The organism is Saccharothrix sp. (assembly GCF_031180885.1).
Classification (GTDB): domain Bacteria; phylum Actinomycetota; class Actinomycetes; order Mycobacteriales; family Pseudonocardiaceae; genus Actinosynnema.
Genome location: NZ_JAPSLK010000007.1, coordinates 1 through 43,217, shown reverse-complemented (window position 1 = coordinate 43,217; position 43,217 = coordinate 1). Strand labels below are relative to the sequence as shown.

General features: G+C 68.7%; 41 protein-coding genes and 1 pseudogene. 24 read left to right on the top strand and 18 right to left on the bottom strand.

Annotated elements, in window-relative coordinates:
- Nucleotides 1-82 precede the first annotated feature (82 nt).
- Both RIN75_RS12305 and RIN75_RS12300 read right to left on the bottom strand, forming a co-directional pair.
- A complete protein-coding gene (locus RIN75_RS12305) occupies nt 83-538 on the bottom strand; it encodes an Hsp20/alpha crystallin family protein (RefSeq protein ID WP_309111991.1) in 456 nt (151 codons plus the stop codon).
- A gap of 656 nt (nt 539-1,194) precedes the next feature.
- Nucleotides 1,195-1,857, bottom strand: coding sequence for a GntR family transcriptional regulator (locus RIN75_RS12300; protein WP_309112115.1), 663 nt, complete (start codon nt 1,855-1,857; stop codon nt 1,195-1,197).
- 108 nt (nt 1,858-1,965) lie between these two features.
- On the opposite strand from RIN75_RS12300, the gene RIN75_RS12295 reads away from it, so the two are divergent.
- Both RIN75_RS12295 and RIN75_RS12290 read left to right on the top strand, forming a co-directional pair.
- On the top strand, nt 1,966-2,499 hold the full coding sequence (locus tag RIN75_RS12295) for a YbhB/YbcL family Raf kinase inhibitor-like protein (RefSeq protein ID WP_309111990.1): 534 nt from the start codon (nt 1,966-1,968) through the stop codon (nt 2,497-2,499).
- 5 nt (nt 2,500-2,504) lie between these two features.
- Complete coding sequence (locus RIN75_RS12290; protein ID WP_309111989.1) at nt 2,505-3,170, top strand: metal-dependent transcriptional regulator; 666 nt, start codon at nt 2,505-2,507, stop codon at nt 3,168-3,170.
- Here the strand turns inward: RIN75_RS12290 and RIN75_RS12285 are convergent.
- From RIN75_RS12285 to RIN75_RS12265, 5 genes are all read right to left on the bottom strand, one after another.
- Nucleotides 3,151-4,242, bottom strand: a complete 1,092-nt coding sequence (locus RIN75_RS12285) for a retropepsin-like aspartic protease (protein WP_309112114.1) — start codon at nt 4,240-4,242, stop codon at nt 3,151-3,153. The genes RIN75_RS12290 and RIN75_RS12285 overlap by 20 nt on opposite strands.
- Before the next feature lie 471 nt (nt 4,243-4,713).
- Nucleotides 4,714-5,562, bottom strand: coding sequence for a hypothetical protein (locus RIN75_RS12280; protein WP_309111988.1), 849 nt, complete (start codon nt 5,560-5,562; stop codon nt 4,714-4,716).
- Between the two features lie 329 nt (nt 5,563-5,891).
- On the bottom strand, nt 5,892-6,347 hold the full coding sequence (locus RIN75_RS12275; protein WP_309111987.1) for a DUF6355 family natural product biosynthesis protein: 456 nt from the start codon (nt 6,345-6,347) through the stop codon (nt 5,892-5,894).
- 251 nt (nt 6,348-6,598) lie between these two features.
- Entirely contained in the window at nt 6,599-7,030 is a 432-nt protein-coding gene (locus RIN75_RS12270) for a hypothetical protein (RefSeq protein WP_309111986.1), read from the bottom strand.
- Nucleotides 7,027-7,926, bottom strand: a complete 900-nt coding sequence (locus tag RIN75_RS12265; protein ID WP_309111985.1) for a hypothetical protein — start codon at nt 7,924-7,926, stop codon at nt 7,027-7,029. Before RIN75_RS12265 ends, RIN75_RS12270 begins: the two co-directional genes overlap by 4 nt.
- Nucleotides 7,927-8,354: 428 nt before the next feature.
- Between RIN75_RS12265 and RIN75_RS12260 the strand changes: the two genes are divergently transcribed.
- The 6 genes from RIN75_RS12260 to RIN75_RS12235 are packed head-to-tail and all read left to right on the top strand — an operon-like array spanning nt 8,355 to nt 14,141.
- The gene (locus tag RIN75_RS12260) at nt 8,355-9,608 is read left to right on the top strand and encodes a hypothetical protein (protein ID WP_309111984.1); all 1,254 of its coding nucleotides are present in this window, start codon (nt 8,355-8,357) and stop codon (nt 9,606-9,608) included.
- Nucleotides 9,609-9,656: 48 nt separating this feature from the next.
- Nucleotides 9,657-10,712 (top strand): hypothetical protein, encoded by a 1,056-nt coding sequence (locus RIN75_RS12255; RefSeq protein WP_309111983.1) that lies wholly within the window; start codon nt 9,657-9,659, stop codon nt 10,710-10,712.
- Nucleotides 10,709-11,404 carry a hypothetical protein gene (locus RIN75_RS12250; protein ID WP_309111982.1) on the top strand — a complete coding sequence of 232 codons (696 nt, stop codon included), beginning with the start codon at nt 10,709-10,711 and terminating at the stop codon, nt 11,402-11,404. The genes RIN75_RS12255 and RIN75_RS12250 overlap by 4 nt, the downstream gene beginning before the upstream one ends.
- A gap of 24 nt (nt 11,405-11,428) precedes the next feature.
- Nucleotides 11,429-12,139, top strand: coding sequence for a DUF3558 family protein (locus RIN75_RS12245; RefSeq protein WP_309111981.1), 711 nt, complete (start codon nt 11,429-11,431; stop codon nt 12,137-12,139).
- 14 nt (nt 12,140-12,153) lie between these two features.
- Nucleotides 12,154-13,134, top strand: coding sequence for a hypothetical protein (locus tag RIN75_RS12240; protein WP_309111980.1), 981 nt, complete (start codon nt 12,154-12,156; stop codon nt 13,132-13,134).
- A 38-nt stretch (nt 13,135-13,172) separates the two neighbouring features.
- Nucleotides 13,173-14,141, top strand: coding sequence for a DUF6545 domain-containing protein (locus RIN75_RS12235; RefSeq protein WP_309111979.1), 969 nt, complete (start codon nt 13,173-13,175; stop codon nt 14,139-14,141).
- A 141-nt stretch (nt 14,142-14,282) separates the two neighbouring features.
- Here the strand turns inward: RIN75_RS12235 and RIN75_RS12230 are convergent, their stop codons facing one another.
- From RIN75_RS12230 to RIN75_RS12215, 4 genes are all read right to left on the bottom strand, one after another.
- Nucleotides 14,283-15,323: an IS630 family transposase gene (locus RIN75_RS12230; RefSeq protein WP_309111978.1), complete on the bottom strand. Its 1,041-nt coding sequence runs from the start codon at nt 15,321-15,323 to the stop codon at nt 14,283-14,285.
- A gap of 80 nt (nt 15,324-15,403) precedes the next feature.
- Nucleotides 15,404-15,748 (bottom strand): hypothetical protein, encoded by a 345-nt coding sequence (locus tag RIN75_RS12225; RefSeq protein ID WP_309111977.1) that lies wholly within the window; start codon nt 15,746-15,748, stop codon nt 15,404-15,406.
- A 73-nt stretch (nt 15,749-15,821) separates the two neighbouring features.
- Complete coding sequence (locus RIN75_RS12220) at nt 15,822-17,045, bottom strand: cytochrome P450 (RefSeq protein WP_309111976.1); 1,224 nt, start codon at nt 17,043-17,045, stop codon at nt 15,822-15,824.
- A gap of 225 nt (nt 17,046-17,270) precedes the next feature.
- Entirely contained in the window at nt 17,271-19,745 is a 2,475-nt protein-coding gene (locus RIN75_RS12215) for an NACHT domain-containing protein (RefSeq protein WP_309111975.1), read from the bottom strand.
- A 506-nt stretch (nt 19,746-20,251) separates the two neighbouring features.
- Here RIN75_RS12215 and RIN75_RS44065 point away from each other — a divergent pair.
- Nucleotides 20,252-20,602, top strand: a complete 351-nt coding sequence (locus RIN75_RS44065) for a helix-turn-helix domain-containing protein (RefSeq protein WP_375295943.1) — start codon at nt 20,252-20,254, stop codon at nt 20,600-20,602.
- 57 nt (nt 20,603-20,659) lie between these two features.
- On the opposite strand, the gene RIN75_RS12210 is transcribed toward RIN75_RS44065, so the two are convergent.
- Nucleotides 20,660-21,181 (bottom strand): XRE family transcriptional regulator, encoded by a 522-nt coding sequence (locus tag RIN75_RS12210; protein ID WP_309111974.1) that lies wholly within the window; start codon nt 21,179-21,181, stop codon nt 20,660-20,662.
- Between the two features lie 230 nt (nt 21,182-21,411).
- Here RIN75_RS12210 and RIN75_RS12205 point away from each other — a divergent pair, with 230 nt between their 5' ends.
- The 13 genes from RIN75_RS12205 (at nt 21,412) to RIN75_RS12145 (ending at nt 33,999) form a co-directional block, all read left to right on the top strand.
- Entirely contained in the window at nt 21,412-22,557 is a 1,146-nt protein-coding gene (locus tag RIN75_RS12205; RefSeq protein WP_309111973.1) for a hypothetical protein, read from the top strand.
- Entirely contained in the window at nt 22,554-22,847 is a 294-nt protein-coding gene (locus RIN75_RS12200) for a hypothetical protein (protein WP_309111972.1), read from the top strand. Before RIN75_RS12205 ends, RIN75_RS12200 begins: the two co-directional genes overlap by 4 nt.
- 59 nt (nt 22,848-22,906) lie before the next feature.
- Nucleotides 22,907-23,665 carry a hypothetical protein gene (locus RIN75_RS12195; protein ID WP_309111971.1) on the top strand — a complete coding sequence of 253 codons (759 nt, stop codon included), beginning with the start codon at nt 22,907-22,909 and terminating at the stop codon, nt 23,663-23,665.
- Entirely contained in the window at nt 23,666-24,931 is a 1,266-nt protein-coding gene (locus RIN75_RS12190; RefSeq protein WP_309111970.1) for a hypothetical protein, read from the top strand. It begins immediately after the preceding gene.
- The gene (locus RIN75_RS12185) at nt 24,928-26,433 is read left to right on the top strand and encodes an SCO6880 family protein (RefSeq protein ID WP_309111969.1); all 1,506 of its coding nucleotides are present in this window, start codon (nt 24,928-24,930) and stop codon (nt 26,431-26,433) included. Before RIN75_RS12190 ends, RIN75_RS12185 begins: the two co-directional genes overlap by 4 nt.
- A gap of 179 nt (nt 26,434-26,612) precedes the next feature.
- Complete coding sequence (locus RIN75_RS12180) at nt 26,613-27,968, top strand: ATP-binding protein (protein WP_309111968.1); 1,356 nt, start codon at nt 26,613-26,615, stop codon at nt 27,966-27,968.
- A gap of 21 nt (nt 27,969-27,989) precedes the next feature.
- Entirely contained in the window at nt 27,990-28,346 is a 357-nt protein-coding gene (locus RIN75_RS12175) for a hypothetical protein (protein ID WP_309111967.1), read from the top strand.
- Nucleotides 28,347-28,372: 26 nt separating this feature from the next.
- A complete protein-coding gene (locus tag RIN75_RS12170; RefSeq protein WP_309111966.1) occupies nt 28,373-29,464 on the top strand; it encodes a C40 family peptidase in 1,092 nt (363 codons plus the stop codon).
- A complete protein-coding gene (locus RIN75_RS12165) occupies nt 29,461-31,326 on the top strand; it encodes a TraM recognition domain-containing protein (RefSeq protein WP_309111965.1) in 1,866 nt (621 codons plus the stop codon). Before RIN75_RS12170 ends, RIN75_RS12165 begins: the two co-directional genes overlap by 4 nt.
- Nucleotides 31,323-31,925 (top strand): hypothetical protein, encoded by a 603-nt coding sequence (locus RIN75_RS12160; RefSeq protein ID WP_309111964.1) that lies wholly within the window; start codon nt 31,323-31,325, stop codon nt 31,923-31,925. The genes RIN75_RS12165 and RIN75_RS12160 overlap by 4 nt, the downstream gene beginning before the upstream one ends.
- Nucleotides 31,926-31,958: 33 nt before the next feature.
- Nucleotides 31,959-32,384 (top strand): hypothetical protein, encoded by a 426-nt coding sequence (locus RIN75_RS12155; protein WP_309111963.1) that lies wholly within the window; start codon nt 31,959-31,961, stop codon nt 32,382-32,384.
- Between the two features lie 75 nt (nt 32,385-32,459).
- The gene (locus RIN75_RS12150) at nt 32,460-33,650 is read left to right on the top strand and encodes a DUF1173 family protein (protein WP_309111962.1); all 1,191 of its coding nucleotides are present in this window, start codon (nt 32,460-32,462) and stop codon (nt 33,648-33,650) included.
- A gap of 211 nt (nt 33,651-33,861) precedes the next feature.
- Nucleotides 33,862-33,999 (top strand): hypothetical protein, encoded by a 138-nt coding sequence (locus RIN75_RS12145; protein WP_309111961.1) that lies wholly within the window; start codon nt 33,862-33,864, stop codon nt 33,997-33,999.
- A 292-nt stretch (nt 34,000-34,291) separates the two neighbouring features.
- On the opposite strand, the pseudogene RIN75_RS12140 reads toward RIN75_RS12145, so the two are convergent.
- Nucleotides 34,292-34,528: pseudogene (locus tag RIN75_RS12140) on the bottom strand (Hsp20/alpha crystallin family protein); the annotation flags it as partial.
- 558 nt (nt 34,529-35,086) lie between these two features.
- On the opposite strand from RIN75_RS12140, the gene RIN75_RS12135 reads away from it, so the two are divergent.
- Nucleotides 35,087-36,340, top strand: a complete 1,254-nt coding sequence (locus RIN75_RS12135) for an SRPBCC family protein (protein WP_309111960.1) — start codon at nt 35,087-35,089, stop codon at nt 36,338-36,340.
- A gap of 42 nt (nt 36,341-36,382) precedes the next feature.
- Here RIN75_RS12135 and RIN75_RS12130 read toward each other — a convergent pair whose 3' ends face one another.
- From RIN75_RS12130 to RIN75_RS12110, 5 genes are all read right to left on the bottom strand, one after another.
- On the bottom strand, nt 36,383-38,026 hold the full coding sequence (locus RIN75_RS12130) for a transketolase (RefSeq protein ID WP_309112113.1): 1,644 nt from the start codon (nt 38,024-38,026) through the stop codon (nt 36,383-36,385).
- A gap of 223 nt (nt 38,027-38,249) precedes the next feature.
- Nucleotides 38,250-39,353, bottom strand: a complete 1,104-nt coding sequence (gene tal / locus RIN75_RS12125) for a transaldolase (protein ID WP_309111959.1) — start codon at nt 39,351-39,353, stop codon at nt 38,250-38,252.
- 437 nt (nt 39,354-39,790) lie between these two features.
- Entirely contained in the window at nt 39,791-40,087 is a 297-nt protein-coding gene (locus tag RIN75_RS12120) for a hypothetical protein (protein WP_309111958.1), read from the bottom strand.
- Between the two features lie 134 nt (nt 40,088-40,221).
- Nucleotides 40,222-40,776: a DUF6461 domain-containing protein gene (locus RIN75_RS12115; RefSeq protein ID WP_309111957.1), complete on the bottom strand. Its 555-nt coding sequence runs from the start codon at nt 40,774-40,776 to the stop codon at nt 40,222-40,224.
- Complete coding sequence (locus tag RIN75_RS12110) at nt 40,764-41,390, bottom strand: NucA/NucB deoxyribonuclease domain-containing protein (protein WP_309111956.1); 627 nt, start codon at nt 41,388-41,390, stop codon at nt 40,764-40,766. The genes RIN75_RS12115 and RIN75_RS12110 overlap by 13 nt, the downstream gene beginning before the upstream one ends.
- A 210-nt stretch (nt 41,391-41,600) precedes the next feature.
- Here RIN75_RS12110 and RIN75_RS12105 point away from each other — a divergent pair, with 210 nt between their 5' ends.
- Nucleotides 41,601-42,821, top strand: coding sequence for a helix-turn-helix transcriptional regulator (locus RIN75_RS12105; RefSeq protein ID WP_309111955.1), 1,221 nt, complete (start codon nt 41,601-41,603; stop codon nt 42,819-42,821).
- Nucleotides 42,822-43,217 lie beyond the last annotated feature (396 nt).

The following is a 43,217-nucleotide window of genomic DNA, read 5'->3' as shown; positions in this document are numbered from 1 at the left end:
CCGGCGACAGGAGCCCCGTCCGGCCGGCGACCCCTGGGCCCAGGGGTCGCCGGCCGGACGGGGCTCCTGTCGCCGGCAGGTGTCACTTGCCGGCGATGGCGATGCGTCGTGGCTTGGCTGCCTCGCTCTTGGGCACGCGCACGGTCAGCACCCCGTCGGCGAGGTTGGCCTGGACCTCGTCGGCGTCGACGTCGTGCGGCAGCGTCACCCGGTAGGAGAACTGGCCGGTGCGGCGGGTGCGGTGCCGGAACAGGCCCTGCCGCTCCTTCTCCTTGAGCTCACCGCTGATGGCCAGTTCGCTGCCGAGCAGGTCGATGGTGACGTCGTCGCGCTTGACGCCGGGCAGCTCGACCTCCACCAGGTACGCGTCCGCGCTTTCGGTCACGTCGGCCGACGGCGACCATGCGCCGGCGCTGTCGGCCAGGCGGCCGGCCATCGAGTCCATCCAGCGGCCCAGCCGGCGGTAGAGGTCCTCGAACTCCTGGAACGGATCCCATCGGCCCAGGGGACCTGCGGATCGCACGGCTGGCAGCGTCATGGCTCCACCTCCAAACGATCAGCTTCGTGGGTCTGGGTGCGTGTGGGACGCGCCCTCACCCCATAAGACGAAGTTGAGCGCGCGTGTGTTCCCAAAGTTGAGTCCATCCGACTCAATTGAGCGCTGGGTCGGAGAGCCGGTCGTCGTGTGCGGTCTCCCGCCGTGCGCGCGACCGGCTTCGTCATGTCGAGTGCGGTGAGGCCCCCGCGTTCCTGTTCCCCGGCCGCCGGCTTGGAAGTCCGGGACATCGTGGACGAGAAGGTCGGCACCGAGGAACCGCGCGGCACGCTGCGGCTGCGGCGGGCCGAACTGGAGACCGCGATGGCTGCCGCGGCAGCCCGGCTGGTCCAGGTCGGGGCGAGGCTCCGGGCGATCGAAAGCGAGGGGCACATGCCCCACCGTGCTCCCCACCGCCCAGACCCCTGGCCCCCTGGATCGACGCCAACGGCTACCGGTCGATCGGATACCCCCCGTGAGGTCAACCTGGAGTGTCCCGAGAACCGCGACGACTGGGTGACGGAACTCCAGGCACCGGTGACGCGGGCCTGATCAATCGAACCCGCCCCTGACCGGTGATCACCTTCGGGCGGCGGGAGACCGCGACGGTGTCCCGCCGCCACCCTCGTCTTGAGTGCTTTCCGGGTCGAACACCTGTGTCAGCCTTCCTCCCGGGGTGCCTGGTGGGCGCATCCGGTCAGCCCGGCCGCGGTCAGGGTGAGGTGTTCGGTCAGTGCTTCGGCCGCGGCGTCGGCGTCGCGGGCGAGTGTCGCCTCCTCCAGTCGGCGGTGCTCGCGGATGTGGTCCCGGCCGGGGTTGTGGTGTGCCGAAAAGCGGCGGGCCAGCTCGCTGGCGGTCCACAGCCGGTCGAAGGTCTCCAGCAGGACGGGGTTGCCGCAGCCCTCCAGCAGGGTGCGGTGGAAGACGCGGTGGGCTTCGGACCATGCGTCGCTGTAGTACTCGCCGTCCTCCGGCCCGTGGGTCGGGGTGCGGGCGAGGCGGTGGTGGGCGGCTCGTACGCGGGCCTCCCAGTCGAGGTCGCCGCGCTCGATGGACATGCGCAGGAGGACCGGTTCGATGGTTCGGCGGGCCTCGGCGATCTGCTGCCAGCGGCGGTCGGAGAAGGCGGGCACGGCGAAGCCGCGGTTGGGCAGCCGGTCGGCGAGGCCCTCGCCGACGAGCCGCACGAGCGCCTCGCGCACCACGGCCAGGCTCACGCCCTGTTCCCCGGCGAGGTCCTGCGGTTTGAGCGCGTCGCCGGGGGCGTAGTGGCCGTGCATGATCGCGTCCCGCAGGCGTGCGTGGACCTGCTCGGAGAGCATCTGCTTCCCCGACGAGGTGTGAACCATGTCGCTCAGCATAGACGATCGTTGCGATAATCGATTATCTACGACATAGTCGATGGTGACACTGCCGAAAGGACTCGCACGATGAGCGTCAACAACCCCTTCGCCCGTCTCCCCGAGGCGGCCTCCTTCACCGTCACCAGCACCACCGTCGCCGATGGTGCGGCCTGGTCGCCCGAGCAGTTCGCCTCCGGTGTCCCCGGCGGGAAGGACGTCTCCCCGCACCTGTCCTGGAGCGGCGCCCCGGCGGGCACCAAGAGCTACGCCGTCACCGTCTACGACCCCGACGCCCCCACCGGGTCCGGGTTCTGGCACTGGGCGGTCGCCGACATCCCCGCCACCGTCACCGAGTTGCCCGAGGGCGCCGGCGACGAGGGCGGCTCGGGTCTGCCCGAGGGCGCCTTCCAACTGCCCAACGACGCCCGCGTGGCGCGCTTCATCGGTGCGGCCCCGCCGGCCGGGCACGGCCCGCACCGCTACTTCGTCGTGGTGCACGCCCTCGACGTCGAGTCCGTCGGCGTCCCGGTCGACGCCACCCCGGCCTTGCTCGGCTTCACGATGGCAGGCCACGTCCTCGGTCGCGCGGTCCTGGTCGCCACCGCCGAAACCCCCGCCTGACCGGCATGGCAAGGCTCATCAACACCACGGAGAGGTATCTCCGCACCATCCTGGAGTTCGAGGAGGAGGGCGTGGTCCCCCTGCGCGCCCGCATCGCCGAGCGCCTGGACCAGAGCGGCCCCACCGTCAGCCAGACCGTCGCCCGGATGGAGCGCGACGGTCTGGTGCGCGTCGCCGGCGACCGGCGGCTGGAGTTGACGGGGGCGGGCCGCCGGATCGCCACGCGCGTGCTGCGCAAGCACCGCCTCGCGGAGTGCCTGCTGGTCGACGTGATCGGGCTGGAGCGGGAGCACGTCCACGCCGAAGCGTCCCGCTGGGCGCACGTGATGAGCGAGGCCGTCGAACGCCGCGTCCTGCGACTGCTGCGGCACCCGACGGAGTCGCCCGGTGGCAACCCGATCCCGGGTCTGGGGGAACTCGGTGAGCAGTCCGTGGACCCTTCGGCGGGTGGGGTGCGGCCCGGCGCGGTCGTGAGCGTGGTCTCCTCGCCCGGCGGTGCGGGTCGGGGTGAAACGGCCGATTCTGCGTCACCGGCTCCCGATCGAGGACGACCCGACCCGATCCGACCCCGCCACGTCCACCTCCCGCGAAGGGGGCCGCGCGCCGGCGCGGGCTTGGCGGGAGGGTGGACGTCGGTGGCCCGCGGTCCGGCTACCGAGGGCTGGAGGTGATGTGGAAGTTCATGTCCGCGAAGTCGAAGGTGATGGCGTAGGGCTTGAAGAAGCTGTGCGTGAAGTTGGCGATGGTGTCGAACCGGAAGCGGTCGTCCATCAGCAGTGGGCCCGCGATGCTGTAGATGTCCCGGGCGACCGCGCCGCCCAGGCTCGCCCGGTCGGGGACGCAGGGGTGGACGGGGATCCTGTTGAACGACGTCGGCCGGTCGTAGTCCACCCTGATGCCCGCACGCCCGGCCACTTCCCCGGTCGTGACCACGCCGATGCCACCGGCTCCGCCCGTGTCGAGCGACACCACCCTCGGCCCGTAGTCGTTGAGACTGCCGAGTGTGCACGGGAAGTGGTCGGCGGCCAGCCACAGCGGCAGGGTCTCGGCGCCGGCGCGCTCGGCCTCCACCCGGAACTGCCGCAGCTTCGCGCTGGTCTTCCGGCGCAGGATCAACGCCCGGTTCGCGTAGTCCATCGTGGTCAGGAAGTGGTAGAAGATCGTGGTTCCGATGACGCCCGACGGTTGGGGGTCGCCGAGGGCGCTGGGCATCACGGCGTCGTGCCAGTGGACCGGGAGGTTGCGCAGTTCGATGTCGCCCATCCGGAACGAGTCCAGGACGCCGAAGTACATGGTGAACGTCTGGCCGCCGGCCCGCCCCCTGCCGGTGGCCACCGCGCGAAGACCGGCCTCCTCGGCGGTGGCCATCGACAGACTCAGCGTTCCCCCGGTGTCGAGAAGGAACTTCCTCGGGTTCCGCCCGCTCACCGATGCCTCGACCAGGGGAAGGGATCCATGGCGAGGAAGGGCAACCGTGTGGTCTGCGCGCCGTGCACCTCGTACGGCGTGCCGGTCACGGCGGCCAGCTGCGCGGCGTACGCCTCGTTGCCGGATTCCCGCAGCAGGGGCACCGCACGGGCGAGTTGGTCCTGCCGTACGAAGCAGTCCGCCAGTTGCTGCCTGGAAACCGCGGGTCGAGCTGCCGTCTTCGGCGGCGTTGCCGACTTGCCAGTTCAGGGTCACTTCATCTCCTGTTCGATCAGCGGCTGGTTCGTGCAGGGGTACCACGTGGATCACCACCATGGCCCTGGACGACATCGTCCTCCCGCTGACCTTGGACGAGGTCGGTGGTGGAGGTGCGTCGAGCCGGTGGAGTCTTCTCGACCAGTTGGTGCGTGGCGTCCGCGGTGCGACAGGGACCCACCGGGCAGGTCGAGGCGCTTGGCTCCTACGCGGCGAGGGCTCGGGTGGTGTCCGGCGGCCGTTCGATGCGATGCAGCCTGAGGCCGGTCCACAAGGTCAAGGCCTCGGTGGATGACGCGGCGGTGTTGATCGTGCGTTTGAACCGGTTGATGCGGTCGGCATTTCGGGCGGGCGGTAGGCGCCGCTGGTCGTGGTGTCGATGTGCGCGGTGTTGCAGTGGTCGGTTTGCGTGGCGGTGGTCGCGGTGCTGGCGTGTGTGTCGGTGTCGATGTGCGGCACAGCCGGCTCCCAGGGGCCGGGGTGCCCCGGTCCATGCCTTCGAGGCCGGTCCGGGCTCGCAGGGCAGTATGGTCAGCCGGGGACTGGTTGGTGCGCGGCAACCATGGTCGGTACGGGTGCCGCCAACGGCACCACGACGACCTCGGTCTTCGGTACGACGATCACCTCGGTCTTCGTCGGAGGTGGCGTTGTGGGTTCTGCGGTGGGCAGCGGGGGCTTTGTCGTGGTGGTCCGAGTCGTGGCGGTGGGCTTGGTCGGGCGGACCGTGGTGGTGAGAGTGACACCGCTGTCGTCGGCGTAGGCGCCGCCGGCACCGGTCATGGCGATCACCACGGCGGCCAGGGCACCGACGCCGAAGCCTGTCACCTCGATGCCGACGGTGCCAGGGTCTTCGCCGTAGGTTTGGTAGCCGCTGGAATGCATGTCGAGCGGTAGGAGGACGGGGCTGTAATTCGCCTGGTGATCGCGCACGGCGGCGAGGAGGAACGTCCAACCGGCCGGGGACGGCACCAGGTTTGTCGGTGCCGACTGTCCACTGCCCAACTGGTTGTCCGTCGCGCTGGAGCGCCAGTTCGAACTGAGCGCGGTCCACGGTGATGGCGTACGGGGTTGTCGCCACTGTGATTCGGGGCCTAGGTGTAGCCAGGCCACGGAGTTGTTATGACCTGACGGCAGCGAGACATTGCCAGTTGGATTGGTTTTGCAGGATGGGCAGCCAGGTGTCGACTTCCGCCCGTGCCGGTTCGATCCCGACGGGTTGAGGGGGATGGGCTGTGGCGACGGGGTTGCGGCCGGGATCGGCGAACAGAGGCATGGGGCGGGTGGGGGGACGACTTGCCCGGTGGCGGGTTGGTCGGGTGCGGCGGGGATGTTCTCGGATGTGGTCGTGGTGGCGAGTTGGGCCAGTTCCTCGACGGTCACCGGTTGCGGTGGGATCGCGTCGAAGGGCGGCAGCCTTCGGCGTGATCGTTGTGGCGGCGGTGTCGGGACCAGGGGGCACCTGGCCCCGACCGTTGGCCGTGTCGAGCAGTAGGACGACCACGGCCAGGGCGGCGAGCGCGGAGCCGACGGCCACCGCCTGCGGGCGGCGTCGTGGTGCGGAATCGTCGTCCTGGCCGTGGTCGATCGGGTATCACCTCCTGTCGTGAACGGGGGAGGCTTGGTGGGGAGGGGGGTGCGCGCCGGTCGCCCCCGACGGCGGCGGTGCGCGTGCGTAGTCGCTTCGGGATGCGGCTACGGGGTGGGGGTGATCAGCAGTTCTCGATGCACCAGGCGTTGGTGATCATGCCTGCGCCTTGCAGGTAGGGGTGGGTGCTCAGGTTCGTCGTGCCTCGCCCGACCCAGATGTCGCGGTAGTTCGCGCCGTACCAGAAGTTGACGCGGATCTTGATGGTGTAGGCCGATCCGCAGTGGGTGTAGTAGGAGTCCCACCGTACCCAGAACCCGCAGTTGCGGTAGTACGAAGTGGACAGTCCGTTGAGGTCGACGGCGACGGTCGGGTCCGTGGTGGGGCGCGGACCGCCGTGAGGGCCGTAGGGGCCGCCCTCGATCAGGGCGTCCGGTGTCGCCGGCTCCGAGGTGCGTGGCTGGGACTGGCCCTGGGCGTCGGTCGAGGTGCCGGGTTCGGCCAGCGCCACTTGAGCGTTGGCGTTGGCGGTGCCCAGTGCCAGCACCAAGCCGAGTGCGATCGCGAGTGTGCCGAGCACGCGCGCGATGATCGAACGGTTCACCTGGTTCCCCTGTCTCATCGTGGTGGGTGCCGTGCCGCCGCCCTGCCCCAGGGGGGAGGAGGTTCGGGCGGCGGCACGGCCGCCCGCGGCGGGGGCGACCGGACGGTGTGGGCGGCCGTGCCGGAGGGGGCGCGGGGGCGGTGGGGGTGGGGGGGGCGCCACGGCCGCCGGTCGCGGGTGCGACCGGACGTTGTGGGCGGCCTTGCCGGAGGGGCCGCGGTGGCGGGTCAGGTGGCTGCCGGGTCGACGGTGTCGGCCCAGAAGGCGCGCCATGGTCCGCAGGAGGTCGCGCCGACCGGCGGTATGTGGCCGGTGACCCGTGCTCGTTGCTGGGTCGGGCGGTGACCGGAGCGGGCTTCCTGCTCGCCCTGGTCGACCGTGGTGCCGGTCAGTTGGAAGCGTTGGCCGCTCTCGAGGGTCAAGGACACGCAGCCCGGCCGGTGTCCGGTCCAGTCGATCGAGCCGGACACGGTGACCGGGTCGCCGCGGGCCTGCGGCGGCGGCATAACCACCGAGGTCGCGGCGGCGGGTTTGGTCGTACCCGGCGGTGGGTGCTCAGGCCTGCGGATGTCGTGGGCGGCGGGCGCGCACCCCGGTGTCAAGGTGAGCGAGGCTGCGGTGAGCAGGAGTGCCAGCAGGCGGCTGGTGGTGCGGTTCATGCCCGTTCACCGGACGGCGATCGGTGGTTGCGGGCCAGTCTCGCGCCGTCCTCGTCCAGCGGTGAAGGACGGCGCAGCAGTGCCAGCGGCGGCCGGGTGTGGCGGAGGTTGACGGTGTGCACGACCTCGGCGGCGAGGATCACCGAGTTCGGTTCGCGCATCCGCGGCATGAGCGCTTCGAGGATCGAGTAGGCGCGGTGCCGCTCGAAGCCTGTTCCCAGAAGCCAGATCCGGGCCGTCTCCGGGCCGGCGCGCAGTACCGCGTAGATCTCGCCGGTGCGGGCGATGTGGCCCAGCGCCCAGCGTCCGCACCGGTCGATCTCGGGGCCGGCGGCGAGGTCGTCGTCGTCACCGTCGCGGCGCCACTGCGACCCGAAGGCTTCGACGCCGTCGATGGCGGGCACACCGACTCGGGTCGTGGTCGCGCGCCGGGGGTCGACGGCCAGGAACTCGTCCTCGTTCACGACCAGCACCTGGGCGGGCACCTCGGGAGACCGTTTCCACCCCGCGGCGGCGTCGTGCAGTGGGCCGCGAGCGACGTCGAGGGCTGTGATCCACTCTCTTAGCCGCTGTAGGTCGACCTGGTCGTTCTGGACCACGGTGACCGCCGTGAGGTGGTCGTCGGTGGCCAGGGCGAGATCGTCGTGGCGGCCGCCGCGTCGCGCGGTGGCCATGCGTCGTTCGGCGTCGTCGACGCGGTCGATGCCGAGCGCGACCGACCGGCGCATCGCGGCTTCCAGGCGCAGCAGGTCGGCGCCGGGGTCCAGCGTCAGGGTCACGAAGTCCCGTAAGAGACGGTCGGTGATCGCCTGTGGCACTTCGTCGACGCGGTGGCCCAGCTGCAACCACAGACGACCGTCGCCGTGGCGCCAGCGTGCGCGCAGGTCCGATGACATGGCACCCCCTACAACCGATTCGCAGATTTGGTGCTTCGGCCGCTGACCACCTCGCGTCCGTCCCCCTGGAATGGCGAGGTGGTCGACGTGCCCGTCAGGGCTGATGTTCTGTGTGTGGCCCTGGTTTCACCTCTCGGAACACGTGCCGAGGTGGTGTGCAAAGACGATTGCACACCACCGTTCCCTTTGTCACGCAATTGCTTCAAATATCTGGCTCAACTGCCTTTGACCTGCGAATACGCAGTTGTCACTGTTTCTCTGAGTGAAACCGTTCCGATTTGTGGAACACGTGCGGAGTGGTCTCGGTTTCGGTGTTTGGAACCGTGGCGGTTTCGGTGAGTGGAATCCTTTGCGGAATGGCGATTGTGCGCTACCTTGCTCGTGTCCGGCCGCGTCCCCCTCGGTCGTGACACCTTTGCTGGTGTCCCGTGGAGGGGGTTTCCATGTTTCGTCGTAGCGGCCGTGCAGTCAGTGCGCGTGAGGTGGGGGAGAGCGGCTGGGGATTCGTCGCGCGACTCGCCCGCCTGGTCACCGGGACGATCCTGATCGGTGTCGCGATCGCCGCCGTGGTGCGTGCCCGAGCCGGCATGTTGCCGTTGAACGTGCTGCACACCGCAGTCAGCCACCACACCGGCTGGACCTTGGGCGGGGCGATCATCGCGACCCAAGCGACGCTGTTGGTGGCGCACGCGGCCTGGGGCATCCGCCCCGGCGTCGGAACGGTGATCGCAGCAGTAGTGCCGGCGGTCGTGTGCGACCTGGCCCTGGCATGGACCACCGCGCCGGCCTCATGGTGGTGGCGGGCGGCCCTGCTCGTCCTGGGCACAATCGCGTTCGCCGCCGGTGTCGCCCTCTACCTCAGTGCCGCTCTCGGAGCGTTGCCTCGCGACGGGTTGATGGCCGAGTTGCACCGCCGCCGCCCGTGGCTCAGGCCGCGCGCGATCCGCGTCGTCACCGACCTCGCGTTCCTGTCGACAGGCTGGCTGCTGCTGGGCCTCCAGGATGCGGTGTCCACCGGAGTCGTCGGCATCGGGTCCCTGCTGCTGTCCCTCGCTCTCGGCCCGATGATCGAACGCCTCGGTGCCCTGATGGGCAACTCCGACTCTCCGTCCCTTGCAGGGGATTCCACGCAGTCGGACAAGTCGACTCACCAGCGGCGTGCGCGGCGCGCGGAACCCGACGCAGAGCAACCCGCCGAGCCCACGATGCCGCGCGCCCACCGCATGGCGGCGCTGCGCGCGCTCGTCGAGGGCACCGACGAACCTCAGCTGTCACTGTGGCCTGGGCTGCTGCCCCATCCACCAATGTCCACCGTGGTCGGTCCGGCTGGCCCCACGGCGATGAGCATCGAATCCTTTCTCGACTTCGCGCGATGCCACGGTGTCCGGATCGTCTACGGCGCCTATGTCGACGACGGATCCGACGACGACCTGGTGGCACTGCACCACGGGTTGGTTTTGCAATACCCGGTTGCTGGCGGAGTCGTGCACTGCTGGACCGCCGTGCGCGGCACGCCGTCCTCGGACCACGACGGCCCGAGGCGCTCCACGAAGACCGCACCCGACCGGTCGCCGACACGCCGCGGTGCCCACCACGGGGTCCCGCCAGCCGACGCACCCGGCGGCCCCACCGGCGCCGTGACGGCGCTGAACCACGCCACGTTCCTGCGACTCGCCCGCTGACGCATCCGGCGTTGGCTCACACCACCCGTATCCGAGGGGGACACACCGATGAGGACACGCCCGTCCAGGGCCGCCCTACTGCTCTGCGCCACCGCGACCGCCACCGTGGCCTGCACCGGCGGAACACCTGAGCCGCCACCGTCCGACCCCGCACAGACCTCAGCGGCCGGCACGGTCGTCCAGGCCATCCCGGAGACGATGCGGCCTGCCGCGGAGGCCTTCGCCCGCTACCGCAAGATCGACGCGTGCGGCCTTCACGACCCGGCCGCCGCATCGGCCGCGTCGGGGGAGGGCAGCAAAGGCGACCGGATCATGCCCGAGAAGGACGGCTTCAACCACTGCACGCTGAAGCTGGCGAAGTCCGAGTTCAGTTCCACCTGGACGATCTACCTGACCGTCGCCGAGGAGTTCGACGCCGGCCGCCGCAGGGAAGCCGCTCCCGAGCAGTTCGCTGGCATGGAGATCCTGGTTCAGGAGGAAGGGCAGCCCCTGCCCAGTTGCTCGATCATCCGCCCCCTGGACCAGACCTACGCGATCGTGCTCGACGTCAAGCCCGACGACCGCACGAAGGTCGTGCGCCCGCCGTGCGACTTCGCCCGCGACTACGTCACCCGCATGGCCGAGACCTGGAAGAACCCGCCACAACGGGGCTCGGGCCGCACCGCTCCGGACTTGCCGCTGGCGCTGCGCGATCCCTGCGACGCCGTCGCCGCTGTCACCGAGGACATGGGGCAGGGCGCGAAGATCATGCCCCGCGAGCCCTACAAGTGCACCATCCAGCCCGGCCCGGCGGCCAAGGGCACCAAGACCGCCGCCGCCGAGACCACGGTGGTGTTCGGCGTCGACGAAAGCCCGGACGACCTCGTCAAGTCCCAGCCGGACAAGTACAAGACCAGCCAGGTCGGCGGCTTCACCGTCGTGTCCGGCGTGCTCGCCGGCACCTGCCGCAACTACGCGATCTGGGACGCCGCCACCACGGTAATCGACGACAACCTCGACGACGACCCGGTACCCAACGTCCAAGTCGTGCGGATCGACACCCCGGACTGCGACGGCGGGCGCGCCCTGGTCGAGAAGATCCTCGCCAAGGTGGGCAAGCCGTGACCCGCGCCCGCGCTGTACTCGCCGCGCTCACCCTGGCCGCGATCGCCGCCCTGAGCAGCTGCACCACCAGCGTCGGCGGCACCGCCCAACCCGAGAGTCCCGAGTCCACCCAGCCGAAGCCCGCGGTCTGCGACCGCAGCACCGACCCACAGTCCTGCACCGAGTGGAAACCCACCCCACCCGCCAAGGGCGACGCCCTGTTCCAGGCGTGGGCGACCGACGAAGCCTCCTCCACCCACATGCTGTGCAGCGCGCTGCCCGACCAGCAGTGGGAGCAGTGGCTCGGAGCAGGGCACTACCGCTACGTCACCGACGGAACCTGGTGCGAACTGTGGTCCGCCGACAACCAGATCGCCCTCAAGCTGGGCCTGTTCGGAGCGTCACCGTTGACCGAGTACAGCACCAAATTCCGCTCCAACCCCAGCATCGCCAAGTACGTCAAGGACCTCCGCCTCGCCGGCGTGCCCGCGATCGTGTCCAACATCGCCGTCGACGAAGACGGCAAGGGCCAAGAACGCGACCAACTCATCCTCGCACCCCACGGTGACGCCAACCGTCCAGGAGTCCTGCTGGTGACCCTGGAACTGCACCCGCCGCGCGGCAAACCCAAGGACACCCCCACCGACCGCACCCGGATCGGCTTCCGCGAACCACTGGCCCAAGCCCTGCTCGGCGCCCTCTTCCCACGCTGACCACGACGACACCGGAGAAAAGCCTTGCCCACCACCATCAGCCGACGCCTGCTGCTCGCAGCCGCCACCACAGCAACGCTCGCCGCCTGCACCACCACCGTGACCGGTACACCCACCGCACAAAGCCCGACCGCGACCGGCAGCTCGCCCCAGTCGACCTCGACCTCCGCATCGTCCAGCGGCACAAGCCAGGCCCCCAACCGCACCGGCAACGCCGCGGCCATCACCCTCGGAGACCTGGACAAGCGGGTCGACGCCACCAGCGTCGGCGCGCCCTTCGACCCCTGCACCGTCGGCTGGCAAGCCTTCCCCGCCGAAGTGCGACCCACCAAACCGGACGCCAAGCCCGTTCTGCGTCCACCCCGCGACGACGACGCCTTCACCACGGCCTGCCGCTACGACAACGGCGACACCGTCACCATCGAGTACGACGCCAACGGCAAACCCACCACCACGACCGGCAAGGACTTCGTCGTCCTCGTCGCCTGGGCCAAACCCGGCCAGAACTCCGCCGACCCCAACGGACTCCCCGGCGCCAGCGCCGCCACCTTCGCCGGCAAACCCGGCTTGCTCAAGCCCGGCACGGACAGCAAAGGCAACCCGATGTGCACCGCCATCGTCCAGCTGGCCAACGGCGTCGGCGGCGTCTCCCTGACCAACGGCCGCTTCGCCCACATCGACAGCTGCACCATCGCCAAAACCGTCGCCGACAAGATCGCCTCGACCACGCCGTGAACGACCAGCAACCTGTGATCCGGTCCCTCTCAGGCCACGTCACCGTGATCCCCACCGAGACGCCTGCGGAGACCACGCTGCCGCTACGGGCGCTCACCCCGGCACAGCCGCGACGCCACACCGTCACCCGCTCGCAAGCCACGCGGGTGACGGCGCTGGCCGCCGTGCTGGTCTCCGCCGTACTCCTCATCCGCGACATCGAAGGCACCCGCGCAACAGACAAGGCGTCGATCACCGCGACCACCACCATCACCGTGTCCGCCACGAGCCCACCGGCCACCGTGACCGCGTCAGCCGACCCGGCCGCCATCGCCCCGGCACGACCCACCGACGACGAGTTCCACACACTGCCGCTCGCACTCATCGGGCAGACCCTCGCCGCCGCCCCACCCGACCCCGACCCCACCGCGAACCCCGGCACCCAGGTCCTACACCCCAACAGCACCGTCCCGGTATACGACGAACCCGGCGGCACTGCCTTCGCCCGCCTACCCCCACGGCAGGTCTTCACCCCAACACGAGTGCCCGTCGTCGCTCGCCAAACCGGCTGGGCTCGCGTCCTGTTACCCACACGACCCTCACCCGAGGGCGTCGCGGCAAGCGGATGGATCTACCTCGACCCCGCCGTCGAACTCTCCCATGCCACCCGACGCATCGATCTCCACCACGACGAGGGCACCGCCGCCGTCGTGGCACCCATCGCACACACCGCGACCAGCACCTCGGCCGCTAGCACCACGACCACACCACACCGATCCCGAACCTTCATCGCCGTCAGCGCTCACGACAGCGCCTGGCTCACCGCCCTGTGGCTGCCGCTGGTCATCACCCACTCACAGATCTGCACCACCTGGCACGGCGCGCTCATCGCTCCGGGACTGCCACCCGACTCGCCGCTCGGACCCCTGGACTCCCAAGGCTGCGTCACCGTCCCGGACTCTCTGGCACCCGCCCTGATCGACGTCCCAGCCGGAACGCTCATCCTGTCGCGCTGATCCGGCCAGAACCATCAACCCACAAAGGAAAACCCGCTGTGAGCATCACTTCGACGGACAAGACAGCACGGTGCGAAGCACTGATCGACACGCTGGCGATCCCAGACCCGTTCGACATCCACCGATTCGTCGCCGGCCTGGCGCAGAAGCGAGGCAGGCGAATCACGCTCATCCCATGGCAACCAGGCGCGAACCACCCGAGCGGAATGCTGATCAGCACCACCGAGACCGACTACATCCACTACCCCGACACCACTTCACCGCTGCACTCCCAGCACACGGTGTTGCACGAGATCGGCCACCTGCTCCTCGACCACAACATCACGTATCCCGACCGCCGCGAGCCTGCGCAAGCACCCGACGTTGACGCGCTGCGGACGCTGCTGCCGACACTCTCACCATCGCTGATCCGGCGCATCCTCGGCCGCACCGTGTACGCCTCCGCACAGGAGCGAGAGGCCGAACGGTTCGCGTCGCTGCTCCTGGCCAAGGTCACCACAGCCCACGACGAGCACATCCGAAACGCCGCGTCAGAGTATGACGAGGGCTTGATCCCGCTGTGGCAGCACATGACTGCCGCCGTGCCGCATGTGCAACTGGACGACACCGACCAGGCTTGCGTTACTCCCACCCCGACCGGGGAGTACCGGCTCTACCGCCGCGTGATCGAGATCCGCGATGCCCAGTACACCCTGCGTCCCCACGTCCCACCGGAGATCCGAGACTGGGCTCGTGCGACCGCTCGGGAACGCGGCCTCGACCCGACAGCAGCGGACATCCTGGTGGAAGCGGCCGAACTGGGCGCGGCGCTGGACGCCCACCGCGCCGGTCGCCGCCGCCACCCCGAAGTCCTCGAGGCTCTCACGCCCCAACACCTATCGGGCCCACCAAACCTGATCGCAGAGGCACGCTGGCTGACCCAGATTGGCACCGCACTTCGCAGCAACCCCGATGTCGCCGCCCTGCGCCGCCGTGCTAAAGCTTCCACTGCCTCCGACAACCGGTGATGGTGGAGCCGATGTCGAGCCGCGAACCAGCGGCTGATCAGTCGGTGACGACCCGCCGGGCGTAGAAGTAGGCGCGCCTCAGTTCGGCGGCCTGCTCCTCCGCGACGTCCCTGGGAAGCGATCGCAACCCCAGCGCCGACCCTAAGCACCTGGCCAAAAGTCTTGCCCGAAACCTTCGGGTAGCCAGGGTGAGGTCCAGGGTGCGGCGGTGGTGAGGGTCTGCTCGTCGGTGCGGTTGTGGAAGTAGGCGTGGGTCTGTCGGACGCGGTCGGCCATAGTGGCGGGTGCGGTGTTGGCGAGCCACGCTTTGAGCCCGGCCCAGACCCGCTCGACCGGGTTGTCCTGCGGGCTGTACTTCGCGCCCTCGATCACCATCAGGCGGGGATGCCGTGCGAGCCACCGCCGGGTGATGCCGCTGTGGTGGGTGGTGCCGTTGTCACACAACACGGCCACCACCGGCGCGTCGGGGTAGGCGTCGAGCAGCTGCCGGAGGAAGTAGCAGAACACCACCGAGACGTTCTTCACCGAGACGTGGTGGTGCCAGGCGCCGGTGGCGAGGTTGACCGCGCCGTGCACGGTGCGGCGGATGTTGGTGCCGGGCGTGAGGATGCGGTGGCGTAGGCCGGTGGGCATCCAGCAGGCCCGGACCCTGGCGAGCAGGTCGAGATGGGTCTCGTCCTCGGCCGGGACGACCGATCCGGCCGGGAGCGCGGCGATACGGGCGCGGATGTCGGCGCAGACGGTGTCGTGGTCGGGGTCGCCCTTGGCGATCAGGCGGGGACGACACCAGCGGGCCTGTTCCCGCAGTCGTCGGTAGAAGGTGCGCAGGCTCATCGCGGGTCGTCCGGCAGCGCGCCACACCCGTGCGGTGGTCCAGGCTTTCGGGGTCTGCAACAAGGTGCGGATACGTTGCCCGAGTCGCGGGCTGCCCAGCCGGGGTCGTCCGCTGCGCGGGCGGTCGGGCAGTCCGTCGATGCCGTCGCGGGCGTGGCGGGCGATCCACCGACGCACGGTGACAGGGTCGTAGTGCAGCAGTTCGGCGATCTCGGGGGCGCTCATCCCGGACGCGGACAGCAGCACGATCACGATGCGGGCGGCGACGCGCCACCGCCGGTGCAGGGCGGTGACCAGCTCGTGGTGTTGGCAGGGGGTCAGGTCGGCGTAGACATGCGCCGGGCGCATACTTGCGGTGGCCTCGTCGGGTGGGTTCAGGTGTGGTAACCGAATCCAACCCGACGAGGCCCTTCACGTTCGCGGGGACATCAACTTCGACGGGTTACCGACACAACTTCTGGCAACCCGCTTAGGGCGTCGAACTCGGCCACCAGGGCCTTCAGCGATTTCCCCTGCTTCTTCGGCACCTCTGCCAGCCACTGACGCACCAAACCCTCAGCGCGGTTCGCGTCGGGCGTGCGGTGAAGGAAATGCTCGATCTCAGCGCGCCGAGTCTCGCCACTTCGTGGAGTCGCCGCATCGATCTCTCCGGCGATGACACTACCGACACCCAGCATCGCGCCGTACAACGTGATCGGGGTGTTGCGGTCAAGCCAATCGGGCACGGCAGGGGCGGATTGCACGGCGGCCGTCTCCTGGGCACTGGATGTCATGAACTTTGCCTCAGAGATTATCCGGGCCTGTTCGCAACAGTGTGCCCCCGGTGTGGCTCGGTGGGCCGAGCGCTCAGTTGGGCCAGGTGACGATCAGGTCGCGAGTGCCGCGCAGAGTGCCGAAAGTACGGGTTGGGCGGGTGCCCGGTGCCAATTCGAAGTCCGGGATGCGGGTCAGCCACTCCTCCAGGAGCACCCGGAGTTGCATCTCGCCGAGCCGCTGGCCCAGGCAACGGTGAGCCCCCCATCCCCAGGCGATGGTTGAGTCTCCGCGGTCGCGCTCGATTACAAACGAGTCGGCATCAGCCACGCCATCGCGGGCACCGGATGCCCACGCGCACAGCACGCGGGTTCCTGCTGAAACCGCGGTGCCGTCCAGCACGGTGTCGTGGGTGAGGGTTCGTCCGGTGGCGGCGACCGGGGTGTCGAATCGGATCGACTCGGCGACGAGCGCGGGCACCAGAGACAGGTCAGCCGCGACGCGCGCACGCAGCGAGCGGTTGGTGGCAAGCACTCGCATGACGTTGGTGATCGCGTCGGCCGTGGTCATCACAGCGGCCGACACCATGAGCACAGCGAAACGCAACAACTCCTCGTCCGTCAGTGCGCGGCCGCGGATGGCGGTGTCGTTGATCAGTCGGGTGAACATGTCCTGGCGACTGCTCCCTCGCCGCGAGGAGATCTCCTCTTGCAGCCAGCTGAACAGGTCCTCCAACGTGTCGTTAGCCGGTACCACGAGCACCCGGGCCAAGTGCCGGAACCGAGCCTGCCGATCTTCATCGATCCCCATGACGTCGGCGATCACCGCTGATGGGTACCAACTCGCCAGGTCGACCGTCACGTCGCAAGTCCCCGCAGGGGCGAGTCGGTCGAGAAGATCACGAGCTGTTTCGCGGGCGCGAGGTTCAGCCGCCGTCGCCGCGGAGCTGCTGAACGATGCTTGCAGGAGTATGCGCCAGCCGGCGTGTTCCGGGCTGTCGGTTTCGAACAACGGAGCCACCGCAGTTCCCGGTACGACGTCCTCGGCGGCACCCAGGCCGGTAACACGTGCGCTTCCCTTGAGGACTGCAGTTTTCAGCGCTGACGCGGTAGATGCGACAGCAAAACCTCCGCGGGCTCGGGTGTGGGGCACGGGGCACTGCTCCCGCATGGTGCGGAACATGTCGTCCACCCGATCCGCGATGGCAGGATCGGTGTGGTCGAACGCGGTGAAGTCGGTGGAACCGTTTGGGCCCAGCTCACCGGCTTGCGCTAAGCCGGAGGGCTCGGCGATGCCAGTTGTCTCATCCGTTCGCATGACGTCCCCCATCTGTCAGGCCCGCCGTCGCGATGCCTCATCTCGACTTACCGGGTTGCCGCGAGTCGCGTCAACAGCCCGTGATGAACCTGGCACGCTGCGTCGATAAACGGCGGCTCCCGTGGCCCGTCTCCGTAGAGGATCGGTCGGATCTCCGTAGGCCTACGTACCAATGTGGAAGGCCTTGCACTGCTCCTCGCCGCGACGATCCGACCGCGCTCGCGATCAACCGTGGCTTCTTGGAGCCGCCGGTGCTGTAGTCCCCTTGGTAAAGCCGTCGAGTGGGTTGCCGGCCAACCATTTTTGGCCGTACTTGGCCAACTCGTAGCGGTCGGTGATTCCCGTCTTGCGTCGAATTTCCTGGAGGTACGTCTCGAAGGTGCGCTTGCCGCAGTGCATCCGGTTGGCCATCTCCTGGTTGGTCTTGGGGTAGTCAGCTGCAAGACGCAGCAGCGCCTCGAACTCGCGGGGCGTCAGTCCCGCAGGTGTCTCCTGTTTCCGAACGACACCGTCCTGCTCGGGGACGCTCAACGCGATCTCGACCAAGTCGTCCAAAGGCAGGAGCGAGCCTTCGTCGGCCTCCTGGTTCCAGGTGGTCGCCCCGAGGCGTGCAACGCAACTGTCGATCATCGGCTGCTGGAGTCGCTGGAACGGCAAGAGATTGGTGATGTCGGTGGAGATGGCTTGCTGCTGCGCCCATGCGCCGCCGAGGAGTTGAGCCGCGAGGGTGTGCTCACCACGGGCGCCTGCGACCAAACCCATTAGCCACAAGGTCCAAGGTGGTCCCCAGCGATCTCCCATGCCGTGCTGACTCCGCAACGAAGCCTTCAACAACGCCAGCGCCTTGTCGAGATCGTCGTGGCCTCCGGAGTAGATCACCAGTGCCATCAACCACTCCGCCCACGACACCGCCCAAGGCGCGCCGGCAGACCGAGTGTCTTCCAGGTGCGCTTGCGCCAAGCCTAGCGCGTCATCGTGCCGATAGAAGCCGGCGGCGAGGCCTGCGAACAGATTGCGCATGTGCCGGCGTCCACGGTCAGGCTCCGCAGCGGCCAACCGCCGCAAAACTTCGATGGAACGAATCGCGACGGTCGGGTCAGGTTCCGCCAGCCACAGCTCGGTGGCCTCGGCCCACTCCAACTCCTGTGCAGCCCGAGTGGTCGCACTTTCGCCCGTGGGCAGTTGATGCAGCATTTCGCGGCACCGGTCGAGGACCGCTCTGGCCGCGTCCGGTCCATCGCCTTGGAGCAGCGCTGCGAACGCGCCGCTCGCCATGCACTCGACCATGACCGGCAGGACCTGGTCACCGAGGGCCTGAAGGCAGGTCATCATCAGTCTGCGAAGCTCGCGCAATCCGCCGGTGAACGTGTTCGCGCGGCAGTCGGACAGATCGATCAGCAGCCGCAGCGCTCGTTCCGCTCGGCCGGTGGCAGTCAGGGTCTCCACGGCGGTGCGGATGTTCGGCATGGCGGCGATGACTGCTCGCAGCAGTTCGACCTCATGAGGGCCGTAGTAGCGTTTGGCAGACTCCTCGATCCACTGGGCGTAGTAATCGGCGTGCGCCACGCGCGCCCGTGTTGCCACCTCACTGTCCGCGTAGAGGCCGAAGGCCCGATCTGTGGGCAGCATCTTCCACTGGCTTCGGTCGTCCAGCTCGGAGTGGATGAGAACGGAGTGGTCCACCAGCGTTTCCAACGCCGGCTCCACATCGCAGTCGTCACCGCACACCAGCGCACTCACGTGCCGAACCGCGTCGAGGTCGAAGACACCGGTGAACACGCTCAGCACGCTCCACAGGTGGCGGGTCGGCTCGTCCAGCAGCTTGTAGGTCAACTGCATGCTGGCGTGCAGGCTACGGTGGTGCCACTGGTCGACTTCGGGAAGTCGCCCCTGCGCCAGCAGCGTCAGGGTTGCCCGGAGGCCGCGCACCAGTTCTGCCCACGTCTTGTGTCGGCGCAGCGCCGCCACCATCTCGATCGCGTGTGGCACGCCTTCGAGCAGCTGACAGACCTCCTGCGCATAACGCAAATGTTCTGGCTGAAGCGGTTTGCCTTTGGCTTCGAGTCGGTCGCGCAGAAGTTGCATCGCTTCTGGCTCACCGCAGTTGCTCCCGTCAACCAGGTAGGGCAAAGGCCCCAAGTCGACGACTTGTTCGCCGGAGATGCCCAGCGCAAGGCGGCTGGTGGCCACCACGCGGAGGTTCTTCGCCACTCTCAGGAGCCGGCGAACCAGCTGGGGTAGTGGGCCGGGTTCATCCGCATCGTCGGGGTGCTCGACCAGGTGTTCGCAGTTGTCCAGTACCAGCAGCACTTGCTTGCCTTGCAGGTACCGCATCAGCTGCGTTGCGGCTGGTCCGGCGCCGTTGTCGACGAGGTCCAGCGCGCGGGCCATTTCGCTGTCCAACCCTGCCGCGCGCACGTCTGCCAACGGCACCAAGACAACCCCATCGCCGAAGTCCTCCTCGACGACACCGGCCAGGTGCTCGACGAACCGCGTCTTGCCGATTCCTGCCGAGCCCTTGACCGTGACGAGGCGACGCTCGTGCAGCAACTTGCGGACCAGCGCGGTCTCCGCATGACGGCCGATGAAGGCGTTGATCTCGGCTGGCGGCACACCGATCACGGGTGCCTGTGCACTGCGGTCGTCGGGCCCAGCCTGGTCGGCTGTGCTTTCGTTCCATAATGCGGGATCGTCGACCACCGCAACCCCCTCAGCCCCCTGAACCTGATCACGCCCGTCCCCATGTCATGACCCAATGGAGACGTGGTAACCGCATGATTGCGGTGAGTATATGAGGCGATGGCGCCTGACACGCCAGTCTCTTGGAGTACGGGTGAAGATCACCCGATCTGCGCACGCGGCGTCTCGTATGGCTTGTCCGCGTCATGTTCGCTGGCGTGGTGCACGTAGGCACATTGGGGTGCCTACGTAGGGTCAGTCGGCAGGACTGCGGGGCCCACGTACTTCGATCGCCTTCAACCGCCGCTGAACTCCGTAGTTGAACGGTGCATTCTGTCGTATGTGTCCCGCAAAACTGCGGTCTTGCACGGTGTTGGGCGTTGCTGTCGATCGATTACGTTCAAAAACATCAGTGGGCGGGCCGCCTATGAGGGAGGCCCGGTGAAGGCCGATCGCGAGCGTTTGATCTCGTCTTCGGTCGCAATTCGGGCAGGCTTTGGCACAGAAAAAAGGGGGCGTAGAGGTCAATGAGTCGGGGTGGCGAACTGTCGAACCTCTGGTCGGTCGAGGTGTCTTCCGGGGATGGGCGCCGCCACAGCGGTCCGCCGGCCGACAGTGGCGACGAGGGCGACATCAGCGTGAACTCCAGCGTCGTCGCGCGGACCTTCAGGATACTTCAGCTGTTCATAGTGGACAGTGCCATGACACTGACCGAGATCTCCAAGGCGGCCGAGCTTCCCAAGGCAACGGCACATCGCTACGCGACTGATCTTGTGAAGGTTGGTGCGTTACGTCGCCTCGACGACTCTCGGTTCTCTACCGGCCCCGTGTGGGCCAGGCTTCGTGGCGACTGCACCGAGGGCTCGCAACCGGAGTGACCCGCGGATGCCGTCCAACTTGTGGCGGGATTTGCAGTCTGACTGGCCGGTCCACGGCTACGGCGACTCGGAGTCCCGTGCACGGGACTCGTCGCTGGTGTCGCCGGCTTGGTGGGCTTGAAGGGTGCGCATGAGGTCGAGTACCTGCGCCCGGTGAGCGGGCGTGAGGCTGAGGGCGCGCAACGCGACCGCGTGGACGTCGGCGTCGCGTAGTGCCGCCAGCAGTTCGAGGTCGGCTTGGATCTGTCGCGACCTCTGTGAGTCGAAGAAGATCGCCGGATCGACCTCGAAAAACGCGGCAAGCGCCTCGAGGTGCGACTTGGTCGGGTTGGTCGCGATGCCGTAACGAAGCTGGCGGACGTACTCCTTCGAGAACGACTTGGCCTGGCCGCGCTCACGCAGCCAGGCGGCACACCGCTTGGCGACCTCTTCCATCGAATGCTCGCGACCGTTGGGCCGCTTGATCGTCTTGAAGAGCTTGTCGATGACCTCTGCCAGCGTGGGTGCCTCCGCCACGGCAGCCTGCCTCCTCTTCGGTTCGGGAAGTTCCCGGACGCTCCGGCGACCGTCCTCGGTCAAACCCTAGGTGATCGCCCAGCTGGCGTCCACATGAGTTGACATCCTCGCAACGAGGCATATCCTCAACCTAGGAAATGTCAACTGATATGGACGTCCCCTTGTGGGGCCGGTAGGGCGGCACCCGGCGGGGCACTGGATGTCCATCGCCCATTCCGCACCACCTACGCGCGTATCTGCGCACCTGCACGCCTCGATCAGCGACATCGGCGCAAGACAGGGAGGAGAAGGACATGGCCGTAAGGGAGAAGGACTTCTCCGGACACGACGGGTCCGGGGGTACTGCGGTCGCACCGTCCTTCGACCCGGCCCGGACACCGACCGGTGAGTCGGCCGGAGCCGAAGGCGCGGGGTCTCTCGAAGCCCAACTCGCGCGGGCTGCTCGGCAAGCCTGGCCGCACCTCCCGGTCGCCGATGCGGACGCCGCAGTGGAGGCCGGGATGCTCGCCGCCGTCACTGAGGAACCGGCACATGCACAGCACACCCCGAGTGGCGGTGCCGTCGATGGCGGAGCGGCGCAGGTCGTGGCGGCCGAAGTAGGAGCCGCCGCGGCGGCCATCCAGCGCCAAGGACTGCCGCCTACCGCCACCACACCGGTGGACTGGAGCGGGTTCGGCACGGTCATCCCTGTTGTGGCTGGTTCACCCGGTGCAGGTGCCTCGGTGCTGGCGGCGCTGCTGGCCGACGTGCTCCAGCTCGGGAACCTGCGTGTCCTGTTGGTCGATCCAGCCGATCCGCCGCGGTCAGGGTTGGCCACGGCAGCCCGGTCGGACGGCCCATGGCTGGTCAGTCCGCACCCGCAGGTGCACATCCGCTTTTCCTGGCGGGCGCAGGCGTTGTTGGCGCGACTGGAGACCAGCCTGTCGGTCGTCGCACCGGGGATGGTGCCGCCGCCGAAGTTCTGGCGGCCGCCGCTTCCCCTGGATGCCACCGTGGTCGACCTCGGCCACGATCCCTGGCGGGTGACGGCGCACCCGCTCGCCGGTGCCGGGACGTGGCTGCGACGGGGCACACCGCAGCCTCGCCCGGTGCTGGTGGTGCGCCCCAGCCGCCCGTCCCTGCTGCACGCCGAGCAGGTCCTCGCCCGGCTTGACCGCTGGGTCTCCTCCGCCGCGGTGTCCGCGCCCGTACAACTCGTGGTGATGGGGGCGAAGCGGTGGCCCCGTGGTGTCGCCGGTGCGGCAGGGCGACGCGTGAACACCCTGCTCAGCGACGCGGTGTTCGTCCCCCACGACCGCGACCTCGCCGCGTCCGGAATCACCGCCGCTGTCACGCCGGCCAGATTGCGGGAGGCGGTCACGCCGATGCTGCGCCGCTGGGGCGTGTTACCGGGCACCGCCCGTAAGGGCCCGCGCGCGAGTACGAGGGGGCACTCGTGATCGAGCACCTCGACGCCGTGTTGTTCCTCGCCCAGATCCCGAATCCGGCGCCGGTCGCGCCTCCTGGCAACGAGAAGATCCTGGAAGTGCTCGGCAACGCCAAGTGGGGCGCCGGAGCCGCCCTGGTGGTGGGTTTCTTCGTGGGCCTGCTGGTGTGGGCAGGTGGACGCTGGGTCGACCACCACCGTGCCGGCCGCATCGGCGTGATCATGATGCTGTGCGCCGTTGCAGGCGGCCTGCTCTACACGATCGGCCCGCAGCTCATCAACCACTTCTCCGGGGGCCGATGATGGCCGGGGCCTCGACAGAGAACGAGGCCCGCAAACGGGCCGGACTGACACTGACAGTGGTGGTCGTCGCGCTCGCGCTCGTCGGCTCCGTGGTAGCCGTGGTGGTCTCCCACAACGTCACCGCTCCGACAGCGACGTCGGCCGCACCACCGGACACCAACGCGAAGCCCTCCGCGCCAACATCGGCGACCGGAGGGAGCACTGACGAGGAGCACGCCCTCGCAGCCAAGCGGATGCTGGCGTTGCCCGCGCAGGCGGCGGAGCCCCAGGCCTTGACCGCCTGGACAGCAGGACCGCCGATCGAGGTGCCGAAGCCGACCACCACGATCGGCCAGTGGGTGCCCGGAGGCTTCCCCGACACGCCTGCAGGTGCGCTTGGCCAGCTCAAGGCGCTGGACGAGACCACGATGTCGACGGCCGACCCCGAGGTCTACGCCCGCGGCTACCGGGAGAGCGCGGAGCCAGGCGCGCCCGACCCCAAGGCCACCGGACTCTGGTCACTGCTGACCAGCCTGCGCTCGAGGGCGCAGTTGCCCACCAGCGGCTCGGTTCCCGGACTCACCGCGACCTACGAGATCACCCACGGCCAGGTCAAAGGCACCGCATCAGGCGGACGCTACGTCGTGGCGTGCGTGCTCGGCCAGTTCTCCGTCAGCATCAACGGCCAGGTCACCAGCCGAGGCATCGGCGACTGCCAGGCGATGCGCTGGACCGGGTCACAGTGGCGCATCGCCTCCGGCACCTTGGCCGCCCCGGCACCGAGTGCGTGGCCGGGCAGCCCGGACGCGGTGAAAGCCGGCTACCGGGAGCTGGTGTAGATGCCGCCGTTCAGCGACCTCGGCGACGCGATGGGCGCCGAGCTGTTGGCCATGATCGCCTCTGGGTTCGACGTCGCCATGCGGGCCATCTGGGATGCGAGCCTTCTCGTCCTGCGTGGTGGCTTCGGACTGGCCGACCGGTTCTCCGTCTTCACCGTCGACACGCGATCTGGTCCGATCGCCGTTCTGTGGCCGTTGATGCTGTGGATCGGCGGAACGATGGCAATCGGCCTGTTCTTCTGGCAGTTGGTGCTGACCAACGTCCGAGGCGGACGTGGCTTCATGCGCCTGGTGGGCGGCCCAGTGCAGTACGGCATCGCCTTGGCGGTGACGGTCGGCGTGGTCGCCGCTTTCCTCGCCGCGGTCGACGGGCTCACCAGCGGCATCCTCGAGTACGGGCTCCAGTCCAAGAACTTCGCCGACGCACTCGAGCACACCAGCTTCGGCGACGGTGCCGTCGATGGCGTGAAGGCCGTCGTGCTGGGCATCTGCGCCCTCATCGGAGTGATCCCGGCGGCGATCGGCTACACCCTCGAAATGCTGTTCCGTGAGGCCGCGATCCACCTCCTGGCGGCCACGGTGCCCGTGACCGCAGCCGGGTTGCTCGCCAACATCACGGCACACTGGTTCTGGTCGACCTGCCGCTGGCTGCTGGCCTGCGTCGCCATGAAACCGGTGCTCGCACTCGCCCTCGTGCTCGGTGTGGCGATCTCCGGCGGCGCCGAGGGGCTGTCCGGACTGCTGGCCGGTGTGGGCGTGCTGCTCATCTCGTTGTTCTGCCCGTTCGTCCTGTTCAGGCTGTTCGCTTTCGTCGACCCCAACAGCGATCCCGGCGCGGCGTTCCGCGACACCCTGGCCGGGCGCGGCGTGACCTCCTACGGCCCGAACAATCCGGCCGTCATGGCCGCCAGCGCGGTCGGTGGACGTGGGGGCGGCGGGGCGATCGAGGACGCCAACACCGCTCGGTTCGACGACGCGATCGCCGATTACGCCGAGGACTCCATGGACGAGTCCGGCGTGGGCCATGACGGAGGTCATCCCGCTGACGACGGCGACCAGGATTCCCGCCGCTGGGACCCCGGCAGCAGCAGCGGCGACGACGACTTTGGTCACGACGATCCGCCGCCAGGATCACCCGCCAACCGTGGACGCGTCGTGTCGTCCAGTGTCCACACCGGACCGACCGGCTCCTACAGCGACGACAGCAACGACAGCGACGAGGGCGGAGCCACGCCCGAAGCGGGGGATGCGGCGGTGATCGCATGACGGCCCCTCGGATCTACCGTGGCCTCAGCAGGCGCGAACACGCGGGCTGGATCATGGGGCTGACCCCGGTTCAGGCGCTGGTCTGCATCGCGCTGGCGGTGCCGGTGCTGTGGGCGGTCTCCAGCGGGCGCTTCGCCGATGCAGCGGTACTGCTGCTCGTCTGCGGCACGATCGGCGCGCTGGTCGTGGTGCCGGTCCGTGGTCGACCGGCGCTGCGGTGGTTGCTGCACCTGACGCTCCACCAATTCGGGGTTCTCACCGGATGGTCGCGTTGGCAGTCCAAGGCCGCCGCCGGCGCCCCGGTCGACCCCAGCGAGCCCGACCTCCCCGGCGTGCTCCAACGCGTGAGCTTCCCGGACGGGCCGCAGTTCAAGGACGCCGGCCGGGTGTGCCTGATCCACGACACCGGCGACGGGCGCTGGGGAGCGACCGCGAGACTCACCCACTCCGGCGTGGGAATGCTGTCCGACGAGCAGTGCGAACGCCTGGCCCACCGGCTGGGCATCCTCTTGCTGTCGCTGGGGCACCGTGAGGTCGTGGACCGGATGAGCCTGCTCGTGCGCACGGTCCCCGACGACGGCACCGAGTACGAGGTGTGGCGCAGCGATCACGAGGTGCGCGACGCTCCGCCGCTGGCCCGTCAGGCCACCGACGAGCTTGACCTCACGATCGGCAACGTCTCGGTCCGGCACGAAGTGTTCGTCACCGTCTCCGGCCCCGAGGCCAAACTCCGCAAGCCCGCCGTGGCGGCGGGCGGCGGTGTCGCCGGTCGGGCGATGGCGCTCTACCGGGTGCTCGACGGACTCGAGGACCCACTCAAGGCGCTCGGTGCACGCTCAGTCGAATGGCTGGACGGCCCGGGGATGGCCGAAGCACTGCGCACCGGATTCAACCCGGCTGCGCGCGCGGTGCTCGCGACCGCCCACGAACGCGGCACCGGAGGCCGCGGGCTGGAGATGGCGGCCGCCGGACCCACCGCGGCACCTCCGCCGGCGGCGAGGTCCTACACCCACGACGGGTTCACCACCGTCTCCTACACCGCGCTGATGCCCGAGGCGGGCACCGTCTTCGGCTCACTCGGGCCCCTGCTGGCGGTGCGGACCGCGGGGGAGCGGCGCACCCTGGCCATCCACTACGAGGTGATGGACGCCCGCCGCGCGCAGCGTGCCGTCCGCGGCAACCGCTACCGCGCCAACGTGATGACCGACTGGAAACACAGCAAGGGGTTCAACACCACGGCGATGGACGAGCGTGAAGCCGGCGGCGCGCTGGCCCAGGAACGCGCCGTCGCCGCCGGCCACTCGGTCGTGCGGTTCACCGTCGCCGCCTCGGTCACCGTGCCCAGCACCTGGAACGTCGAAGACCACGCGGCGCGCCTGGAGAACGACGCCTCCGGCCGGTTCCGGCTGCTGCGGCTGGACCTCGCACAGGACTCGACGTTCGTCGTCGCGGTGCTCCCGGTGGGGATCGGGCTGCCCAGGCAACGAGGAGGGCTGCTGTGAGCAAGCGGAATACCCACGAGCGCAGCGCCGCGCAGCTACTTGGCGACTTCGGCACGCCCCTGGCCGCAAAGCCGCCGGAGCAACGGCGCCGCGACAAAGGCGACCGCGTCAACCGGGCGATCGCGCCGCGGCGCGGCCGTGCCCGACCAGGCGAAGGATGGTCGCCGGTCGAAGCGCCGATGGCGGTCTATCAGGCCGCCACGAGCGAGATCGGCGGGCTGTTCCCGCTGCTGGCGGCCAACGGCGTTCCCGCCGTCGGAGCACGCATGGGCTACGACACGCTCTCCGGCGGCGCGTTCTACGTCCACCCCATCGAGTGGGTGCTGCGAGGCCTGGCCACCAACCCGAACCTCGTCGTGTTCGGCGAGCCGGGACGGGGCAAGAGTTCCACCGTCGTCGCCTTCCTGCTGCGGATGATGTTGTTCGGCATGAAGACGTTGATCAGTGGTGACGTCAAGGGCGAGTACAGCCCCCTGCTGCGGGCACTGGGCATCACCCCGATCGCGCTGGGCCGCGGCAGCCCGGCCCGACTCAACGCACTGGACCTCGGACCCCTGCGAGGCCGCTGGGACGGATGGTCGGTGACGCGCCAGCGCGAGGAACTCACCGGCGTCCTGGGCAGGTGGACGAAGCTGCTCGTCGCCCTCGCCGAAGCCCAGGGCTACCAGCCTACGGTCACCGACGAAGCCGTGCTGTCCGCGATGCTACGCCGACTGGTCGGCGCCGACGACGGCTACACCGACCTGCGGCCGGTCACCATCCCCGACGTGCAGCGCGAACTCGCCCAGCCGGACCGCGGGCTGTGGGAAGCCACCAGGTTCGCCGACCGCCGCCAGTTCCTCGACACCCTGCGCCCGATCACCGACGCCCTCGGCAACCTCGTCATCGGCCCGCTCGCCGGACTGTTCGACCAGGAGACCAACTTCACGCTCGACTGGGACGCGCCAGTGCAGTCGATGGACCTGTCGTTGCTGCGCTCACGCGGCGATCAGGCCGTCGCCGTCGCCCTGACCTGCCTGGGCTCCTGGTCCTCGATGGTGACCGACCTCCAGGACGACGGCGAGATCCGCATCGTCGTCCGCGATGAGGTGTGGCGGCAGATGCGGCTCGGGCTACGCGCCGTCCAGGCAGTCGACTCCGACCTCCGACTTTCCCGAGCCGAGCGCAAGATCCAGATTCTGGTCATGCACAAACCCAGCGACCCGCTCTCGGTCGGCGCAGCCGGCTCACAGGAAGTGGCCATCGCCAAGGACCTCCTGGCGTTGTGCAGCACCAGAATCCTCTTCGGACAGTCCACCCGGGTGGCCGACGAACTGGCCGCGGACTTCGCCCTGTCCGAGCGAGAACAGGACGCTACCACCGGATGGGCCATGGAACGCACCGGTCGGGCGCTGTGGAAGATCGAGAACAACCCCGGCTACAAGGTCCAGACCGTCCTGTCCCGCACCGAGCGGCAGATCTTCGACACCAACGCGCAGCTGCGCGCCGATCCCGCACACCGAGGCCGTGGACGCGCCGCCCAACGATCGTCCTGACGAGCAGGAGGTGAAAGTGCAGTGGACATCGAGTTCTCTACAACAGTCGGTGATCAGCTTGCCGGATTAGGTGCCGTCGCGGGCTGGCGTGACGACATCGGCGTCTTCTACGCCACGGTCGAGGGACCGGACAGGCTGCTGGTCGACCTGCGGGCCTCGCTCGACGAGACCACGGACGCCGCGATCGTCCTCGAGGCTCTGCGGGCGTACGTCAACCCCGACGACATCGACGCGGTGGCCAGTGTTCTCGCCGGAAACCACGACGAACACTTCAACCCATCGCCCGCTCACAGCGACCCACCTCCGTCCGATTATGACGAACTGTTGGGGCTGCCGTCCGATGATGACCTGGGATCCCACGCCGGACTGGGCCTCTGACCATGGCCCCCTTCACTCCTCCTCTCTTGGCCGGCATCGGCGCTGCCGCCTACCTCCTGGTGGGGGTTCCGGCAATGCTGATCGGCACCACGGTGACCGCCGCCCACGCTGGTGCCATCGACTGCACGTCGTTCCAACACGCTGGCTACGGACCGGGCGGCGTCGCCCAACAGATCGGCGACGAGACGTACAGCGCCGAGCAGCTGGCCAACGCCCAGACCATTGTGACGGTCGCTGTGCAGCGCCGACTGCCCAAGCGTGCCGCCGTGCTGGCACTGGCGACCGCGTTGGTCGAGTCGAACCTGCGCAACGTCGTGTACGGCGACCGTGACAGCCTCGGTCTGTTCCAGCAACGCCCCAGCCAGGGATGGGGCACCCCTGAGCAGGTCGTCAACCCCGTCTACGCGGCCACCGCGTTCTACAACCGCCTGATCGCGCTGCCCGGCTGGCAGAGCATGCCTCCCGGCGTCGCCGAGCAGGCCGTGCAACGGTCCGCCTTCCCCGAACGGTACGGACCGCGCGAGCCCTCCGCCGCTGCACTGACCGAGCGGTACTGGCAAGGCCCGGACAACCCCGTGCCGCCGCAGGACGTCGTCGCCCAGCAGGTGCACGCCGCCGCCGGTTGCCCCGACAAGGGTCGCAGCGACCTGGACCTGGACCCGACGAAGTTGCCCGAGAACTTTACGCTGCCTGCCGATCCGAAGATCAGCGCCGCCGTCAGCTACGCGCTCGCGCAGCTGGGCAAGCCGTACGTGTGGGGCGCGGAAGGACCGGACGGCTACGACTGCTCCGGCCTGATGCAGGCCGCGTGGGCACATGCCGGGGTCGCGATCTCACGCACGACCTACAGCCAGGTTCACGACGGTGTCGCGGTCGGCTCGCTGTCCCAGGTCCAGGCCGGAGACCTCGTGTTCATTCCTGGTGCCGACGGCACACCGACCAACCCGGGCCACGTCGGGATGTACGTAGGCCACGGCTACATGGTCGACGCCTTCGACGAAGACCACGGCGTCATCCTCACGACCTTGGACTCCTGGACGCCCAAGGTCGTGGCCATCCGCCGGGTGACATCTGGAAGCTCGGCCCACGCCCCGGTCGGAGGTGACCCACAGCTATGAGAGGCGACCGCTCACCGACCCTCGACCGCGACCTCGCCATGATGGGGCTGCTCGTCGCCGTGCTCGGCACGCTCATGGCCTTCGCCGCCGCCCTGATGCTCGCGGTCGCGGCGACCACAGCCATCCTCGGCGGGCCTTGGGCGCTTCCCGACCTCGACACATGGCTGACCGGTGTACTCGAGATCCTCACCGACCCCGCGAAGCCAGGCACAGGTCTCGGGGAACCCTGGCAGAGCGCCCTGACCGGCCAGGCTGGCTGGTACTGGACCGTCACCGTCCTACTCATCCTGCTGACCACCGCCCTGGCGCTCGTGATCGTCCTTCCGGTGTGGCTGCGATTCGGCCCGTCTCAGCCAGGACACGCCAGCCGCGAGGACATCCGCGAAGAGCTGTCCCTGACCGCGGCACGGCGCACCGCGCAGTGGACACGGCCCGGCCTGACACGGGCACAGGCCATTCGGGCACCACTGGAGGACGTCGCGGCTCCGCTGCACCTGGGACCGCACCGGCAGCCGATGTGCACACCGCTGGAGAACCCCACCGGCACACTCGCCCCCACCCAATCCGGCAAAAGCCGCCGAGACCTCGTCCACAAGGCGATCGCCGCACCCGGCGCACTGCTGTGCTCGACGACAAAGCCGGATCTCCTCGAATTCAGCGCCCTGCTGCGCGCCGGACGCCACCAGGCCGGGCCGGTGAAGGTCGCGGACGCCACCGGGGTGGTGGCCTGGCCCGCGCAGGTGCAGTGGTGGCCGGTGCAAGGGTGCGAGGACACGTCCGTGGCGTTCCGGCGAGCGCACACCATGGTGGAAGCCGCCTCGGTCGAACTGGCCGACGTCGGAGGCAACGACAAGGTCTTCCGGGACAGGGCGAAAGTCGTGCTCCAGGCCTACTTCCTCGCCGCCGCCATCCACCACCGCGGTGTCGACGACCTTGTCCGGTGGGCGATGAGCAAACCGGTCGACCAGGAACCGGTCAAACTCCTCCACCAGGTCGGTTTCCCCGAACACGCCCGCAACCTCCGCGCGGAGATCGGCATGGTCGCCGAGACCTCCGACGCGGTGTGGATGAGCGTGCGCCGAGTCATCGAACCGTTCATGGACCCGCAGATCCGCAGGCTGTGCTCGCCCGCGCCGGGCACCGACTTCGACGCACGCGCCTTCATCGCCCAACACGGCTCGCTCTACCTGATCGCAGGCCAACACCAAGCCGCCCAGGCCGCACCCATCCTCACCGCCCTCGTCGAACACTGGCTGACCACAGCACAGGAGATGGCCCTGCACACCCCGCATCGGCGACTCGACCCACCGGCCACCGCGATCCTCGACGAACTGACCAACGCCACCCCCGTGCCGCAAATCCCCGACATCGTCTCCGACTCCGCCGGGCGCGGCGTCCTCATCCACTGGGGCGCCCAGTCGGTGGCCGCATTGGAGGACGCGTTCACCCCCAGACGCACCCGCCAACTGCTGGACAACACCACCACGCTCAGCGTCTGGGGCGGCATCAAGGACCGAGCCACCCTGGAGTGGATCTCACTGCTGACCGCACACCACGACCGCCGCCGCTACCAACACCACAACGACGGCTTTTTCGGCGCTGGCCGGACCTCCGTGAGCGTGGAAACCGTGCCCACCTACCGACCCGGCGACGTCCGACGGCTGCGCCGCGGTCGGGTCCTGGTGATCCACCGCCACCTCGACCCGATCCTCGCCCGCACCGTCGACGTGCGGCGGCGCAAGGACTGGCGACTCATCCGCGAGCACGTCCAGACCATCCGCGACGGACAGATCCCGATCGGCCCCGACGGATTCGCCCTCGCCCCGGCCGTCCAACCGCCTGCAGGAGGAAGCCCGCCGTGACCGAACAACCCACAGTCAGCCCGACCGGCGGCGACGGCCACCACACGCAGATCGCAGCACTCACCGAGATCGTGGGCGCGCTCGCCCGCACCCTGCGGCGAGTGGAAGCCAAGGTCAACCAACAGGCCGGCATGCCCGTCGACGATGACACAGCGGAACCGGCCGCCTGGGTCTGGTTCACCCCACCAGCCGCCGCCGAGGACGACCCCGCCAGCGACGAAGACCCCCAGGCCACCATCGACAACTTCGTAGCCTGGTACAACGTGACCTTCGTCGGTATCGACGGAGGACGGTCCCGACCCATCCCGCCGTGCTGGCGCCTGCACCCGGCGCTGTCGATGGAGATCGCGGCACTCGCCCACACGTGGCGCGCCGCCAACATCGGACCCCGCGCGAACGAACGCGACGCCCAATTCTGGCTCCACCAATGGAGACCAGGGTTCAGCGATCGACTCGTCCGCGACTGGGTCCACCCCGACTGCTTCGACGGCAGCCATCGCGACGAAGGACCGCCGCCCCGCGCAAACCGGTTCGAACTGGCAGACCACCACGCCCAACCACCAGGCCCGACAACCGGCCCATCGTTCGACCTCGAATGACGGCGTGCGCTGTGAAACGAAGGGATGACCATAGTGGGTGACACTCGCATTCGATTACAGCCTTTGAGCGAGCCATCCCACCCTGACAGGGAAGTCTACATAGGATGGGACAGCGCTCTACAGACGTACTTCGCGCAAGTCTTCGACGGCGTCGACGAGTACGGCGAAGACCGCCTGACGCTGGACATCGGCAACGACATCGGCCAGATCACCACGCCCGCCGATGTGATCGAAGCCCTACGTCCCTACGCGGAGATTCCCGACGGTCTGCCGGATCTGCTCGAACTCAGCCGGGCCGAGGACGAAACAATCATCGCCGATCTACGGCCCCAGGTACTGGACGCGGTGAGCCAAGAGTGGCGCGATCTGGTGCCGCCGGCGTCAACCCTCGACCACTTTCCCTTCGACGACGAGATGTTCGGCGACGACGAAGGGTTCCACTCGGGCATGGGCTACTGAGGGGGAGGAGGCTGTTTCGTGTATCCCACTCCCAAGGGAGACGCCAGCCCGATCCCGGCATCGAAGGTGGGACAGGTGCGGCTGGCCGACCGGGAGGTCGCCATCGCGGACGTAAGACGGCATCCCGGCCGGTACACGTCCCTGTTCGTGCGAGCCCGCAGTGAGGTCGGGCACGCCGTGTGCCTGTGCCGGACGGACAACGTGGTGCGTCTGGTGATCCGCTGCCGGTCGGGGAGATACCACCTGGCCAACTGGCCATTGGGTGGCCACGGGCACGCGCCCGACTGCCGCTGGTACCGCAGCCCGTCCTCCGTGTCGGGTCTCAGCGACTACGCCGGGGCCTTCAGCACCACCGACGAGGGCACGTCGATCCACCTCTCGACCCCGCTCACCGTCTGCGGAGCCTCCGCGCCCCGTGGTGAGAGATCTAAACACCAGGCAGGGACAGCCTCTCCGGTGACCGGCCGCCGTTCGGTCGGGCTGTTGGCGTTGCTGCACTTTCTGTGGGAGTCCGCACGGCTCAACGTGTGGCACCCCCAAGACCGGCAACGAACCTGGCGTACCTGCCAAGTGTTACTGGACGAGCAGGTCGGCGACTGCTGGGTCAACGGTATGCCGTTGAAAGACACGTTGTGGATCGTGCCGGCGTTTCAGCGTCACCACGCCGACCGCGTCAGTTCCGCCTGGCAGCGGTACCTCGCCCAGTTGACCGGCCCCGGCCGCGCCCGCCGTCGAGGCCTGGTCCTCGGCGAGGTCCGGGCCGTCGAGCCGACCGAGCACGGCGTGCGGATGCGGCTGGCCCATCAACGGGCGCGCTTGTACGCCTCCACACCGCTGATGCACCGCGTACGCCGGTCCTTTCCGAGCGTGTTCAGCGAACTGGCCGATCGAGACGGCAGACGCCAGGTGGTGCTGTGCCTGATCGAACGCAGCCGTCATGGCTACGCGGTGATCGCCGACCTGGCCGCGATGCTGACCACCGACTCGTACCTGCCCGCCGACTCCAGCCACGAGGCGGAGATGGCCACCGCACTGGTGGCCGCCGGTCGCGCGTTCGTCAAGCCGCTGCACTACAACGGCGGGTCCGTGTTCCCTGACTTCGTCCTGGTCGACAGCGACCCCGACACCTACCTCGAGGTCTGGGGTGTACGCGGCCGCAAACGCTACGAAGCCCGCAAGCGCACCAAGCAAGCGATCTACCGCGAGTCCGGACGCACGTTGCTCGAATGGGACGTGCGCGACCCGCTACCCGGCCTCTCCCGCTGATGCCTCGTGGCTGCACGGGAGCAATACCTGCGGGTGATAGCGCGGTTTTGGCTTCCAGAACCAAGGCTGCGTGGCGGTGCCAATAGTGGAGGGCGCGGCGGGGATGCGAGGTGGTCGAAGCCAGGGTTCATCGGCGTGAAGCTCGTGCCGCACTGGGTGCGCGGAATCTGCCCGACCTGGTCGTGAGGCCGCCCCGATCGGGGACTGAACCATGTTCACCCAACCGCTCGACTTCCTGACCGACGTGACCATCACCGTGCTCCTGCTGGTCGCGCTGGTCTTCACCTGCGCGTCGATGATCCCGCCGCGACTGCCGCACTGCCCGCGCTCATGGCCTCCGGGCCGGTGACCGGGCTGGCAGACCTGGACGAGGTGGTCCTCGGGCGGTTGTACGCGCAGAAGTGGGTGGACACGGCAGTGCGGCGGCGGCCGCGATGCCGGAGGTGACGCTGGTGCCGGCCGGTGATGGCCAGCAGCGGTGACGCCTCGAACGGCTCGCGGCGAGACCTGGGCGCCTGGGTGCGGTTCACCGTTCCGGGCGATGACCTGCGCGGTCAGCGGCAAGCGGTCGCTGCGGTCTGCCGGGGCTCGGGCCGTCGGCGTGGGACTGGCTCAGCGCGGCGGTCATGCCTCTGTCACGGTCAACCCTTGATCTCGATCTTCTTCGGTTGGGCCGCCTCCGCCTTCGGAATGCGCAGCGTGAGCACGCCGTCGTCCAGGCGCGCGTCGATGTCGTCCGCCCGGATGTCCGACGGCAGGTTCGTCCGGTACTGGAACGACCCGGTTCGGCGCGTCCGCCTGCGGAACATGCCTTCGCGCTCGGTTTCCTTCAGCTCTCCGGTCACCACCAGGTCGTTGCCGACGAGTTGGATGGAGAGGTCGTCGCGCTTTCGAAGGTCGACTCGTGTCGTTGTCGCACACCTCGCAACGTGCCGTCGCCGATCCCTCCTCGTCTTGGGCGTTCACGCTTGGTTGCCCGCACGGCCTGTGCCGTGACGTCCCGTATCCGATCCGGCAGCGGGAACACGGCGCTGAAAACGTGCGCGGGTCGGCCCTGCCGGGTAACCCCGGAAGACCTCGACATGGAGGGTGAATCCCCATGAAGACGATCAACCTGCGACCAGGGCGGAGGGGGCGTCGCGCCGGCCCGTCGTTCATGCCGGCGGCGGTTGCTCCGGCACCGCCCGGTCCCGCCGTGCCCGATCCTCCTCGTCCCGACCGGCCGACGCCCGCCGAGCCCGATCCGGTGCCACCCGACCCGCTTCCCGAGCCGACGCCGCCGCACGAGTAGAGGCGATGCTGCCTTGTCGATCGAGTGGTCGATGTCGTGTCCACCGCTGTGCGCAGCAGACCGTCCCATCGGGCCGCCCGGCGAACGGTTGCCCCCATCCCTCAGGGGTACCCGCGAGCGAGTCGAGCGAGAGGTGATGATCTCCATGTACACCCCGATCGATCGTGAACTCCTGCGCACACGCGGTCTGCCGATCGGGACGCGGCGCGGGTGGCCGGGCAGGCGGACCGCTGCCGCGTTGGCCGCGGCAGCGGTCGCAGGCGCGGCGGCGGGGGCGCTGTGCGACCCATACCGGGGGCGGTTCCGGCGTGCGCTGGTGCGGGACAAGGCCCTGCGTGCCGGCCGCAAGGTTCGTGCCGGAGCTGCGGGCCTAGCGTGCGATGCGGGCAACCGCGGTCGCGGGGTCGTCGCCGAGGCCCGCTACCGGCTCAAGGGTCGCCGCGTCGACGATCCCCAGGTGCTGCATGACCGGGTCCGGTCGGAGCTGGGACGCCACGTGACCCATCCGCACGCGGTGGACGTCCACGTCGAGGACCGTGCGGTCACGCTGACCGGAGTGGTGTTGGAACGCGAGGCGGCACGCACCCTTCGCGCGCTGCGGCGCGTGCCCGGCGTCGACCGGGTGGACGCCCGCTGGACCGTCCACCGGCAGTCCACCGGGGTGTCGGCGCTCCAGGGCGACGGTCACCCGCGAGAGCCCGTTCCCGAGCTGTTGCAGGAGAACTGGTCGCAGACGGCCAGGTTCCTGGTCGCAACGGCCGCCGCGGCGGGGTGGATACTAGCCGGTCGGACGCCCCGGCCGGTGGCGTGGCCACTGCGTGTGACGAGCGCGGTACTGGCGGTGCGCGCCGCGGTGAACCTGTCGCTGCGGCGACTCACGGGGATCGGAGCCGGCCGCCGCGCGATCGACGTGGAGGACGCCATCACCGTGTCCGCACGTCCCGAGGAAGTGTTGGCGAAGGTCAGCGACTACAGCCTGTTCCAGCAGGTCATGCCGGACGTGCGGCGGATCTCCCGATCCGAGGGCCGACGGTCCCACTGGACGATCAGGGGACCGGCCGGCGTGCCGGTCGGGTTCGACGCCGAGGAGACCCGGAGCGACGGCACGGAGATCGTTTGGCGCAGCTGTGACGGCCAGCTCCTGGCTCATGAGGGCACGCTGCGGGTCGACCCCGTCGGCGATGACCGCACCCGCCTGCAGGTCCGGCTGAGCTACAACCCCGTCGCCGGTGCTGTCGGACATGCCGTGGCCGCGATGTTCCGCGCCGACCCCAAGCACAAACTGCGCACCGACCTCCAGCGGGCGAAGTCGTACCTGGAGACCGGCGTGCTGCCCCACGACGCTCCCGCGCGCCGGGAAAGCCGTCGCCCAGTAGCACCTCGGACCACCCCGAGGTGAGGTCACCTGCGGGCACGAACGCGGGCACGCTCGAACCGCGCGTCACGTCCTCGCGGTGGCGGTGTCGGCCGTGTCGAGGAGGTAGTGGGCGGCTCGGGCGATGGCGTCGCCGTCGATTCCGGCGGCGTGCACCAGTTCGGCGGGTGTGCCGGAGACGGGCATGTCGGTGACGGCGAGCTTGTGGACCGGTGGTCGTCGGGGGTGGGTGGCGAGCGCGGCGAGGACGGCGTCGCCGAGGCCGCCTTCGGGCCAGTGGTCCTCCACGGTGACGATGCCCCGGGTCATCAGCGCGGCGGTGTGGAGTGCCGGGTGGTCGATCGGCTTGATCGAGTAGCAGTCGAGCACCCGTGCGTTGATGCGTTCGCCGCGGAGCAGGTCGGCGGCCTTGACCGCTTCGTCGACGGTGCTGCCGCAGGCCACGATGGTGATGTCGTCGTGTTCGCTCGCGTGGACGAGGCGGCTGCCGCCGATGTGCACGTCCTCGTAGGCAGGGGTGCGGACGGTGGTCTTGCCGCGCAGGGTGCGCAGGTAGGAGATCCCGGGCTGGGTGGCCATCGCGGCGACGAGGCGGGCGGTCTGGTTGGCGTCGGAGGGGTGCAGGACGGTGCTGCCGTGCACGGCGCGGAACATCGCGATGTCCTCCAGGGCCATCTGCGACGGGCCGTCCTCGCCGATGGACACCCCGGCGTGGCTGCCGCACAGCCGCAGGTTCGCGCGGGACACGGCGGCCATGCGGACGAAGTCGTAGGCGCGGGACAGGAAAGCGCCGAAGGTGGACGCGTAGGGTGTCCAGCCGCGCGCCTGCATACCCACGGCGGCGGCGATCATCTGCTGCTCGGCGATGAACATCTCGAAGTAGCGCTCCGGGTGCGCCTTGGCGAACAGTTCGCTGTAGGTGGAGTTGGAGACCTCACCGTCCAGCGCCACGACGTTGCCGCGCATGCCCCCGAGCGCGGCGAGCGCCTGTCCGTAGGCCAACCGGGTGGCGACCTGTGCGCCGACCTCCCACGTGGGCAGGATGACGCCGGTGGTGGGGAAGCGGTGTGGTTCCGACTCGCGGTCGGGGGTGCGCACGGACACGGTCAAACTGCGTTCGCCGCCGAGTTCGGCGATGGCCTGCTCGGGGTGCCGCAGTGGTTTGCCGTGCTTGTCGGGCTGGTCCTCGACGTCGGCGACCCCGCGTCCCTTCAGCGTGCGGGCGAACAGCGCGGTGGGCGCTCCGGTGGTGCCCGTCGCGGTGGTCAGGGCGTCCTCGATGGCGTCGAGGCGGTGGCCGTCCAGGGTGACGGCGTGCCAGCCGAACGCGCGGGCGCGGGCGGCGTGGGTCTCCACGTCCCAGCCGAGCATGGTCTCGCGGGTCTGGCCCAGCCGGTTGACGTCGACGATGAGCGTGAGGTTGTCCAGCCCGGCCCACCCGGCGTGCTGGAACGCCTCCCAGATCGAGCCCTCGGCCAGTTCGGAGTCACCGCACAGCACCCACACGCGGTAGGGCAGCCGGTCCAGCCGCTTGCCCGCCAGCGCCAGGCCGACGCCCACGGGCAGCCCTTGGCCGAGCGACCCGGTGGCCACGTCCGTCGGCGGGATGCGCGGGGTGGGGTGGCCCTCCAGCCTGCTGCCGAACGTCCGGAAGCCGAGCAGTTCCTCGTCGGTGATCGCGCCGGCGGCCTTGAGCATCGCGTAGTACAGCGGTGAGGCGTGCCCCTTGGAGAAGACCAGGTGGTCGTTGCGGGGTCGTCGGGGTGCCGGAAGTCCAGCCTGAGGTGACCGTCGAGCAGCACGGCCATCAGGTCGGCCGCCGACATCGACGAGGTTGGGTGCCCGGACCCGGCCGCGGCGCTCGCCCGCACCGAGTCCACCCGCAGTTGCTGGGCCAGTTCGCGGCGGAAGTCGTCGTCCGGCATGGGCGGGGTCAGCTCCTGACGAGGTGTGCGCGTTTCTCGGCGATGCCGTCGAACAGCTGCCGGTAGGAGTCGGCGAACTTGGCCACGCCCTCGCGTTCCAGCACGGCGGTGACGTCGTCGTAGTCCACGCCGGCCTCGGCGAACCGGTCCATCGTGCGGCGGGCGTCGTCGACGTCGCGGCGCAGCGTGTCGGCGACCTGCCCGTGGTCGAGGAACGCCCGCACCGTCTTGAGGGGCATCGTGGTGACGGTGCCGGGTCCGATCAGTTCCTCGACGTAGCGCACGTCGCGGTAGGCCGGGTTCTTGGTGGACGTTGACGCCCACAGGCACCGCTGCGGGGACGCGCCCGCCGCCGCCAGTTCCTCCCAGTCCGGGCCGGTGAACAGCTCCTGATAGGTCAGGTAGGCGAGCTTGGCGTTGGCGATCGCGAGCGTGCCCTTGAGGTCGTCGTGGCCGCCGATCTCGTCCAGGCGCCGATCGGCCTCGGTGTCGACCCGGGAGACGAAGAACGACGCCACCGACGTCACCGTGTGCAGGTCGCCGCCCTGGTCGTGCAGCCTGCGCAGGCCGCGCACGTACGCCTCGGCGGCGACCCGGTGACGCCTCAGGGAGAACAACAGCGTCACGTTGACCGGGATGCCGCTCGCGACGACCTCCTCGATCGCAGGGGGACCGGCTTCGGTGCCGGGGATCTTCACCAGCAGGTTCATCCGGTCGACCAGCCCGTGCAGCCGGCGGGCCTCCTCGACAGTGGCCCTGGTGTCGTCGGGGAAGCGCGGGTCGACCTCCAGCGAGACCCACCCGTCACGGTGCGGCCCGCCGCGGGCGAACACGTCGGACAGCAGGTCGCACGCCGCCCGGATGTCGTCGCGGGCCAGGACCAGGAACGCCTCCTTGGGGTCGGGTTCCGCGTCGAGCACGTCGCGCAACTGGTCGTCGTAGGCGTCACCCTCGGCGATCGCGCCCTGGAAGATGGTCGGGTTCGACGTCACCCCCACGACGCCGTCGCGGACCAGTTCCCCCAGGTCACCGGTCTGCACGAGGCTGCGGGAGAGGTGGTCGAGCCACGGGCTCTGGCCCCGCTCGGCCAGGCCGTGCAGCGTGGTGGGCACGGGTGTTCCCTCCGGTCGGATCTGGCGGTCGGCTGGTCAGCTGTCCGGACGTCCGCCGCCCGCGTCGGGCAGTGGCAAACCTCCCGCCATCGCCCGTCGAACCCGAGGGGTACCCGCCAACCCAGCGCCCACACGCGCCTCAACCGGGCCGGCCGCCGGACCCGATCTCCACCACCGCGTGGTCGGTGCGTTCGGCTAGCTCAACCATAAACAGGAGTACCTGAGATGAGCATCTATCAAACAAAAGATGAGGAACCACGCGATGAGACACAAGCTCTTGTAGTCGGCAGCGCCTCAACCCCCGCAGGTGGCTTCCGCAAGCTACACCTTCAGATGTACGAAACTGGCATGCCGCAACCTGGCTTCAGCTTGTCAGTCGTGCCACATCCTCGAGAGCTGGTCTCATGGAGCGTCGCACGGATCGACAGCGACGACCACTATGAGCGCACTATGAGCTTGTAGCAAGCATACAGAACTTCAGTGACCAAGATGTCCAGGTACAGGTATTGGAGCGGTAGTCCTTCGAGCACCTCACGGCCCCACGGGTACTGCGCACTATGGCGGTCGAATGCCTCGTTCAACTCGCTATCCGTCACGTCGGCGTCAACCAATATTGACGAAGCGTGAGCAACACCAGCAACGCCGAAGAGTGCAAACACGGCATGGGTGAGAGCGGCATAGCGGTCGTTCGGCAAGTCCGAGGGGAGCTTGAGTCGAAGCTCACGATAGCCCATGTAGATAGCATCGGGATGCGCTGCGTGTACTCAATGCCCCAATCGCGCAATCTACAGGCGCCTATTGCTCAAACCTTGCTCAACGACGCTCAAATCCACGCAGTGAACGCAACAGGCTTTGGATTGCGCGGCCATCATCGCCCTAGGATCCGGTAGGTCGGCAGCCTGCTCGCTAGCCACGCCTGGTCAAACGCAACCCCGGTCTCATGCTCGGCCACAGCCAGCGACGTCGCCCGAAGCTTGCCGACCTCGAAGGGCATGCTCGCCGCCCAGGTCGGTACAAGGTCACCGGGATCATCAGCGTCGATGCGCATCGGGTCGAACGAGGCGGTGATCGTGCCGTCCTCGGCCGCGGTGATGCGGAACAAGCCGTTCACGTTCCAGTGCACGCTGAAGAAGCTGGCACCACCCGCGGAGGCGTGACAGGCGACCTGGGGGATGGTGCCGCTCCAGCTGTTGTTCTCCAGAGCGATGACGTGCCCCTGGTGCTCGAACACCTGCATGTAGAAGTAGCCGGGGTCGTCGAGGGCTGAGTCCTCGGCCTCGACGGTGGTCATGAGCTGGCTCTCGGCTGGCTCACCGCCGTAGGCGCGCACCACCTCCTCCACGGTGGAGCGCTGGACGACGGCGAAGGTGAGCACGACGTCCTGGTGCTCGATCCAGTCGTACGGGGCAATCAGCTGGTGCATGACTGGTCCTCGGCTGTGTCGCTCCCGGCATAGGCGCTGGTAGCGATCTTGTCGGGGTTGGTGATGACGACGATGAAGGCATCGCCCTGCTGGATGTTGGCACGACGGTACTCCTGGCGCAGGGTGCCACCCTGGCAGTTCTGCTCCCGCAGGGGGACTTCCTCGGTACGGACGTTCGCCCACTGACCGCCCTCGACAGTCGAGGCGAAGGCGTACTCGTCACAGCTGCCATCGGCGAAGGTCTTGGTGAAGACGCCCGTGCCGCAGACGGTGTTGCGCTTGGTCTGGTCGCTGCCGGGTGCGTCCTTGTGCAAGATGGCCGGTTTGCCCTCCGCCCACGCGAGCTGGATGTTGCGCGTGATGTAGGGCATCTTCTCGGCGCTGAGCTGGACAACCTTGAGGTCGTCACACTGCCGCTCCTTCAGGAGCTGCTCCGCGGTGCACTTGTCGGTACGGGGCTTGATGGCGGGCGCTACCTCGTAGCTCTCGGCCGGTGCGCTGCCCAGATCGGTGACGGCGTCCTGCACTTGGTCGAGGAGCTGCGGGCCGAAGAGGATGACGACGGCGCCAACGAGCAAGATGGGTAAGAGGCCGGTGGAGCGGGTCTTGGCCACGATGGACGGCACTCCCTCATGCGGGTACAAAGGCGTGATCAGCGTGGCGGGGCGGTTCGACAACGGGACAGCGGGTCCGGGATGAATCACCCGAACGGTTCGGCTTCTAGGACAGCCTGTCCTACCGCTTCGTCACTCATTCGCCAACATGTCCCACCTGCGTATTCTGGGCGGTGATCCGGCTTGACCCTGGCAGGGAGGTGCCCAGCCATGAGCGACGATCTGACCCTCGGCGACCGCATCAAGCGTGCCCGTAGGCGCCGCCGGCTCACCCAGGAGCAGCTCGCCGAGAAGGCCGAGGTCAGCGTCGATCTCATCCGCAAGCTGGAGCAAGGCGTCCGCCACACCGCCAGCATGAGTTCGCTGACGCGCATCGCCCGCGCCGTGGACAAGGACGTGCCGCAGCTGCTAGGCCAGACGAGCACCATCGCACCGAAGGTGGACGAAGAAGCCGTCGGCATCCTGGCCATCCGCGACGAGCTGACGTCGCTGTCGTACTTCCCGGGCCTCGCCGACGAAGAGGTGTTCAACGACGAACCAGTGACCGTGGACGGGCTGCGCATGGCCTTGGCCCACGCCGAGTCCATCCGCCAGCACGGGTCGTTCGCCCAGCTCGGCGTCATGCTACCGGGGCTCATGGCCGAGGCCCGTGCCGCGGTGCGTGAGCTGAGCGGCGACGACCAGGTGGCCGCGTTCGGTCTGTTGTCCGAAGTCATCCAGATCGCCTCGACCATGCTGACGGCGCTGGGGAAGCCGGACATCGGCTACATCGGGCTCATCCGCGCCCAGGAAGCGGCCGAGAAGTCCGGCAACGAACTGCTTCAGGCAATGAACGTCTCCGCCTTGTCATGGGTGTTCTTCAAGCAGGGGCGCTTGGACGACGCCGAGACAGCGGCGCTCCGCAAGGCTGAACGGATGGAGCCGGACTTCGTGCGCGGCTCGGCGGAGAGCCTGGCGGTGTGGGGCATCCTCATGCTCCGGGCTGCCAGCGCGGCGGTACGGAACAAGCAGGTCGACCGCTCCGAGGAGCACATGAGCTTGGCTCGCGCAGCAGCAGCGAGGGTCGGCAAGGACTACAACATCTACGCCACGCCGTTCGGGCCGACAAACGCAGGCATCGCAGCGGTTAACGCGGCCGTCGAGAGCGAGCGCTTCGACTATGCCCTCGAACTGGTCAAGTCGGTGCCGACGAACGGCTGGGTGTCACCAACCTGGAAGGCCCGGCATCTGCTCGATGTGGCGATCGCGCACAGCGAACTCGACCAAGACGACGCAGCCACCGAGCAACTGCTTGCGGCGGAGCAGATCGCACCGGAGTGGATGCGCTACCACACCCTGAGCCGCCAGATAGTGCAGGAGTTGGCCGAGCGGGCACGGCGGAAGCAGACGCCGCTGCTACAACTGGCTGACCGGCTGAACATCGACGTGTAGACGGCAGGGCGCGCCGCAGCGGTCCGCTTGGAGCCGTATCGGCAGCTGAATGGCAGCTACACGCGGATGTGTTGTCAAAGACCACCCTGATGGCCTACGGACGAATCCGCTTTCTGCCTACCCCCGCACACATGCTCCCCAAGGTTCTCATCAAAGAAGCTCCCGCGCGGGCACGCGCGGGAGACGACCTCACGTGTACGCGACCTAGTGGCGCGTCTCGGAAGGTTGACCCGATAACCGGTCCTGTGAGCTGATCGGCCAATCTGGTTCCGCATGTCGAGTGCGGGAGGTGGTTGTGGCTCGTCGACCGAGCGTGTTCGTGAGGCCCTTGTCGATGGAGGAGGGCCGGAAGCTGCAGCGGGTCACCAGGACCGCGAAGGATCCGGTGCGGTTGCG

Coding starts and splice junctions, on each gene's coding strand:
- RIN75_RS12305 (WP_309111991.1), bottom strand. CDS start 538: ATGACGCTGCCAGCCGTGCGATCCGCAGGTCCCCTGGGCCGATGGGAT.
- RIN75_RS12300 (WP_309112115.1), bottom strand. CDS start 1,857: ATGCTCTCCGAGCAGGTCCACGCACGCCTGCGGGACGCGATCATGCAC.
- RIN75_RS12295 (WP_309111990.1), top strand. CDS start 1,966: ATGAGCGTCAACAACCCCTTCGCCCGTCTCCCCGAGGCGGCCTCCTTC.
- RIN75_RS12290 (WP_309111989.1), top strand. CDS start 2,505: ATGGCAAGGCTCATCAACACCACGGAGAGGTATCTCCGCACCATCCTG.
- RIN75_RS12285 (WP_309112114.1), bottom strand. CDS start 4,242: ATGGTGGTGATCCACGTGGTACCCCTGCACGAACCAGCCGCTGATCGA.
- RIN75_RS12270 (WP_309111986.1), bottom strand. CDS start 7,030: ATGAACCGCACCACCAGCCGCCTGCTGGCACTCCTGCTCACCGCAGCC.
- RIN75_RS12265 (WP_309111985.1), bottom strand. CDS start 7,926: ATGTCATCGGACCTGCGCGCACGCTGGCGCCACGGCGACGGTCGTCTG.
- RIN75_RS12255 (WP_309111983.1), top strand. CDS start 9,657: ATGAGGACACGCCCGTCCAGGGCCGCCCTACTGCTCTGCGCCACCGCG.
- RIN75_RS12230 (WP_309111978.1), bottom strand. CDS start 15,323: ATGCGCCCGGCGCATGTCTACGCCGACCTGACCCCCTGCCAACACCAC.
- RIN75_RS12225 (WP_309111977.1), bottom strand. CDS start 15,748: ATGACATCCAGTGCCCAGGAGACGGCCGCCGTGCAATCCGCCCCTGCC.
- RIN75_RS12220 (WP_309111976.1), bottom strand. CDS start 17,045: ATGCGAACGGATGAGACAACTGGCATCGCCGAGCCCTCCGGCTTAGCG.
- RIN75_RS44065 (WP_375295943.1), top strand. CDS start 20,252: ATGAGTCGGGGTGGCGAACTGTCGAACCTCTGGTCGGTCGAGGTGTCT.
- RIN75_RS12205 (WP_309111973.1), top strand. CDS start 21,412: ATGGCCGTAAGGGAGAAGGACTTCTCCGGACACGACGGGTCCGGGGGT.
- RIN75_RS12190 (WP_309111970.1), top strand. CDS start 23,666: ATGCCGCCGTTCAGCGACCTCGGCGACGCGATGGGCGCCGAGCTGTTG.
- RIN75_RS12185 (WP_309111969.1), top strand. CDS start 24,928: ATGACGGCCCCTCGGATCTACCGTGGCCTCAGCAGGCGCGAACACGCG.
- RIN75_RS12180 (WP_309111968.1), top strand. CDS start 26,613: ATGGCGGTCTATCAGGCCGCCACGAGCGAGATCGGCGGGCTGTTCCCG.
- RIN75_RS12165 (WP_309111965.1), top strand. CDS start 29,461: ATGAGAGGCGACCGCTCACCGACCCTCGACCGCGACCTCGCCATGATG.
- RIN75_RS12145 (WP_309111961.1), top strand. CDS start 33,862: ATGTTCACCCAACCGCTCGACTTCCTGACCGACGTGACCATCACCGTG.
- RIN75_RS12135 (WP_309111960.1), top strand. CDS start 35,087: ATGTACACCCCGATCGATCGTGAACTCCTGCGCACACGCGGTCTGCCG.
- RIN75_RS12120 (WP_309111958.1), bottom strand. CDS start 40,087: ATGGGCTATCGTGAGCTTCGACTCAAGCTCCCCTCGGACTTGCCGAAC.
- RIN75_RS12115 (WP_309111957.1), bottom strand. CDS start 40,776: ATGCACCAGCTGATTGCCCCGTACGACTGGATCGAGCACCAGGACGTC.
- RIN75_RS12105 (WP_309111955.1), top strand. CDS start 41,601: ATGAGCGACGATCTGACCCTCGGCGACCGCATCAAGCGTGCCCGTAGG.